This window comes from Nakamurella flava (assembly GCF_005298075.1).
GTDB classification, from domain to species: Bacteria; Actinomycetota; Actinomycetes; order Mycobacteriales; family Nakamurellaceae; genus Nakamurella; species Nakamurella flava.
The window spans coordinates 1379337-1436648 of record NZ_SZZH01000001.1; the positions used below are offsets into that span (position 1 = coordinate 1379337).

Annotated in this window: 52 protein-coding genes (2 of these 52 running past the window's edge); 28 read left to right on the top strand and 24 right to left on the bottom strand. The window is 71.1% G+C overall.

Annotated elements, in window-relative coordinates; genetic code table 11:
• Nucleotides 1-369: the final stretch of a SulP family inorganic anion transporter gene (locus tag FDO65_RS06205; RefSeq protein ID WP_137448515.1), read on the top strand. 1374 nt of this gene lie to the left of the window's left edge; only the last 369 of its 1743 coding nucleotides appear in the window; the start codon falls outside the window, past its left edge; its stop codon occupies nt 367-369.
• 5 nt (nt 370-374) lie between these two features.
• On the opposite strand, the gene FDO65_RS06210 is transcribed toward FDO65_RS06205, so the two are convergent.
• Entirely contained in the window at nt 375-596 is a 222-nt protein-coding gene (locus tag FDO65_RS06210; RefSeq protein WP_137448516.1) for a hypothetical protein, read from the bottom strand.
• 90 nt (nt 597-686) lie between these two features.
• Entirely contained in the window at nt 687-2144 is a 1458-nt protein-coding gene (locus FDO65_RS06215) for a bifunctional aminoglycoside phosphotransferase/ATP-binding protein (RefSeq protein WP_205849810.1), read from the bottom strand.
• 227 nt (nt 2145-2371) lie between these two features.
• On the opposite strand from FDO65_RS06215, the gene FDO65_RS06220 reads away from it, so the two are divergent.
• The gene (locus FDO65_RS06220) at nt 2372-2623 is read left to right on the top strand and encodes a dsRBD fold-containing protein (RefSeq protein WP_137448518.1); all 252 of its coding nucleotides are present in this window, start codon (nt 2372-2374) and stop codon (nt 2621-2623) included.
• Between the two features lie 55 nt (nt 2624-2678).
• Here FDO65_RS06220 and FDO65_RS06225 read toward each other — a convergent pair whose 3' ends face one another.
• Entirely contained in the window at nt 2679-3878 is a 1200-nt protein-coding gene (locus FDO65_RS06225; protein WP_166442053.1) for a universal stress protein, read from the bottom strand.
• 223 nt (nt 3879-4101) lie between these two features.
• On the opposite strand from FDO65_RS06225, the gene FDO65_RS22045 reads away from it, so the two are divergent.
• Genes FDO65_RS22045 through FDO65_RS06245 form a run of 4 tightly spaced genes read left to right on the top strand, consistent with a single transcriptional unit; the run spans nt 4102 to nt 6264 of the window.
• Nucleotides 4102-4533: a PspC domain-containing protein gene (locus FDO65_RS22045; RefSeq protein ID WP_166442054.1), complete on the top strand. Its 432-nt coding sequence runs from the start codon at nt 4102-4104 to the stop codon at nt 4531-4533.
• Between the two features lie 6 nt (nt 4534-4539).
• Nucleotides 4540-5220, top strand: coding sequence for a hypothetical protein (locus FDO65_RS06235; protein ID WP_137448521.1), 681 nt, complete (start codon nt 4540-4542; stop codon nt 5218-5220).
• Nucleotides 5213-5413 carry a hypothetical protein gene (locus FDO65_RS06240; protein ID WP_137448522.1) on the top strand — a complete coding sequence of 67 codons (201 nt, stop codon included), beginning with the start codon at nt 5213-5215 and terminating at the stop codon, nt 5411-5413. Before FDO65_RS06235 ends, FDO65_RS06240 begins: the two co-directional genes overlap by 8 nt.
• A complete protein-coding gene (locus FDO65_RS06245; RefSeq protein ID WP_137448523.1) occupies nt 5413-6264 on the top strand; it encodes a hypothetical protein in 852 nt (283 codons plus the stop codon). The genes FDO65_RS06240 and FDO65_RS06245 overlap by 1 nt, the downstream gene beginning before the upstream one ends.
• Here the strand turns inward: FDO65_RS06245 and FDO65_RS06250 are convergent.
• Nucleotides 6242-7939: a PucR family transcriptional regulator gene (locus FDO65_RS06250; RefSeq protein WP_137448524.1), complete on the bottom strand. Its 1698-nt coding sequence runs from the start codon at nt 7937-7939 to the stop codon at nt 6242-6244. The genes FDO65_RS06245 and FDO65_RS06250 overlap by 23 nt on opposite strands.
• Before the next feature lie 126 nt (nt 7940-8065).
• Between FDO65_RS06250 and FDO65_RS06255 the strand changes: the two genes are divergently transcribed.
• Nucleotides 8066-9424, top strand: a complete 1359-nt coding sequence (locus FDO65_RS06255) for an aspartate aminotransferase family protein (RefSeq protein ID WP_137448525.1) — start codon at nt 8066-8068, stop codon at nt 9422-9424.
• A 73-nt stretch (nt 9425-9497) separates the two neighbouring features.
• Entirely contained in the window at nt 9498-10625 is a 1128-nt protein-coding gene (gene ald, locus FDO65_RS06260; RefSeq protein WP_137448526.1) for an alanine dehydrogenase, read from the top strand.
• Between the two features lie 23 nt (nt 10626-10648).
• Here the strand turns inward: ald and FDO65_RS06265 are convergent, their stop codons facing one another.
• The gene (locus FDO65_RS06265; protein WP_166442055.1) at nt 10649-11185 is read right to left on the bottom strand and encodes a P-loop nucleotide/nucleoside kinase family protein; all 537 of its coding nucleotides are present in this window, start codon (nt 11183-11185) and stop codon (nt 10649-10651) included.
• Between the two features lie 147 nt (nt 11186-11332).
• On the opposite strand from FDO65_RS06265, the gene FDO65_RS06270 reads away from it, so the two are divergent.
• The 7 genes from FDO65_RS06270 to FDO65_RS06300 all read left to right on the top strand — a co-directional run bounded on the left by FDO65_RS06270 (nt 11333) and on the right by FDO65_RS06300 (nt 19828).
• Nucleotides 11333-12742, top strand: coding sequence for an NAD(P)/FAD-dependent oxidoreductase (locus FDO65_RS06270; RefSeq protein ID WP_240757455.1), 1410 nt, complete (start codon nt 11333-11335; stop codon nt 12740-12742).
• Between the two features lie 514 nt (nt 12743-13256).
• Entirely contained in the window at nt 13257-14288 is a 1032-nt protein-coding gene (locus FDO65_RS06275; RefSeq protein WP_137448529.1) for a LacI family DNA-binding transcriptional regulator, read from the top strand.
• A 168-nt stretch (nt 14289-14456) separates the two neighbouring features.
• Nucleotides 14457-15716, top strand: coding sequence for an extracellular solute-binding protein (locus FDO65_RS06280; protein ID WP_137448530.1), 1260 nt, complete (start codon nt 14457-14459; stop codon nt 15714-15716).
• 125 nt (nt 15717-15841) lie between these two features.
• Nucleotides 15842-16804, top strand: coding sequence for a carbohydrate ABC transporter permease (locus FDO65_RS06285; RefSeq protein ID WP_137448531.1), 963 nt, complete (start codon nt 15842-15844; stop codon nt 16802-16804).
• Complete coding sequence (locus tag FDO65_RS06290; protein ID WP_137448532.1) at nt 16801-17715, top strand: carbohydrate ABC transporter permease; 915 nt, start codon at nt 16801-16803, stop codon at nt 17713-17715. The genes FDO65_RS06285 and FDO65_RS06290 overlap by 4 nt, the downstream gene beginning before the upstream one ends.
• Nucleotides 17716-17717: 2 nt before the next feature.
• Nucleotides 17718-18698 carry a glycoside hydrolase family protein gene (locus tag FDO65_RS06295; protein ID WP_137448533.1) on the top strand — a complete coding sequence of 327 codons (981 nt, stop codon included), beginning with the start codon at nt 17718-17720 and terminating at the stop codon, nt 18696-18698.
• Between the two features lie 176 nt (nt 18699-18874).
• Nucleotides 18875-19828, top strand: a complete 954-nt coding sequence (locus FDO65_RS06300) for a linear amide C-N hydrolase (RefSeq protein ID WP_137448534.1) — start codon at nt 18875-18877, stop codon at nt 19826-19828.
• Between the two features lie 49 nt (nt 19829-19877).
• Here the strand turns inward: FDO65_RS06300 and FDO65_RS06305 are convergent, their stop codons facing one another.
• A complete protein-coding gene (locus FDO65_RS06305) occupies nt 19878-20741 on the bottom strand; it encodes an aldo/keto reductase (protein WP_137448535.1) in 864 nt (287 codons plus the stop codon).
• Nucleotides 20742-20846: 105 nt separating this feature from the next.
• On the opposite strand from FDO65_RS06305, the gene FDO65_RS06310 reads away from it, so the two are divergent.
• Nucleotides 20847-21095 carry a hypothetical protein gene (locus FDO65_RS06310; protein WP_137448536.1) on the top strand — a complete coding sequence of 83 codons (249 nt, stop codon included), beginning with the start codon at nt 20847-20849 and terminating at the stop codon, nt 21093-21095.
• 44 nt (nt 21096-21139) lie between these two features.
• Here FDO65_RS06310 and FDO65_RS06315 read toward each other — a convergent pair whose 3' ends face one another.
• From FDO65_RS06315 to FDO65_RS06330, 4 genes are all read right to left on the bottom strand, one after another.
• Complete coding sequence (locus tag FDO65_RS06315; RefSeq protein ID WP_137448537.1) at nt 21140-21367, bottom strand: helix-turn-helix transcriptional regulator; 228 nt, start codon at nt 21365-21367, stop codon at nt 21140-21142.
• Between the two features lie 4 nt (nt 21368-21371).
• Entirely contained in the window at nt 21372-21788 is a 417-nt protein-coding gene (locus tag FDO65_RS06320; RefSeq protein WP_137448538.1) for a hypothetical protein, read from the bottom strand.
• A gap of 45 nt (nt 21789-21833) precedes the next feature.
• A complete protein-coding gene (locus FDO65_RS06325; RefSeq protein ID WP_137448539.1) occupies nt 21834-22892 on the bottom strand; it encodes an isopenicillin N synthase family dioxygenase in 1059 nt (352 codons plus the stop codon).
• 100 nt (nt 22893-22992) lie between these two features.
• Nucleotides 22993-23592: a helix-turn-helix domain-containing protein gene (locus tag FDO65_RS06330; RefSeq protein WP_205849811.1), complete on the bottom strand. Its 600-nt coding sequence runs from the start codon at nt 23590-23592 to the stop codon at nt 22993-22995.
• An 86-nt stretch (nt 23593-23678) separates the two neighbouring features.
• On the opposite strand from FDO65_RS06330, the gene FDO65_RS06335 reads away from it, so the two are divergent.
• From FDO65_RS06335 to FDO65_RS22725, 3 genes are all read left to right on the top strand, one after another.
• Nucleotides 23679-25088, top strand: coding sequence for a cytochrome P450 (locus tag FDO65_RS06335; protein WP_137448541.1), 1410 nt, complete (start codon nt 23679-23681; stop codon nt 25086-25088).
• A gap of 319 nt (nt 25089-25407) precedes the next feature.
• Complete coding sequence (locus tag FDO65_RS06340; protein ID WP_137448542.1) at nt 25408-26763, top strand: hypothetical protein; 1356 nt, start codon at nt 25408-25410, stop codon at nt 26761-26763.
• A 163-nt stretch (nt 26764-26926) separates the two neighbouring features.
• Nucleotides 26927-28714 (top strand): hypothetical protein, encoded by a 1788-nt coding sequence (locus tag FDO65_RS22725; protein ID WP_137448543.1) that lies wholly within the window; start codon nt 26927-26929, stop codon nt 28712-28714.
• A 95-nt stretch (nt 28715-28809) separates the two neighbouring features.
• Here FDO65_RS22725 and FDO65_RS06350 read toward each other — a convergent pair whose 3' ends face one another.
• The 4 genes from FDO65_RS06350 to FDO65_RS06365 all read right to left on the bottom strand — a co-directional run bounded on the left by FDO65_RS06350 (nt 28810) and on the right by FDO65_RS06365 (nt 34363).
• A complete protein-coding gene (locus FDO65_RS06350; protein WP_137448544.1) occupies nt 28810-29070 on the bottom strand; it encodes a hypothetical protein in 261 nt (86 codons plus the stop codon).
• 264 nt (nt 29071-29334) lie between these two features.
• Nucleotides 29335-31503: a glycosyl hydrolase gene (locus tag FDO65_RS06355; RefSeq protein WP_137448545.1), complete on the bottom strand. Its 2169-nt coding sequence runs from the start codon at nt 31501-31503 to the stop codon at nt 29335-29337.
• Nucleotides 31504-31637: 134 nt separating this feature from the next.
• Complete coding sequence (locus FDO65_RS06360) at nt 31638-32366, bottom strand: efflux RND transporter periplasmic adaptor subunit (protein ID WP_137448546.1); 729 nt, start codon at nt 32364-32366, stop codon at nt 31638-31640.
• 92 nt (nt 32367-32458) lie between these two features.
• The gene (locus FDO65_RS06365; RefSeq protein ID WP_240757456.1) at nt 32459-34363 is read right to left on the bottom strand and encodes a glycosyltransferase; all 1905 of its coding nucleotides are present in this window, start codon (nt 34361-34363) and stop codon (nt 32459-32461) included.
• A gap of 627 nt (nt 34364-34990) precedes the next feature.
• Here FDO65_RS06365 and FDO65_RS06370 point away from each other — a divergent pair.
• From FDO65_RS06370 to FDO65_RS06380, 3 genes are all read left to right on the top strand, one after another.
• Nucleotides 34991-36217, top strand: coding sequence for a pyrophosphate--fructose-6-phosphate 1-phosphotransferase (locus FDO65_RS06370; RefSeq protein ID WP_137448547.1), 1227 nt, complete (start codon nt 34991-34993; stop codon nt 36215-36217).
• 83 nt (nt 36218-36300) lie between these two features.
• Nucleotides 36301-37614: a GNAT family N-acetyltransferase gene (locus FDO65_RS06375; protein ID WP_137448548.1), complete on the top strand. Its 1314-nt coding sequence runs from the start codon at nt 36301-36303 to the stop codon at nt 37612-37614.
• A gap of 212 nt (nt 37615-37826) precedes the next feature.
• Nucleotides 37827-38291 (top strand): hypothetical protein, encoded by a 465-nt coding sequence (locus FDO65_RS06380; RefSeq protein WP_205849812.1) that lies wholly within the window; start codon nt 37827-37829, stop codon nt 38289-38291.
• Nucleotides 38292-38353: 62 nt separating this feature from the next.
• Here FDO65_RS06380 and FDO65_RS06385 read toward each other — a convergent pair whose 3' ends face one another.
• Together FDO65_RS06385 and FDO65_RS06390 are read right to left on the bottom strand one after the other, a co-directional pair.
• On the bottom strand, nt 38354-38923 hold the full coding sequence (locus tag FDO65_RS06385; protein WP_137448550.1) for a universal stress protein: 570 nt from the start codon (nt 38921-38923) through the stop codon (nt 38354-38356).
• A gap of 166 nt (nt 38924-39089) precedes the next feature.
• Nucleotides 39090-39779 (bottom strand): DsbA family protein, encoded by a 690-nt coding sequence (locus tag FDO65_RS06390; RefSeq protein WP_240757457.1) that lies wholly within the window; start codon nt 39777-39779, stop codon nt 39090-39092.
• Nucleotides 39780-39965: 186 nt separating this feature from the next.
• On the opposite strand from FDO65_RS06390, the gene pepN reads away from it, so the two are divergent.
• Nucleotides 39966-42536: an aminopeptidase N gene (gene pepN, locus FDO65_RS06395; RefSeq protein WP_137449538.1), complete on the top strand. Its 2571-nt coding sequence runs from the start codon at nt 39966-39968 to the stop codon at nt 42534-42536.
• 80 nt (nt 42537-42616) lie between these two features.
• Here the strand turns inward: pepN and FDO65_RS06400 are convergent, their stop codons facing one another.
• The 3 genes from FDO65_RS06400 to FDO65_RS06410 form a co-directional block, all read right to left on the bottom strand.
• Nucleotides 42617-43081, bottom strand: coding sequence for a DUF5130 family protein (locus FDO65_RS06400; RefSeq protein ID WP_205849814.1), 465 nt, complete (start codon nt 43079-43081; stop codon nt 42617-42619).
• Nucleotides 43062-43301 carry an aa3-type cytochrome oxidase subunit CtaJ gene (gene ctaJ, locus FDO65_RS06405; RefSeq protein ID WP_137448551.1) on the bottom strand — a complete coding sequence of 80 codons (240 nt, stop codon included), beginning with the start codon at nt 43299-43301 and terminating at the stop codon, nt 43062-43064. Before ctaJ ends, FDO65_RS06400 begins: the two co-directional genes overlap by 20 nt.
• A 62-nt stretch (nt 43302-43363) precedes the next feature.
• On the bottom strand, nt 43364-44674 hold the full coding sequence (locus tag FDO65_RS06410) for an MFS transporter (RefSeq protein WP_276606827.1): 1311 nt from the start codon (nt 44672-44674) through the stop codon (nt 43364-43366).
• A 384-nt stretch (nt 44675-45058) separates the two neighbouring features.
• Between FDO65_RS06410 and FDO65_RS22055 the strand changes: the two genes are divergently transcribed.
• A complete protein-coding gene (locus FDO65_RS22055; RefSeq protein ID WP_166442057.1) occupies nt 45059-45190 on the top strand; it encodes a hypothetical protein in 132 nt (43 codons plus the stop codon).
• Between the two features lie 361 nt (nt 45191-45551).
• Here FDO65_RS22055 and FDO65_RS06425 read toward each other — a convergent pair whose 3' ends face one another.
• The gene (locus tag FDO65_RS06425; protein WP_240757458.1) at nt 45552-46205 is read right to left on the bottom strand and encodes an HNH endonuclease; all 654 of its coding nucleotides are present in this window, start codon (nt 46203-46205) and stop codon (nt 45552-45554) included.
• A 363-nt stretch (nt 46206-46568) separates the two neighbouring features.
• Between FDO65_RS06425 and FDO65_RS06430 the strand changes: the two genes are divergently transcribed.
• Nucleotides 46569-47558: a mechanosensitive ion channel family protein gene (locus FDO65_RS06430; RefSeq protein ID WP_137448555.1), complete on the top strand. Its 990-nt coding sequence runs from the start codon at nt 46569-46571 to the stop codon at nt 47556-47558.
• Nucleotides 47555-47992, top strand: a complete 438-nt coding sequence (locus tag FDO65_RS06435) for a globin (RefSeq protein ID WP_137448556.1) — start codon at nt 47555-47557, stop codon at nt 47990-47992. The genes FDO65_RS06430 and FDO65_RS06435 overlap by 4 nt, the downstream gene beginning before the upstream one ends.
• A gap of 22 nt (nt 47993-48014) precedes the next feature.
• Here the strand turns inward: FDO65_RS06435 and FDO65_RS06440 are convergent, their stop codons facing one another.
• The 3 genes from FDO65_RS06440 to FDO65_RS06450 form a co-directional block, all read right to left on the bottom strand.
• Complete coding sequence (locus tag FDO65_RS06440; protein WP_137448557.1) at nt 48015-48644, bottom strand: DUF8185 domain-containing protein; 630 nt, start codon at nt 48642-48644, stop codon at nt 48015-48017.
• The gene (locus FDO65_RS06445; protein ID WP_137448558.1) at nt 48641-49087 is read right to left on the bottom strand and encodes an acyl-CoA thioesterase; all 447 of its coding nucleotides are present in this window, start codon (nt 49085-49087) and stop codon (nt 48641-48643) included. The genes FDO65_RS06440 and FDO65_RS06445 overlap by 4 nt, the downstream gene beginning before the upstream one ends.
• A gap of 134 nt (nt 49088-49221) precedes the next feature.
• Entirely contained in the window at nt 49222-54255 is a 5034-nt protein-coding gene (locus FDO65_RS06450; protein ID WP_137448559.1) for an NAD-glutamate dehydrogenase, read from the bottom strand.
• 376 nt (nt 54256-54631) lie between these two features.
• On the opposite strand from FDO65_RS06450, the gene FDO65_RS06455 reads away from it, so the two are divergent.
• The gene (locus FDO65_RS06455) at nt 54632-54811 is read left to right on the top strand and encodes a hypothetical protein (protein WP_137448560.1); all 180 of its coding nucleotides are present in this window, start codon (nt 54632-54634) and stop codon (nt 54809-54811) included.
• A gap of 87 nt (nt 54812-54898) precedes the next feature.
• On the opposite strand, the gene ettA is transcribed toward FDO65_RS06455, so the two are convergent.
• On the bottom strand, nt 54899-56575 hold the full coding sequence (gene ettA / locus FDO65_RS06460; protein ID WP_137448561.1) for an energy-dependent translational throttle protein EttA: 1677 nt from the start codon (nt 56573-56575) through the stop codon (nt 54899-54901).
• Between the two features lie 356 nt (nt 56576-56931).
• On the opposite strand from ettA, the gene FDO65_RS06465 reads away from it, so the two are divergent.
• Nucleotides 56932-57312, top strand: the 5' end (the start) of a protein-coding gene (locus FDO65_RS06465) for a hypothetical protein (protein ID WP_137448562.1). 990 nt of this gene lie beyond the right edge of the window; the window shows 381 of its 1371 coding nt (coding positions 1-381); the start codon lies at nt 56932-56934; its stop codon lies beyond the right edge, outside the window.

The following is a 57312-nucleotide window of genomic DNA, read 5'->3' on the forward strand; positions in this document are numbered from 1 at the left end:
CGCTACGACGCGCCTCTGTGCTTCGCCAACGCGGACGATTTCCGTCACCGGGCGCTGGCCGCCGCCCGCCCCGCTGGGAGCGGTGACGAGCCCGTCGACCCGCAATGGTTCGTCCTCAATGCCGAGGCCAACGTCGACATCGACCTGACCGCGGCCGACGCACTGCGGGATGTCGTCGACGAGCTACAGCGTGACGGGGTCGTGGTCGCCCTCGCCCGGGCGAAACAGGAACTACTGCCGGGCCTCCGGGCCGCGGGCATCATCGGGAAGATCGGCGACGGGCACGTCTTTCCGACGCTGCCGACGGCCGTGGAGGCCTTCCGGCGATGGCGAGATGAGCAGCTCCGGCGGCCGGGATCAGGGACCTGATCACGTCACCCCGCCGCCGGCGGCCCGAGCCGCACCCGGACGAGCCGCGTGACCATCTCCGGGAGCGACTCGGTGGCGATGGACCCGGAGAGCTCGCGGAGGGCCTGTCGGGCCGAGCGGGTGATCTCGTCCGAGCGCTGCTCGCCGTACTCGTCGACGAGTTCATCGACGCAGATCGCGAGGTAGTGGTCCGCCTCACGCCTGCGGGTCCTTTGGGTGGTGGTCATGTCATCTCTCCTGGTGGTCGGACAGGGGTGGTCGGACAGGGGTGGTCGATGGGTCACGAGGTCGAGGCGTCCTCGATGGCCCTCGAGGTTTCAGACATCTCCCGCGCTCATCGGTCGATCTCCGCCACAGACGACCTCCAGGGCCAGGTCCAGCGTCCGCTCCGGTTCCCCGGTGGTGGGCAGCCCGATGCTGTCCGGCCAGGGGTCGGCGGCCTTGGCCATCACCCGGGCGATGTCGACGGTGGCCTGCGACGGGCCGGCAGGCCGGTCCCGTAGTCGCTGTTCACGCACCTCGGGCGGGGCGACACACCGCAACCCGACCAGGCGGGAGAAGGTGCGGTACGCAGCTCTCTCGGCCAGCAGCCGATGACCGGTGTCGACGAAACTGGCGTCCACGACGACGGTCTCGCCCATCTCCAGCAGCACCTCCGCCCGCCGGAAGATCTCCTGGTACACCTGGTCACGGTGCTGCCGGTCGTAGCGGCCGCAGCCGAACGGTGCAGGAGCGGGGCCGGCGGCGGGCTCGACCTCCTGCTCCCGCAGGACATCGCTGGACAGCAGGACGGCGTGCAGCCGGTCGGCCAGTCCACCGGCCACGGTGCTCTTCCCGCTGCCGGGCAGACCGCCGACCAGGATGAGACGCACCTGCCCGGCCCGCAGGTGCCGCACCGCGCAGTCCAGCAGGGTGCGGGCCGTCCGGCCGGCATCCACGTCGTGGTCGCGAGCCCGTAGGCACGCCACCTTGAGCCGGACGAACGCCCGGTAGGCGACGTAGTGGTGCCACAGCGATGCCGGCGCAGGATCGGCGGCGTACGCCGTGTACCGCTCGAACAGGTACCGGGCGGCGTACTGACTTCCCAGCGCTTCCAGGTCCATGGCCAGGCAGGCCACGTCGTCCAACCCGTCGACGTACCGCAGCGTGTCGTCGAAATCCAGGCAGTCCAGGATCCGGGGGCCGTCGGCGAGGCAGAAGATGTCGTCGCACAACAGGTCCGCGTGGCCGTCGACCACCCGTCCCGCCGTGATGCGGGAGCGGAACAGTCGTTCCCGGCCGGTGAGGAAATCGTGGACATGGTCGCGGACCACGCGCAGGTGGGCGACGTCCAGCAGGTCCCCGCCGTCGCGGGCGATGTCGGCGAAGGTCGACTCCCACCGGGCGGAGATCGCTGCCGGCATCGCCTGGGCGTCGATGGTCGCACCACGCCGGGCGGTGCTGTGGAAGGACGCCACCATCCGGGCGATCTCGTCGATGACGTCGCGGACGCCGGAGCCCCGGCGGACCACCGCGGTCAGCCGGGCGTCCTCGGGCAGGCGGCGCATCACCACCGCCGGCTCGGGCGGCCCGCCCGCGGGATCGGAGACCTCGGCCACGCCGAGGTACACGTCGGGAGCCAGCCTGCGGTTGAGCGTGATCTCACGCTGGCAATGACGGCGCCGGTCGGCCACCGCGCGGAAATCCAGGTACCCCAGGTCGACCGGCTTCTTGAACTTGACCGCCCGGTCCCCCCACAGAACGACGACACCGCTGTGGGTCTCGCGGACCGCCACCCATGGTTGACCCGTCGGTGGGCCACCGGCGCCCCACCCCCCGGTCCCGCCCGCCGAGGACCACGCTGTCATCGCAGTCCCCCGGTCGGCGGAGCGACCCCCACGACCAGCCGGCCGCCGCAGGCCCGCCCTGATGGGGACCAACGGCTCTGGCCGGACGCCCGCGTCGCGCAGACGCTGACATCCCCTGTCCCAGCGTGGATGTCCGAGAATCCGGAGGAGCGGTCATGACACACACCGAACGGTGGTCCGTCGAGGTCTTCCTGTTCCAGCACGAGACCGGGACGACGGCGCGCGCCCGACTGCGGGCCACCGGCTCCGCGGAGGTCATCGGGGAAGGGACAGCCTCCCGGCCGACCGCGGCCGGGAGGCTGGCCGAGGTCGTCGATGAGATCGCCGCGGGGCGGGCACTGGTGGACCTCGGGCACCGGTTGACCGCGGTCGCCGGCGACGACGCCCGAGGAGTCCAGTCGCGCTGACCCCATCGACGGGCAGCCGGACGACCCGTCCCGTCGCCGGCTGCCGACCCGGGACTCAGCCATCGGACGCCGTTGCCTGGCCGGCGCCGACGACCATGACCGGGCACGTGCTGTAGCTGGCCACCATGTGACTGGTCGACCCCAACAGCAGTCCGGCCAGGCCACCCCGTCCACGGGTGCCGACGACCAGGAGTCCAGCGGTGCCGCCCTGCCGCAGCAGCGCCGTGGCCGGCCGCGCACGGTCCACCACCGCCCGCAGCGGTACGTCAGGGAACCGTTCCTGCCAGGGGGCCAGCTGGTGGAGCACCCGGGTGCGCTCCTGCTCCTCCAGCTCACGCGGGTCGCTCATCAGCTGGTGGAGCCGGTTCGCGTCCCGGTCCGCGTCGTTCCAGGCGTGGACGGCGATGACCTGCTCGCCACGCACCGTGGCCTCTTCCATGGCCACCCCCACGGCGGCCTGGCTCGCTGCCGAACCGTCGAAACCGACCACCACCGGGCCGGATCGACGTGCGGAGTCCGGTCCCACCACCACCACCGGAGCCGGGCAGCGGGACACCACCGACAGGCTGACCGACCCCAGCAGCACCCGGGAACCCCGGGACGCCGGCGAATGACCGACCACGGTCAGCCGCGCACCGTCCGACGCCGACCGCAGCACCTGCGCGGCACGCCCGTTCACCAGCGAGGCGACCACCGGCAGACCGGGACGAGCGACGCGGATCTGCTGCTCGGCGACGGCCAGCCGATCCGCGGCCGACTGCCGTGCCCGATCGAGCAGATCCCCGGCGTACAGGCGGTACTCCGGCTGCCACGCCATCGCCGGCAGGTCGAAGCAGTGGACCAGGTGCAGCGTTGCGTCCCGACGCTCGGCCTCCTCGGCGGCCCATCCCATGGCTGCGTCGCTGGAGGAGTCGTCGTCGATGCCGACGACCACGGCGCCGGGGGGACACGGACCGAGGTCCGGGAAACGTGCGCCCACGGTGGCGATCGCGGACACGCCCACCCCGTCCGCGGGCGTGTCCCGGTCCGGGGCGACCGCGACCGACCGGACCGGAGGGGCCGGCGGGGCCGACTCACCGGCGGCGACCGCGACCGACGGGACCGGAGGGGCCGACTCACCGGCCGGGGCCGGCGTGTGCTGTGTCGTGCTCAGGTACCGCTGCACCGCCCGCTCGTAGCGGGACATGCCCCCCGGTCTGGCCGCCGTGGCCCGCCGGGCCTCGGCAGTGATTCGAGCATCCTCGACAGCACTCATCGCATCCTCCGTGGCTACGGCGCCTGTGGTGCCCGGCGATCGGGGCGACATCGACGGTGCCCGGCGCGACGGTTCCGAAGGAGTGCCGAAAGACTCAGTTCGCACACGGGACCGAGGCGGCGGCGCCGGCGCGATGGGGGCTTGTGGCCCTGTCGTCGTTCCCACCGCGGGCGCACCCTGGTACCTGGTCCCACCCGAGTGGAACCCGCCGGAGAGGATCGACATGTCAGATGTGTCCACGCTTCCCGGACCCGGAACGACGGCCTCGGCACCGTCGATGCGCGGACTGTGGCGCAGCCGCCGGGATCGCGTCATCGGCGGAGTCTGCGGCGGGCTGGGCCACTACTTCGAGGTCGACCCCGTGGTGCTGCGGGTGGCCGCCGTCCTCCTCACCCTGTCCGGCGGTGCCGGAGTGATCATCTACCTGGTCGCCTGGATCGCCGTGCCGGTGGAACCGTCTTCGGCGACCCGGCCGGCGATGTCGACGCGACGTCGCCGACCCACCGCGGCGGTGGTCACCGGGGTCGGTCTGCTCGTCGGCGGCGGACTGCTGATGTCCCGGGCGGTCATGCCCTGGTGGGACTGGCCATGGGTGTGGCCCCTGCTGCTGGTGGCCGCCGGCACCCTGGTCACCGTCTCCGCCTGGCGGCGGTGATCCCCCATGGTCCTGTTCTTTCCGGACCACGGTCCGCATCCGCTCCCGGTGGCCGCGCCACGCCGTCCGTCCTCCGGGCGACTCCTCCGGACCGAGCGCTTCGCGATCGGTCTGCTGATCGGCTCGGTCGGCGTGGGGTGGCTGCTGGATCTGTCCGGCCGGTCCGTCCCCTGGCACTTCTTTCCCGCCATCGCGCTGACCGTGATCGGCGCCGCGCTGATGGCGACGACCGTCCTGCCCGGACGCCGTCGACTGTTGATCTGGTGCGGCGTCATCTCGCTGCTCGCCGCGGCCTCCGTGGGTGCCGGCGCGGACCGGTTCGCCGGCCCGATCGGAAACGTCACCCTCACCCCCGATTCCCCGGACTGGCCCGTCTCCCAGACCACCAGCGCAGGGAGTGTGACGCTCGACCTCACGCGTCACCGGCTGCCGACGACCGGAAGCGGAACCATCGGCGTGGGGATGGGGCACGTCGTCCTCATCCTGCCCCGCGATGGAACGTCCCGGCCGTCGGACGGGATGGATCGGATCGCTGTGGTGGTCGGCATCGGCACCGGAACGGTCCAGCTCGACGGGCACGCCATCGACGACGGTGTCGACGTCGTCTGGACGCAGGCTCCCCCAGCGCCGACGGTGACGATCGGTATCGACGTCGGAGTCGGCGACGTGGAGATCCGCCATGGCTGAGGGCGATCCGGTCCGGCCCTTCATCGTGGGCCTGGGCAACTTCTTCTTCGTCGTCGGTGTCCTGCTGCTGCTCCAGGAGGTGTTCGCCCTGCGCATCGACTGGTCCGTGGCCCTTCCCGGGATCGCCGTCGCCGTCGGCGTATCCGTCCTGTTCAGCGCCCTACGGCCGCCCCGCTCCCCGAGGGGGACGTGATGTCCGACCGGCCGACCGGCGGGCTCACGTCCGACCCGATGGACACCGGTGGCCCGGTCGGTATCGGGATACCCGACGGCGCCGTCGTTCTCGCACTCGAATCCTCCGAGTACGCCGCCCCGGCGATCATCTGGGCCGCCGGCGAATGCCGTCGCCGGGCGGCCCCCCTCCACCTGCTGGTCGGGACGTCCGACCGGCCCGACTGCTCGGCGTGCGATGTCGACCGAACCGTGTCCGCCGCCCGCTCCGCACACCCGGCTCTGGTGGTCACGACCGCCGTCGTCACCGGCGATGACCTGTGGAGGCAGGTACGAGCCTGTTCGGCATCGGCGGTCATCGTGGTCACCGCGGTTCCGGCGGCGACCGCGACCGGTCGGGCGCGGGCCAGCGCGCTCCTGGAGAGGGCGTCGTGCCCGGTCGTCATCACCCCCGTGGAGGTGCCCGACCCCGTGACGGGCCCGGCCATGACGAACGCGCCGGTCCTCGCCCTCGTCGACCCGGGGGGCAGAGCGGTCCTGACCCATGCGCTGGCGATGGCGTCCCGTCGCTGGAGCGACCTCGTGGTCGTGACGTCGGAGACGGCCGCCGCGGAGGATCGCATGGACGATCTGCTCCGGGGGTTCCCGGACGTCCACACCCACCTCGTGGTGCCCGCCACCGACCCCGTCGGCGACATCGTCCGCCGCGCCGACCGGGCCGCTGTGCTCGTCGTCAGCAGTGTCCGCGCCATCGACGAATCGGCCGGCCCCAGCCTGCTCGACCGGTGGCGACTGACCACCCCGTGCCCGCTGATGACCGTGCCGCACGTGTCGCTGCCGACCGCACCGGTCAGTGCAGGTCGATCAGCATGAGGGCGGCGTGCAGCGAGGTCCGCGACTCCACCGATTCCAGGGACACTCCGAGGATCCGCTCGATGCTGGCCAGACGGCTGTAGAGGGTGGGCCGGCTCAGGCCGGTGCGGCGGGCCGTGTCCGTCTTGCCCCCGCCGCTGGCGAGGAAGGCCCGCAGCACGTCGGTGAGCCGTTCGCCGGTGCGGGCGTCGTGGTCGAGCAGCCGCCCCAGCTCGCTCTCGGCGAACTGCTGCACCCGGTGGTCGTGGCGGAGCAGGGTCAGCAGGCCCCGCAACCGGACGTCGCTGGGCCGGAACAGCCGTTGCCGGGTCCCGTCCGCCACCGGGGCCGCGGCCAGTCCGACCTCGGCGACATGGTCGGCCTCGGCCAGCGCCCGCGCCGCGGCCACCAGCCCGGGTACCGGCCCCGACGTGCCGACCGCCCAGTTCCGGGTCTCGACCGACCGGGTCGACAGTCGCCGCTCCACAGCGGCGCAGGTCGCCTGCAGCAGGCGGTCGACCAACGCCGCGCGGGAACTGCCGACCAGCAGGGCGATGGTGCCGGGGCGACGGATGGAGCCGATCGCGGTACCGCCCGCGGTGGTGATCTCCTGCCGGACGGCCGACAGCACCCGCCGGTCGATCTCGCCGGCGGCCACCGCGTCGGACGGGTCGTCCGCCACCCCGGATCCCAGGCGCACCACGACGGGGACGTGCCGCGCTCCGAGGCCGGCGGGCACCTGCAGGCCGAGCGCGGCGGCGCGGGCCTGGGCCTCGGGCTCGTCGGTGATCCGCCCGGTGAGCAGGTCGTCGAGCAGCCCACCGAAGGCCTGCAGCAGCAGGGCGTCGCGGTCCCGTTCCAGCATGCGGTGCAGGTGCAGCGACTGGGCCGCCCGCTCCAGCACCATGCTGGTCCGGCTGGCGCCGGAGGGCCGACTCGCGTCCACCCCCGTCGACGCATGGGTCGACCGGCGGTCGGGGTCAGGCGGGCCCGGGCGGATCAGCCGACCCCACCGGGTCGATCCGGCCGTCGGATCGCCCCCCGGGGCGGCGTCCCCCACCCCGACCACCGTCCAGTCGGCGGGAGCTCGCCGGGACCGTTCCGTCCAGTCCTGCAGCAGCTCGGCCGTCGGCCGCGGGCCTGCCGCGAAGGCCAGGACCCGATGGGTCAGATCCTCGAGAACGACGGCGTCGCCGAGCATCTCGGCGGCCCGGCCGACGATGTCGGTCGGCGTGGCGCGGGCCAGATTGAGCGAGGTGAAGACCTGGTGGGTCGCGTGCGCGAACTGCAGTTCCTCGAACTGGTCGGCCACGATCAACCGGTGGGTCTGCTCGGTGACGGCGACGAAGGCGGTCGGTCGGGAGAGGGTCACCACCGGCAGGCCCAACACGTCGGCGCATTCCCCGGTCGCCGCCGGCAGCTGCTGCACCGAGCGGCCCAGTTCGACGACCAGCGCAGCGACGCGCAGTTCGGCGAGCATGCGGAGGTAGTCCCGTCCGACCGGGTCCGGGCCGGCGAACGGCAGACCGGTGGTGAGCACCATCTCCCCACCGCTGAGCAATTGGTGCAGGTCGCTGACGTCGCTGACGTGTACCCAGCGGACGGGCGCGTCCAGACCGGCGGCCCCGCCGACGACGGTGGGCTCACCACGACGGACGGAGGGCAGGTCCAGCACGGACCGCACGGTGGGCAGCACCGCACGATTGTAAAGAACCCGGTCTTGAACTTGACAGACAGTCAAGACCGGTTCTGCCACGATGGATGCACTGCACCGGCACCGCCCGCCACCGCCCACCGTTGTGGATCAGACCCAGGAGCGCCCATGACCGTCTCGGCCGCCGACCACCTCTGGCTGCACTTCACGGCGATGGGCCCCTACGCCGACGGCCGCGCCCAGGTGCCGACCATCGTCCGCGGCGAGGGCACGTCGATCTGGGACAGCCACGGGCGTGAATACCTCGACGCCCTGTCCGGGTTGTTCGTGGTGCAGGCCGGCTACGGCCGCGAGGAGATCGTCGAGGCCATCGCCCGCCAGGCCCGGGAGCTCGCTTTCTTCCCGGTGTGGGGGTATGCGACCCCGCCGGCGATCGAGCTGGCCGACCGGCTGGCCGCTCTCGCGCCCGGCGATCTCAACAAGGTGTTCTTCTCCTCCGGCGGCAGCGAGTCGGTGGAGACCGCCTGGAAGGTGGCCAAGCAGTACTTCAAGCTGACCGGCCGGCCGAACAAGACCAAGGTCATCTCCCGGGCCGTCGCCTACCACGGGGTCACCCAGGGCGCGCTGGCGATCACCGGCGTCCCCCGCTTCAAGCACGCGTTCGAGCCGCTGGTGCCGGGTGCGGTCAAGGTGCCCAACACCGACTTCTACCGGGCCCCGGAGTTCGTGGCCGACGACGAGAAGGTGTTCGGCCGGTGGGCGGCCGACCGGTTCGAGGAGGCCATCCTGGCCGAGGGGCCGGATTCGGTGGCCGCCGTGTTCGTCGAACCGGTGCAGAACGCCGGCGGGTCGATCCCGCCGCCCGCCGGCTACTTCGAGCGGCTGCGCGAGATCTGCGACGCCCACGACGTCCTGCTCGTCTCCGACGAGGTCATCTGCGCCTACGGGCGCCTGGGCACCATGTTCGGCTGTGAGAAGTTCGGCTACCAGCCGGACATCATCACCACCGCCAAGGGTCTGACGTCCGGGTACTCACCCTTGGGCGCGGCGATCATCTCCGACCGCATCTTCGAACCCTTTGCTGCCGATGGGGTCTCGTTCGGCCACGGCTACACCTTCGGCGGGCACCCGGGCGCCTGCGCGGGCGCGCTGGCCAACCTGGACCTGTTCGGACGGGAGGACCTGCTCGGACATGTCCGCCGGAACGAAGGCGCCCTGGAACACACCCTGCGGCGGCTCCTGGACCTGCCCATCGTCGGTGACGTCCGCGGCAACGGCTACTTCTGGTCGGTCGAGCTGGTCAAGGATCAGCACGCCAAGACCCCGTTCACTCCGGCCGACTGCCAGCGGGTGCTCCGCGGGTTCGTCGCTCCCGGTCTGTGGGAGGCCGGCGTGTACTGCCGGGCCGACGACCGCGGCCAGGCCGTCGTGCAGTTCGCCCCGCCGCTGATCAGCGGGCAGCGCGAGTTCGACCGCATCGAGCAGGCCCTGCGGTCGGTGCTGTCCGACGCCTGGACCCAGCTCTAGTTCTCCCCCCATCCCGACTCACCCCACGGGCCACCAGCCCGACACCTTCCCTCCCCACCCCCAGGAGCGCACCATGTCCCGTCTCGTCGTCGGTGTCCCCAAGGAGATCAAGGACAACGAGAACCGCGTCGCCGTCCAACCCGACGGCGTCGCCGAGCTCGTCCACCACGGCCACCGCGTGGTCGTGCAGGCCGGAGCCGGGCTCGGCTCCCGCTTCCCGGACGCCGAGTACGTCGCCGCCGGGGCCGAAGTGCTGGCCACCGCCGACGAGGTCTTCGCCGCCGCCGACCTCATCGTCAAGGTCAAGGAGCCGATCCCGGCCGAGTACCACCGCTTCCGCGAGGGCCAGCAGCTGTTCACCTACCTCCACCTGGCCGCGGACAAGCAGCTCACCCAGTTCCTGCTGGACAAGAAGATCGACTCCATCGCGTACGAGACGGTGGAGTTGCCCGGCCGCAAGCTGCCGCTGCTCACCCCGATGAGCGAGGTCGCCGGCCGGATGGCCGTGCAGGCCGCCGCGCACGCCCTGGAAAGCCCGTCCGGTGGGGCCGGCATTCTGATGGGCGGCGTCCCCGGTACCCCGGCCGCCCGGGTCACCATCATCGGTGGCGGCGTCTCCGGCACCGAGGCCGCCAAGATCGCCCTGGGCATGCGCGCCCTGGTCACCGTGTTCGACACCAACCCCGCCCGGCTGGCCTACCTGTCCGACATCTTCGGTGGACGACTGGATCTCGTGACCCCGAACCGGGCCCGCACCGCCGCCTACATCGCCGAGTCGGACGTCGTCATCGGCGCCGTCCTGGTCCCCGGGGCCAAGGCCCCCAAGCTCGTCTCCCGCGAGATGGTCGCCTCCATGCGACCCGGCAGCGTCGTCGTCGACATCGCCATCGACCAGGGCGGGTGCATCGAGACCAGCCGCCCCACCACGCATTCCGATCCGACCTTCGTCGAGGAGGGCGTCGTGCACTACTGCGTCGCGAACATCCCCGGCGCGGTCGCCCGTACGTCCACCCTCGCCCTGACCTCGGCCACCCTGCCCTATCTGGTGACCGTCGCCGACTGCGGCGTCGCCGCCGCGGCCAGCGGTGACCCCGCCCTGCGGCACGGTCTGTCGACCCTGCGCGGCCACCTGGTCACCCGCCCGGTCGCGGACTCGCTGGAGCTGGCGTTCACCGATCCGGCCACCCTGCTGGCCGGCTGACGCGGGGACGGGCGGTGGGTCGGTCACGACGGCCGTGACCGATCGACCGCCTGCTCCAGTTCGTCGAGTTGACGGGCGTTCGCGGCGATGCGGACGACGCCTGGGCGGCGGGCGACGACAGCGTCGAAGCGGGCTGCGGTGTCGGTCATGTCACCCGTGAGCCGACCCCAGGGCTCATCCGCGCCGGCGTCCCGCGCGCGGGCCGTGAAGCGTTGCGCAGCGAGCGCGGGATCGATGGTCAGGACGACCTCGACGAAACCGGCACCGACGGCGTCGGCCACCCCGCGGAGGCGCTCGACGAAGTCCGGCCGGCCGAGAAACTGCGGGACGACGACATCTCGCCCACTGCCCAGGTGGGTGGCGATGGCGGCGAGGGCGATGTCCCGGGCGGCCGACCCGGCCTCGAAGGAGGCCTCCCGCCAGCCGGCGACCATCGACCGGATCACGTCGATGTCGAGACAGAGCGGAAGCTGCGAGGCATGTCTGGCACACCATTGCCGGCCCAGCGTCGACTTCCCGCTGGCGGGTAACCCATTGATGAGAACGAGGACCGGCGGCATCGGACCATCATGAGGCGCATCCGGCCGGATCCCGGCGACCCGACCGGGGACACCCGGCCTGCGCGACAGCTTCCCGTCAGGTCCGTGGTGTAGGACGGTGGCGGGCGGGTTCGAAGCGCGGACGCCGCCCGACCGGGGAGGCTTGACGTGCACACACCTGCGGCGACGGCAACGGTGATCGGCGGCGGCATGGCGGGCGTCGCCGCGGCCACCCATCTGGCCAAGCACGGGGTCCGGGTCACGGTCATCGATCGCAACGACTACCTGCAGTTCCAGCCGCTGCTCTACCAGGTGGCGACCTCGCAGCTACCGGCCGAGGACGTCGCCCGGCCTTTGCAGACCCTCTTCGCCGACTCCCCCACCGTCACCGTCGTTCAGGCCGAGGTGACCGGCGCCGACCTGCAGCGGCGCGTGGTCCACACCTCGCAGGGCGACATCGGCCCGGCCGACCATCTCGTGGTGGCCGCCGGGTCGACGGCCAACTTCTTCGGCACCCCGGGCGCGGCCGAGCATTCCTTTCCGCTCTATTCGGTGGTCGACGCGGAGCGGCTGCGCCGGCAACTCTCCGGTGAGCTGCGCCGGGTGTGCCTGCCGGCCGGGGCCGAGCAGACCGCCGCTTCCCGATCGGCGGACGAGGCCGCCGCGGCCGATCCCGCGGACCGACCGGTGGCCAGTCAGGACCAGACGACCGTGGTGATCGTCGGGGGCGGCCCCACCGGGGTCGAGACGGCCGGTGCCGTCGGCGAGCTCGTCGATGCGCTGGTCCGTGAGGGGCGGCTGGCCGGGTCCGCAAAGGTGCAGCTGGTCGACCACGGACACGCGCTGCTCAAACCGTTCACGCAGGAGTCGCAGCAGTACGCCCTGGCGAAGCTGCAGAAGATCGGCGTGGACGTCGAGTTCGGTCTGGCGGTCACCGGCGTGCAGGCCGACGGGGTCACGCTGTCCGACGGTTCCACCCGGCCCGCGCACACGGTGGTGTGGGGTGGTGGCGTCTCGGCCCCTCCGGTGGTCGCGAACCTCGGCGCCCCGACCGGGCACGGCGGCCGGATCGATGTCGCCGCGGATCTGTCGGTCCCCGGGTTCCCCGGGGTATGGGCCATCGGCGATGTGGCGAACATCCCGGACACCCACGACCAGGAGCGCGCCGCCGGGGCCGACTCCCCGCCCGGGCATCCACCGACGCTGCCGCAGCTCGGGTCGGTCGCCGTCCAGTCCGGCGAGGCCGTCGCCCACAACATCCGGGCCGTACTGAAGGGCAAGGGCACCGAACCGTTCGCTTACCGGGACAAGGGCATCATGGCCATGATCGGCCGCAACGCCGCCGTCGCCGAGGTGGGCCGGCACCGGCACGAGATCCACGGTCCCGTCGCGTTCATCGCGTGGCTCGGCCTGCACGCCATGCTGCTGTCCGGGGTGCACAGCCGGGTCGATGCGTTCCTGCAGTGGGCCAACGGCTACGTCCACAAGGACCGGGCCGCCCGACTCGAACTCGACGGCCAGCCGGACCGGATCGCCTGGGACGACGACTCGGCCGACCGACCGACCATCGACGCCTGATTCCGCGGTCTCGGCGATCGAGAATGTTCGCGCTCGCCGGGCGGGAGGGCCTTTCGGTCCGCCGGGTGTGCGCGTGACGGACCTCGCAGCCGGACCCGGCCGGTGCCAGCGGGCGTCAGTCGTTCGGCTGCCGGGCTCGCGCCGGGGATGTCGGGCGGAGCATGCCGCTGGGCCCGCCGGACGAACGCGTGGTGATGGAGCGTTGCTGTGCTCTGCCAAAAGGATGTGGCACTGACGCCGGGCGGACGATGACTCGATCCGCTGGGCATCTCTGCTCGAACCTGCGCGACGATCCACGATCCGCGCCCGGCCGTCCTCCTCGCTCATTGCCTGCGAGAACTACTGTGAGATAACAGTTCTCACCAGCCTCGACAGCGCAGCAGGACAGTGGGTCGCTGATCGCGCGACTGGGCCGACGGAGTGAGCGCAACATCCATGCTTGACAGCAACGGGTGTCTGCCCGATTCTTCTCTCGTCCGACTAAAACGTTTGGGCAACTCGACGAGGAGGTGTGATGGCGAAGACGACGCTGCGTGACGTGGCCGAGCGATCGGGTTTCTCCATCACCACCGTCTCCCAGGTCCTCAACGACGTGCCGGGCAAGCGGATCCCCGACTCGACGCGCGACCGGGTGCGGGCCGCGGCCGACGCGCTCGCTTACTCCCCCAACCGGCTGGCCCAGGGCCTGCGGCTGCAGCGTTCCAACACCCTCGGGTTCATCAGCGACCAGATCGGGACCTCGCCTCATGCGGGGCAGACCATCCTGGGCGCGCAGGACGCGGCGGCCGAGCACGGCTACCTGCTGATGCTCATGAACTCCGGTAACGATCCGGAACTGGAGGACCGGGAGATCCGGGCGCTGCGCGACCGTCAGGTCGACGGCATCGTGTACGCGGCCGAGTACCACCGCGTGCTCACTCCCCCGGCGTCGCTGAAGACCGTCCCCGCCGTGCTGCTGGACGCCCGGGCCGACAACGGCGGGTTCTCCTCGGTCGTCCCCGACGAGGCCGGGGGCGCGATGACCGCGGTCAAGGAGTTGGCCGACCACGGTCACCGCCGGATCGGCTTCATCAACAACGTCGACGACATCCCAGCCGCAGTCATGCGTCTCGAGGGGTACAAGAAGGGCCTGAAGGCGGCCCGCCGGCCGTACCAGAAGGCTCTGGTGGTCAGCGACCAGTCCGAGTCCCAGGGCGGATACCGCGGCGCGAGCACGCTGCTGGACCTGCCGGCCGCCACCCGTCCGACTGCCCTGTTCTGTTTCAACGACCGCATGGCGATGGGTGCCTACCAGGCCGCCGCCGAACGCGGTCTCCGGATCCCTGAGGACCTGTCCATCGTCGGCTTCGACAACCAGGAACTCATCGCGGCCAGCCTCCGCCCAGGGCTGACCACCGTTGCGCTGCCCCACTACAAGATGGGGCGCTGGGCCGTGACCACCCTGCTCCGCAGCATCGACGCCGATGGAAAGGAGTCCCTCCGCGCGGAAGCTCTGCCCTGCCCACTGGTGCGCCGTGCATCGGTGGGCCCGCCGCCCCGGTCGTGACCCGGGACGGCGAGCGACACCCACCCCGAATCCGCCCGTTCCCGCGGGCGAACCGACAGTCCGGCCTGACCGGACGACTCCGGCCTGCCCGGACAACAGTGAGTTGGAGAACACCCAGTGGTACCCACACCTCTGAAGCGCCTCGCGGCCGTGAGTCTAGCGGCGGCGATGGCTCTTTCCCTGGCCGCTTGCGGCAAGGGCGGCAGCTCGAACACCGCGGCCACGACCGATGCCAACGGTACGACCACCCTCAAGATGTGGACGCACAACGCGGGCAACGACAAGGAACTCGCCGCGATCACCCAGGTGGTGAACGACTACAACGGCAGCCAGAGCAAGTACAAGGTCGAGATCCAGGCCTTCCCGCAGGACTCGTACAACACGTCGGTCACCGCGGCCGCCGCGTCCAAGAGCCTGCCCTGCATCCTCGACGTCGACGGACCGAACGTGCCGAACTGGGCGTGGGCCGGGTATCTCGCGCCGCTGGACGGCATGGACGACCAGATCTCGAAGTTCCTGCCCAGCGTCGTCGGGAAGTACAACGACAAGAACTACGCGGTCGGCTACTACGACGTCGCCCTCGTCATGGAGGCCCGCAAGTCGGCGCTCGAGGCCAGCGGTATCCGCATCCCGACCATCGACTCGTCCTGGACCAAGGACGAGTTCGCCGCCGCCCTGGCCGCCATCAAGGCCACGGGCAAGTGGGAGAACACCCTCGACATGCAGACCGGCAACACCGGTGAGTGGTGGCCGTACGCGTACTCGCCGTTCCTGCAGAGCTTCGGCGGCGACCTGATCAACCGGGACGACTACAAGTCGGCCGACGGGGTCCTCAACGGCGCGGCCGCGGTCGAGTGGGCCAACTGGTTCCGCAGCCTGACCTCCGACGGCTACATGCCGCTCAAGTCCGGCGCCGATCCCGGCCAGGACTTCCTCAACGGCAAGACCGCGATCCTCTACAACGGCTCGTGGGGTGCCGAGGCGGCCAAGGCCTCGTCCATCGCCGACGACATCCTCTTCCTCCCGTCGGTCGACCTGGGCAACGGTCCGAAGATCGGCGGCGGGTCCTGGCAGTGGGCGGTCGGTTCCGGTTGCTCGGCCCCCGAGGGCGCTCTGGACTACATGAAGTTCGCGATGCAGGACAAGTACGTGGCCTCGGTGTCCGAGGCGTCCGGCACCATCCCGGCCACCGACGGTGGAGCCGCCCTGGTCAAGGGCTACGAGACCGGTGGCGAGTACGACATCTTCCGCCAGTACTCCAAGAAGTTCGCCGAGGTCCGGCCGGTCACCCCCGGCTACCCGTTCATCGCGACGACCTTCACCAAGACCGCGCAGGACATCCTCAACGGCGCCGATCCGCAGGCCACCCTGGACCAGGCGGTCAAGGACATCGACGCGAACCAGCAGTCCAACAACAACTTCCAGTAAACCCGGGACTGCTCCCGCCGTCCGTCCGTGAGATCGGGCGGGTGATCGCCACCGACGCACGCCTTGCCGTGTGGTCGTGCACACCGGTCGCCCGCCCGGCCTTCGGCAACCCCAAAGGGAAGGCAATGACGCAAACACTGGGGGCAGCCCACCCCACTCCACCCACCGTCGGGCAGATCGAGAAACTCAGCTTCAAGCAGCGCCGCTACACCAAAGCCAAGCAGTCCCAGCGACTCGCCGCGGCCTGGATGGTGACGCCCGCGGTCGCCCTGCTGCTCGTCTTCGTCATCATCCCGATCGTGCTGACGTTCGCCCTGGCGTTCACCAACGCCAAGCTGATCTCCCCGACCGGCCCGCAGTTCGTCGGCATCGACAACTTCTCCCGCCTGTTCGGCGATCCGGTGTTCTGGAAGTCGCTGCGGAACACGCTGATCTTCACCATCTTCGTCGTCCCGCTGCAGGCGGGTCTGGCTCTGGTGCTGGCCCTGCTGATCAACGTCAGGATCCGCGGCGTCAACTTCTTCCGCACCGTCTACTTCCTGCCGGTGGTCACCTCGATGGTGGTCATCTCGCTGCTGTGGAAGTTCATGTACCAGCCGAACGGGCTGATCAACGGATTCCTGGCCGTCTTCGGCATCGACGGACCGGACTGGCTCGGCAATCCCAACACCGCACTCGTGGCCGTCCTGATCATGTCGATCTGGCAGGCCGTCGGCTTCCACATGGTCATCTGGCTGTCCGGCCTGCAGACCATCCCGCAGGACATGTACGAGGCCGGCGCCATCGACGGGGCCAGCAACTGGCAGCGTTTCCGCTACCTCACCTGGCCGGCGCTGCGGCAGACCCGGACCTTCATCCTCATCACCATCACCATCCAGGCGTTCGCGCTGTTCACCCAGATCCAGGTGATGACGCAGGGCGGCCCGCTGGATTCGACCTCCACGATCGTCTATCAGGCCGTGCGGACCGGGTTCTCCCTGCAGCAGACCGGCTACGCCTCGGCGCTGTCGCTGGTCTTCTTCGTGCTCGTACTGGTCGTCTCGCTCGCGCAGCGGTACCTGACCCGTGACAAGGACGTGAAGAAATGAGCGACACCCTGGCCCACGTCGCCGAAGCCGATCCCGTTCCCGTCGGCGAACCCGGCCCCGAGCGTTCGGCCGGCCGGACGGTGCTCCGCTACGCGGTCCGCCTGCTGCTGGTGCTGGTCTTCGCGCTCCCGCTGCTGTTCATGCTGGTGTCTTCGTTCAAGCCGGACACCCAGATCTTCGGTGACCTCGACTCGATCGACGCGTTCCTGCCGGTCGGCGACGTCTCGCTGGACAACTACTCGGCGGTCTTCGACCGGGTGCCGTTCTGGCAGTTCATGATGAACTCGGTCCTGATCACCGTGCTGACCGTGGTGCTCGGCCTCATCGTCAACAGCATGGCCGCGTTCGCGTTGGCCCGCCTGAAGTTTCGCGGCCAGGGCATTCTGCTCGGCGTCATCCTGGCCACCCTGATCGTGCCGTTCGAGACGCTGGCCCTGCCGCTGCTGTGGTGGGTCAACCACCTGCCGTACTACGACGGCAGCATCGGCTGGCTCGACACCTACGAGGTGCAGATCATCCCGTTCGTCGCCAACGCGTTCTCGATCTACCTCTTCTACACCTACTTCGACTCCATCCCGCGCGAGCTGGACGAGGCGGCCAAGGTCGACGGGGCCAGCTGGTTCACGATCTACCGCAGGATCGTCATGCCGCTCTCCGGGCCGGCCATCGCCACCGTGTCGATCCTGACCTTCCTGCCGGCCTGGAACCAGTACCTGTGGCCGTTGATGGCCGTGCAGTCCGAGAGTCTGCGCCCGGTGCTGGTCGGCATCGACTACTTCTCGCAGCTGACCACCAACTGGGGCCAGATCATGGCCTACGCCTCGATGATCACCGTCCCGGTGCTGGTCATGTTCATCGCCTTCCAACGGGCGTTCATCAACTCCATCGCCACCTCCGGCGTGAAGGGATAACCGTGCTCCGTCTACCCGACTCGTGGGTCTGGGACTTCTGGATCGTGGAGGACGAGGGCACGTATCACGCCTTCTTCCTCTACGCCTCGCGTGCCCTGCACCACCCCGACCTGCGGCACCGCCGGGCCGCCGTCGGTCACGCCATCTCCACCGATCTGGTCAGCTGGGAACGGGTGAAGGACGCCCTGGTCCACGGCAGCCCGCCCAGTTTCGACCAGACCGCCACCTGGACCGGCTCGGTCGTGCGTGGCGACGACGGCCGGTGGTACATGTTCTACACCGGGTCGACCCTGGCCGACGAGGGTCAGCTGGTGCAGCAGATCGGGCTGGCAACCTCGGACGACCTGTTCACCTGGGTCAAGCACGACCGGAACCCGGTGGTCAGCGCCGATCCCCGCTGGTACGCCCCGATGGGCGGGCCTGCGCCCTGGCAGGACGAGCACTGGCGCGACCCGTGGGTGATGGCCGACCCGGACGGCGACGGCTGGCACATGCTCATCACCGCGCGCAGCAACGACGGTCCGTTGGACGAGCGCGGGGTCATCGGCCACGCCCGGTCGAAGGACCTGCTGGAGTGGACCGTGCAGCCGCCGCTCACCGCGCCCGGTGCCGGCTTCGGCCAGCTCGAGGTGCCGCAGGTCGAGAACGTCGACGGGCGCTGGGTTCTCGTCTTCAACTGCCTCGGGAACGAGTTCTCCCGCAGCCGGGCCTCGGCCGGAAGCACCGGCGGGGTCTTCGCCGCCCGCGCCGAGTCCGCGCTCGGCCCCTACGACATCGCCGGGGCCACTGCGCTGACCGACGAGTCGCTGTACGTCGGCAAGCTCGTCCGTGACCCGTCCGGACGGTGGGTGTTCCTGGCCTTCGTCAACCGCGACGCGAACGGCGATTTCGACGGCGTCATCAACGACCCCGCCCCGGTCCGCTGGGACGGCGACACTCTTGTCGTCGACCACGCCGATCGGCAGGCGGCGCTGGCGAACTGATCAGTCCGGTCACCAGCTCGGCACCGCCGCGGCGGCGCCGCCGGTCGGTCGACCGGTGGCGCCGCTGCTCCGTCGGCGACCGCCCGCTCGTCAGGTACTCCGGACGGTGGTCTCTTTGGTTTGATCTGCCCGCCCGACGACCGCTCGAGGTGCACGGCAGATGCCACTCTCACGGCATGTGCACCCGCATCCTGTGGAACGACAACGGCGTGGCCACGGTCGTCGCCCGCACCATGGACTGGTCCTTCAGTGACGAGCCCAGCCTGTGGGTGCTCCCGGCGGGCCTGCGGCACGAACCGGCCGGGGCGCCGACCGACCTGGCCTGGACGTCGACCTACGCCAGCGCCGTGCTGACCATGTGGAACGCGGGCACCTGTGACGGGGTGAACTCCGCAGGCCTGTCGGCCCACGCCCTGTATCTGGATGACGTCGACTGGGGCGAACCCGACGACCGGTCGTCCATCCCCAATCTGTACTGGGTGCAGTACCTGCTCGACACCTACGCCACGGTGGCCGAGGTCGTCGCGCACGTCGACGAACTGCGGCCGTACTCGATCCCGTTCCGCGGTCTGGAACTGGGCTGTCACATCGCGGTCGAGGACGCGTCCGGTGATTCGGCCATCCTCGAGCCCGACGCGGACGGCACCCGGGCCCGGGTGGTGGTGCACCACGGCCGCGAGCACACGGTGATGGCCAACTCGCCGCTCTACGACGAGCAGCTGGCCAACCGGGCCCACTACCGGCCGTTCGGTGGTCCGCTCGCTCCGCCCGGCGACATCAGCTCCCTGGATCGCTTCGTGCGGGCCAGCTACTACCACCACTACCTGCCCACGCCGGCCTCGGCCGACCATGCCCTGGCCGGGATCGCCCAGGTCGCCGACACGGTCACCGTCCCGGCGGGCGCGCCGTACACGGACGGGATCTACCCGACCTGGTGGCGGTCCGCGGTGGACCTGACCAACGGCACGTACTACTTCTGGGGCACGGCGTCGCCGGCGGCCATCTGGCTGGAACTGGAACCGGTGTTCGCGTCCGCGGCAGCGGCGGGGGTGCGCCGATTGGACCCGCAGCAGCCCAACCTGGTGGGCGAGGTCACCGACGCGCTGGAACCGGCCACCCTGCCGTTCTGAGCTCCCAGGCCCACCGGACCGGCCGAGTCGGCCGGTCCGGTTCTGCGCGTCAGGCGGCGGCGTCGAGCTCGGCGACGGCGTCAGCGGGCAGACGCAGGTCGGCTGCGGCCAGGTTCTCCTCGAGGTGCTGCACCGATCCGGTACCCGGGATGGGCAGGATGACCGGGGACTTCTGCAGCAGCCAGGCCAGCGCCACCTGGGACGCGGTGGCCGAGACCTGGTGGGCGACCCGGTCGACCGCACCGCCCGGGCGGGCCAGCTCGCCGGCCGACACCGGAGCCCACGGGATGAACCCGATGGCACGCTCTGTGCAGTAGTCGAGCACGTCGGCCGAGGAACGGTCGGTGAGGTTGTACCGGTTCTGCACCGTGGCCACGGTGAAATACTCGCCAGCGGCCTTGATCTCGTCCACCGAGACCTGAGACAGGCCGAGCGCCTTGACCTTCCCCTCCTTCTGCAGGTCGGCCAGCACGGCGAACTGCTCGTCGCGATCGACCTTCGGGTCGATGCGGTGCAGCTGGAACAGGTCCAGCGCCTCGACCCTGAGTCGACGCAGGCTGAGTTCGGCCTGCTGGCGCAGATACTCGGGTCGGCCGACGGGGATCCACTGGTCGGGTCCGGTACGGACCAGGCCGGCCTTGGTGGCGACCCGCACGTCATCGCCGTACGGGTACAGCGCCTCGGCGATGATCTCCTCGCTGATGTTCGGGCCGTAGGAGTCGGCGGTGTCGATGAGCGTGACGCCCAACTCGACGGCCCGCCGGACGACGGCGCGGGCGGTCTCCCGGTCGGCCGGCTCACCCCAGATACCCGGCCCGGTGATGCGCATGGCCCCGAACCCGAGCCGGCCGACCGGACCGAGGTCCGGCACGTCGAAGGTGGAAGCGGACACGTTCTCGGTGGAAGTACTCATGCCGTGGTGCAACCGGGCCGCCGCGCCCGGTGTTCCCCGGCGCGGGCGACCCGATGGATACGCTGCGACGAGGGCGGTGGACGACCCAGGGACGGAGGCCAGGCGATGGAGCCGGAACGGCGCAGCGAGTCCGGCAAGCTGGGAAACCCCGGGCGCCGGAACCAGTTCTGGATCGCCGTCATCGCCGTGGTGGCGAGCTGCGTCTGGCTGATCTACTTCGGGATCACCGCGCTCACCGCCGACGGCCCGGCCCGCGGCGCCAGCATCGCCATGGTGGTGCTCGGGCTGTTCTACCTGGCCGCGTGCGGGGTCTACGTCCGCAAGGTGGTGTTGGCGCCGCCGGCGGACCGCTGAGTGTCCCGTCGACGCTCGCCTCGGCGGATCCGGTGCCGGGGAGCTCAGCGTCCGGTCGAGCTGTCGACCGGAAGATCGGCATCGTCCGGTTCGAAGATGTCCTCGATGGCGCAGTCGAAGATCCGGGCGATACGGAACGCCAGCGGCAGACTGGGGTCGTAACGTCCGGTCTCCAACGCGTTGACCGTCTGCCGCGAGACGTCCAGCCGGTCGGCGAGGGCGGCTTGGGTCCAACCCCGCCGGTCACGGAGGGCGCGGAGGTGGTTACGCACCGGGTCAGCCGCGCCGGCCGGCCGGCAGTGTCCCGAGTAGCCACGCAGCCATTCCGGCGCCGAAGATCATCCACCCGGCGGACGGCAGGTCGAGGCCGGCCAGCGAGAGCAGACCCACGGTGAGCGCGGCCAGCATGGCCACCACGAAGCCGATGGAGAGGCCCTGCAGCATCTGCCGCTGCTGGTATTCGTCGATGCGCCGCAGATGACGGAACACGGCGAACGCGACCCAAGCCAGCGGGATCAACGGCAGCAACGCCCAGATCCACCGGCTCGGCGCGGTCCCGTCCAACCCGCCGAATCGGATGACCAGCGGCAGGACGATCGTGTACCCGGCCATACCGGGAAGGAAGTCGCGCGCATAGGCGCGGGCCCGAGCCCGGTCCCCGGCACTGGTCCTGGTGTCAAGCTTGCTTGTCATGCTGAGAGCATGCTCCCGCCGACGAAGCGGTGTCAAGCGTCCTTGTCACACCTGACGGAGCCGGGACGCTTCCCGGGCCGCCGCCACGTTCAGCGTCCCGCCGCGCGACCCGGCCAGCTTCGCCGCGATGTGTTCGGCCACCGAGATCGGCTCGTAGTACATCTCTCCCGCGTCGGCACAGCCGGGCAGGCAGGACACCACCGCGTCGGCGTTGCCGTCGTGGAAGTACGCCGCCGACCGCCGCAGGATCGGCGTGCCGTCCGATCCGATCGGGGCGAGCACCCGGTGCATGGTCGAGATCCACCGGTCGTTGGTCCAGCGGGCCAGCAGGTCACCCAGATTGATCAGCAGCGCGCCGGGCGCGGGCCGCACGTCGTGCCAGCCGCCCTCGGAGTCCAGGATCTGCAGGCCGGGCAGCACGTCGTCGGCCCACAGCACGGTGACGATGCCGAAATCCGTGTGCGGCCCCATCCCCAGCTGACCCGGCTCCAGGCGGACGTCACCGTCGGGCATCGAGTAGCGGTTCATCCGCAGCATGTCGATGGAATGGTCGGTGTAGGCCTTGAAGTAGTCGGCCGGCAATCCGAGGGCGACCGCGAAGACCTCGGTGAGGGTGCGGGCCAGCCCGCCGGCCTGCTCCATCCACGCCTGCACGTTGCGCTCGAACAGCGCCGGCCGGTCCGGCCACATGTTGGCCGGGTAGTGGTCCTCGACGTCGTCGGGCACGGCCTTGCCGTACTGGCCGGCGGTGGAGCCGACGTTGAACGCCTCGAACAGGTCGGCCGCCGACTCGACACCCAGGCTGTGACTGAGGCTCTCGGTCCGCGGTCCGGTGTATCCGCGGTTCACCGACACGTCGGCCGGGCGCAGCGCCTGCTTCCGCTCGAACGGCAACGCGAAGAAGCCGTCCATCGCCTCGGTCAGCCCGTCGGCGGCCAGCTCCGGGATCCCGTGTCCGCTGATCTGCATGAAACCCACCGTGCGAGCGGCGCGGTCGACCTGGCGGGCGACCCGCTCACGGACCGTCGAATCGCCGCTGGAGAACCCGGCGATGTCGACGACGGGGATGTCGAGGCGGCCGCCGACCGCCTGTGCTGTGGCCATGATCGTTGATCCTTCGGGCCGGGTCCGTCGCGCCGATGGAACGGAGGTGAGGTGCTGACCCGACAGACGATAAGTGACACTTATCGGCAGGGCAAGGGGGTCAGCCGGGACCGGCCGCCACCACGACGAGGTGCGTCGGCTCCGAACCGACCTGCCGCCAGCGCCGCCGCAACCGGCCCGAGTGCAGCATCGTGTCGCCCGGCCCCAGCCGCCAATCCCCCACCCCCGGCATCTCCACCTCGAGGTGGCCGGAGATGACGTGGAGGGTGATGTCGGTGTCGGTCTCGAACCAGCTGTCCAGCCGCTCCCCGGGGGCGACGCGGTACTCGGTGAGGCTCATCCGTCCGTCCGGACCGACGACGACGCGGCCGACCGCCGCTCTCGCTTCCTCGCCCACCGGTATCCGCACCCCCTCGTCGGATCGGACGACGACGACCTCGGTCGGGCCCGGGCTGAGCAGCGCCCCGGGCGGAACGGCGAGTGCCGTGGCCAACCGGTGCAGGGTGGCGATCGACGCCGCGACCAGACCACGCTCGAGTTGGCTGAGGAACGGCTGACTGACCCCCGCCTCAGCGGCCAGGGCCCGCATCGACAGACCGGCCGACTCCCGCCGCGCGCGCACCGCCGCACCGATCGCGGAGTTGAGGTCACCGTCCGACGGCCCCCCAGGGGCAGCGGGCGGCTGGGCGGCGGAAGGCACGACTGATCGTGACACAGGGGATGGCGCCGGAGCCGGCGGCCTGCCACCGTGGAGACCAGTAGCACCGACCGCAGGGGGACAGCGGAATGGGAACCGACGTGCACACCGCGGACCGCCCGCCGGCCGGCCCGGCCATCCCTCCGCACTTCGCCGGCCGGCCGATCGTCGGGGCCGGCATCGATCTGCAACGCGACTTCCTCGGCACCCTACTCACGATCGCCGCCGGACCGTCCCCGGTGACCAAGGTCGTCGCCGGGCCACCCGGCTGGCGTCGCGAGTTCTATCTGACCAGCCATCCGGACGCCGTCGGACCGATCCTCAGCGCGCCCGAGCGCTGGGTCAAACAGACCGCGACCTACGAGATCGTGCGTCGGACATTGGGGAACGGCATGCTGACCGCCGAAGGCGACGAGTGGCGTCGCCAGCGTCGGTTCCTCGCCCCGGTCTTCACCCCGCGCCGGATCGCCGGTGCCTACGCCGACATCATCGTCGACGAGACCAGCCGGCTGGCCGACCGGTGGGACACCACCACGGGCCGGACCGTCGACGTCCACGCCGACATGGTCGAGCTGACCGCCCGCATCATCGGGCGCATCCTGTTCGGCGCCGACATGACCGAGGCGATCCGCCGGATCACGCGGGTCGCGTTCGTCAACGAGGCCCTGATGCGACGGGGACTGGTCCCCCACCCGCTACCGCTGGCGGTGCCCACGCCCGGGAACCGCCGCGTCGTCGCTGGTCTGCGGGAGATCCGTTCCGTCGCCAGCGATCTCATCGCCGAGCGACGTCGACGCTACCCGTCAGGAAGATCGACGGCGGACGACGCGCAGGACATGCTCAGCCTCCTGCTGAACGCCCGCGACGCCGAGAACCCCACCGACCGGTTGACCGACCAGGAGGTCGCCGACCAGGTCCTGATCTTCCTGCTGGCCGGGCACGAGACCACCGCCTCCACCCTGGCCTGCGGCCTGGTCGAGTTGGCCCGGTCGCCGCACTGGCAGGCGGTGCTGCATTCCGAGCTCGACAACATCGGCTATCCGCCCGCCAGTGCGGATCTGCCTCGGCTGGTGTGGACCGGTCGCGCCGTCCGTGAGTCGCTCCGTCTCTACCCGGCCGCGCACACGCTCGGCCGTCGCGCTCTGGCTGACGAGATCCTGTGCGGGTACGCCATTCCCGCTGGTTCCGACGTCCTGATCTCGCCGTGGGTGCTGCACCGATCGCCCCGTATCTGGCCCGAGCCGGCGCGTTTCGATCCCACCCGCTTCGACCTGCCGGACGGGGCGCTGCCGGGCGGAAGCCGGCACGCGTGGATGCCGTTCGGGGCCGGGCCACACACGTGCGTCGGCATGCAGCTGGCGATGACCGAGGCCCCTCTGGTCCTCGCCGGGCTGCTGCGACGCTTCGAGTTCACGACCGAGCTGACGTCGGTGCCGTTGACCGCCGCCGTCAGTCTGCGACCGTCGCGGCCGCTCCCCGTCAGCCTCCGCGCCCGCTGACATTGAGGCGCAGGCGCGGTCGGCCGACGTGTCGACGGCCGACCCGCGGAGCCTGTCGGGTCGTGGCCGCCTCGTCGGCGCGGGGGTTCGGCACGGGGGTAGACAGGTCACCCGGTCCGAGATCTTCATCAGCCCGGGTGACCCGTCGACGGCGTCCTCGCGACAGGCGGTGACGAGACCGACATCGGTCCAGCGATTACCGCTGCGAGACGGCGCATTCAGCCGGAGCCGGTTCTACGCTCGACAGTCAGTTTGGTCTGTTGTGCCCGATTCGACGGTCATCGTCGGTCGTGGCCCGTCGCCGGAGGGAGCGTGAACGATGGTCGCCAACGTTCGCCGTTCCCGGCGCTGGTCCCGGCTGCTGGTGCGCTCCGGGGTGATCGCCGGGTTCGGTCTCGGGCTCTGGTGCGCGGGTGCGGCGACCGCTGGGGCGTCGGAACTGCCTGCCACCGGCGAGGTCTCGTCGGTGGTGCAGGAGGTGTCCGATGCGGTGCCGGCCCCGGGCGTGCTGTCCCTTCCGACCGCTGATTCCGAGGCCGGCTCGAATGCCGGGTCGGCGTCTGCACCGGCTGAGCCGGTCCCGGCCGAACCGGAATCCGCAGATACGGGCGATCACGACTCGACAGTCGTGGCGGACACCTGGGTGTCCGACACAGCGAGCGACATCAGCGCTGACGTGACGGATCTGGTGCCCGAGCAGGTGGTGGAGCCGGTCGTCGAGATCAGTGAGCCGGTCGTCGAGGACGTGGTCGAGCCGGCCGCGGAGCCGGTGTCAACGATCACCGAGCCGGTCGTGCAGGACATCGTGGAACCGAATGTCGAGCCGGTGGTCGAGGACGTGGTCGAGCCGGTCGTCGAGGACGTGTCGGAGGCGGTGGAGCCGGTGACGGCTCCGGTGCTCGAGACGGTGACCGATGAGGTCGTCGAGCCGGTCACCGGAACGGTCGGACCGATCGTGAGTGGCGTGGTCGAACCCATCGTCGACGCCGTCGGCGGCGGCCTGATCGACCCGGTCATCGACACGGTCGAGCCGGTGGTCACTCCCGTCCCGGGCACCTCCCCCGGCCTGCCGGGTCTGCCCGGCTTCCCGGGCATGCTCGGCTCTCCCGCTCTGCCCAGCATTCCGGGTCTGCCGCTGGGAGCGGTCGTGACCCCGGTCGTGGACCTGGAGGCCGCCGCTCCGGCTTCCTCTGACACCACTGCCACTGCCGCTTCCGCAGTCGAGCTCCGGCTCGCTCCCGCACTCGTGGTCGCCGGAGCGCCGATCTCGTTCGACCCGGAAATGGTCGCGGCGCCGACCGCTGACCTCACCGCCTCGGTGACAGCCGGCCCCGCGGGTGGCGCATTCCTCGCGGTCGTCGGTGCCCCGTTCGACACGTCCACCGGGGCCGACGAGCCGTCCACCGTGACCGGGCCGGTGGCCGCTGCGGTGGCCGTGGTTCCGGCTGGGGCCGGTGATGCACCGGTCGCGCTGGCAGCCCCGCTGGGGGGCCCGCCGGTCCCGGGATGCGCCAACGGCGCCGCCGGCGGCAGCAGCGGCAGTTCCGGCGGCACCAGCGCCGCGACCCTGAGCGCGTGGGCCACGGTCCCGGCTCAGCCCACCGACGCGGCGGTCCGATCCGCCGATCTGATCCTGCCGGCCCTGCCGGTCCGGCCGGACGTCTCGCCCGACTGACCGCTCTCCCGATCGCCCCACCCACGCTTGTGGGCCGGAGGTGTCGTGACCCAGCAACGTGCTCTCTCACCGTTCGGTCGGACCCACCCCTGTGGTCCTCGTCGCCGCTGATCCTCCGCGGCACCCGTACACACACGTTCTGTCTTCTCGGGAGAAACCCACCATGAACGCCTGGATGTCGCGCGGCCTGCTGTTGGCAGGCATCAGCGCCAGTTCCCTGCTCCTGGGCGCCGGACTCGCCTCCGCCGCCGAGGACTCACCCACCACCGACCTGTCCATCGAGGTCACCGGCCCGACGCACCACGATCAGGACGTCACCGTCCTGGACGCCCCGATCACCATTTCCGACACCGACATCGAGGTCCTCACCCACCGCACCAGTTCTGGCTCGGACGACCACGACTCCAGCGGCGGGAGTGGCGGGCACGGCGACGCCGCACTCGTCGACGCTCCGGTCACCGTCGACGACGTCGATGTGGACGTCCTGACCCATGGCTCCGAAACGGCCCCGGCCGGGGACTCCACCGGATCCGACGACTCCTCGGAGTCCGCCAGTTCCTGGTCGTCCGGGGACGGCGGTTCCGTGGCCGATGCCCCGGTCACCGTCACCGACGTCGACATCGACGTCCTGACCCATGACTCCGCCTCGGGTGAGGACCTCAGCGGATCCGGCGGCTCCTCGGAATCCGACGAGTCCTGGGAATCCAGTGACGGCGGGTCCGTCGTCGATGCCCCGGTCACCGTCGACGACGTCGATGTGGACGTCCTGACCGACCAGTCCAGCGGCGCGCAGTCACCGGCGGAAGAGCCCGCGCCGGCCGACCCGGCCCCCGCGAGCGATGACACGGGCCTGGTCGACGTCCCGGTCACCGTCACCGACCTCGATGTCGACGTCCTGACCCACCGGGACGACGGCGACCAGCTGCCCGCTGAGGAACCCGCCCCGTCGGACCCGGCCGATCCCGCTCCGGCTGATCCGGCACCCGGCAATGACAATGCGGTCGGCATCCCGGTCACCGTCTGCGGTATCGCGGTCGGCGTCGCCGGCGACACCTCCGCGGACTGCGCCCCCACCGCCGGATCCACCGGGGACATCGTCAACGCCCCCGTCACCGTCTGCGGGATCGGCGCCGGCATCCTGGGCGACGCCACTGGGCACTGCGCCCAGACCGGTCACACCGATGAGGGCGGCACCCCGGTCGTCGACATCCCGGTCACCGTCTGCGGTATCAGCGCCGGCATCCTCGGTGACGCCGACAGCGACTGCACCGGCACCACCCCCGGCGGGGCCACCGACGGTCCGGGCCTGATCGACGTCCCGGTCACCGTCTGCGGCGTCAGCGCCGGCATCCTCGGCAACGCCGACGGCACCTGCACCACCGGCGGAACGCCGGGCGGACCGGGCGTCATCGACCTCCCCGTCGAGGTCTGCGGTATTGGCATCGGCATCCTCGGTGACGCCGACGCCGACTGCACCACACCGGGCACCAACCCGACTGATCCGACCAACCCCGCGAACCCGACCGACCCGACTGATCCGACCGACCCCACGAACCCGACCGACCCCACGAACCCGACCAGCCCTACGAACCCGACCAGCCCCACCGAGCCGTCGCACCCGGACACCCCGACCGGACCCGGATCCCCGGCCCTGCCCACCACCCCGACCGACTCGACCCCCGCGGTCGGTCAGCCCAGCGGCGGCGCACCCCGCTTCGTCCAACAGGTCCCCGCCCGCCCCACCATCACCACGGGCGGCCGCACCATTGCTCCCCGCTCGGCCGCGGTCACCGCTCGCCCGATGACCACCGTGATCACGCCCCGCCCGGCAACCACCGGCACCGGGGCGCTCGCCTCCACCGGAGTCCCCGCCGGCGAGCTCGCTCTCCTGGGGCTGCTGCTGGTCTTGGCCGGCGTCGTCCTCACGATGCGCCGCCGCCGCGTGCAGTGACGCACTGACACCGCTGCCGCGTGCGCCCGGACCCACCGGACGCCCGCGGCAGCGGGGCACGACCCGGGCGATCCCGACCCGGGCCACTCACCGACTCACATCAATTGGGCACCCGGACCGGGAGCCGACCAGCTCACCGTCTCCTGGGCGGCGCGATGCCCGGCGAGCGCATTCTCGAGCCGGGCGATGAGGGCGTCGACCCGGTCACGATCCTCGGCGGCCTGCCGGGGCAGGGCGGCGAGCAGTACCTGTAGCCAGGTCAGTTGATCCTCGACCCAGTCCGGTGGCGGGGAGGACTCCCGCACCCGGTCTTCGATCTCGGAGAGGGTGGCCCGTACCGCTGTCGGCGCCGACATGTCCGAAGGGTACCCATTCGCGAGGAATCGACGCCGCTCATCCGGTGGCGCCGTGAGGCTGGGCCGCAGAACGAATACCCGGGTCGGCGGCGGTCGGTGTCGTCGCCGCAACGACGAGACGGGCCACCCCGACCTGTCCCTGGAGGTCGGAGCGGCCCGCCGGTTCCTTCCCGGCCGGCGGAGTTGACGGTCCGGACGCCGGGAAGGTGGTTTCGCCGTGGTTCCCGGGCCCGTCGAGCAGGCCTGGGAACCGGAGGGGGTCGATCAGTCGGAGCTGTCGGCCCGGCTCAGCACGTAGGCCATCACGTAGGCCTTGGTGGTGGCGTTGTCGATCTCGGCCGGGAGGTTGCCCAGCTGCGCCTTGGCGGCCGCCGGATCGGCCAGGGCGAGGTACTGCGCCATGTATTCGCCGAACTGCACGCCGTACCCGCCGCTCGCCCCCTCGGCCAGGTTGGCCTTGATGCGGTCGGCATCGCCGGCCAGGTACTGCGAGTACGGGCCCATGGGGATGAGCTGGATACCGAGAGCGGCGCCCGGCTCGGCGCTGAACCAGGTGGCGTAGTCGCGCTTGCCACCCCAGTTCAGGGCGACGATCGAGTGCGTGAACCCGGCGAACTCCGAGAGGTCGGTGTTCGTCCAGTACCGCTTGGCACTCGCCGCCTCCGTGCTCATCATCCACTCACCCTGGGTGGTGAGCTGCTGGTCGTCGGTCACCTGGCCCCAGAGCGCGACGGCGTTCCAGGCGTTGACGGCCTCGCTGCTGGACTCCTGGTTGTTGCCGTCACCGAAGGGGCTCGACCCGGACGCCCAGGCGTGCCCGGCGTAGGGGTCGAAGTTGCGGTACTGCGGGAAGTCGGCGGTGGCCTGCGACGAGGCGATGTCGGCGACGAGAAGGTCGGCTACCGGGGTGATCTCGGCCTTGAGAGCCGCATCGTCCTTGGCCAGCACGGCCGCCGCGTACAGCAGGTAGCCGTAGTGGAAGTGGTGGTCGTTGATCTCGTCGGATCCGAAGGAGGCCTGCTGACCGATGACCGTCTTGGCTGTCGGGTCGTAGACGAAGCACTTGGTGGCGGTGGCGTCGGCGCAGCCCTTGGCCGAGAACCACTGCTTGACCTGAGCGGTCAGCGCGGTGCGCAGCTGACCGGCGACGTCCGACAGACCCAGCTGGTCGGCCAGGGTCATCAGGGTGGTGGCCCGGTACAGGAATTTGCCACCGAAGTAGGTGTCGGTGGCCGAGAAGTTGTCGGCCAGCACGGCGGCCGCATCGGTCCGCACCTGATCGGCCACCGCCTGCCGGTCGGCGTCCGACAGTCCGGACAGATCGAGTTCGGACGCCGGCTGGGTGAGCGGCGCCTGAACGGTGACGCTGGTCCCGGTGTAGATCCCGGCGGAGCCGTAGATGGTCGGGTAGGTCCCGTCGGTGGCCGCACCCGCGGTCACCGTGGTGCCGGCCATCGGGACGATGGCGGTCGGGCCGCCGCCGGCGGTGCGGTACTGCAGCGTGGTGCTGACCGTGTCGCCGGAGACCTGGTAGCTGACGTCGCCGCCGACGACCGGGTCGGACGCGGTGGCGGCCAGGTCGGCCAGGCTCATCCCGTCGGCCGCGGCGAAGACGGTCATGGTGCCGCCGGCGGGGAGGGTGACGGCCCCGGGGGTTCCGGAACCGGCGGTGCCGAGGGTGGCGCCCTGGCCGACGACCAGGCCGTACTCGTGCCCGGCGACTGTGACGCTGGCCGGCCCACCGGAGGCGGAAGGGGTGAAGATCGGCTCCACCGGGATGGTCTGGTCGGTGGCCGCGGTGTAGGTGACGTACGGCGAGCCCTGGACCAGGGTGACCGAGCCGAGGGCAGCACCGTCGGCCGCGCTGTAGGTGGCGGTGACCGAGAGCGTGTCGTACGCGGTGACGGTCATCTTCGCCGCACCCAGCGGCAGCTGGATCTGCGGGTTGATGCCACCCATGATCGTCTTCTCGGTGGCGGTGACCTGGGGCAGACCCAGGGCCAGACCGGTATCGGACAGCTTGATCGACAACGGGTTCGGAAAGACCGGCAGCGGTTCGTCCCCGTAGACCAGCCCGGAGAACCAGCGGTTCGTCGGCGGCACCAGTCCGTCGGCCAGCCGGGTCGGCGCGATCTTGGCCACGCTCTGCTGGTCGATGCCGGCCAGCGCGGCGGTCACCGCGGCGTCGGTCGGGGCGGGCGAACCGGCCGCGCCGGAACCACCGCCGTCACCGGTCGCCGTGCCGGACGCCGAGGAGGTGCCCTCGACGGAAGCCGCCGGGCCGCCGGTGCATCCGGCCAGCAGGGCCGCCCCGGCGAGGAGCGCGACGGGCGCGGCGATCCGCGAGCGCCGGCGGCCGATCGGGGTGTGGGAGCCGGCCGAGCCGGTGCTGATGGTGCTGTTCGTGGAGCGGGTGGCGCGGGGGGAGAACATGTGCCGTCCCTTCGGGAGTCGCGCGTCAGGCGCGGCCTCCGTGGTCGCGGTCGAAGTGGCGATCGGATGTCCGACGCCGTGAACAACGATGGGGTGACCCGGGTCCGGACGGACCGGGTCACCCCACCGGAACGTCAGGCCTGATCGCCCAGACCCACCGCGGAGGTGATGCTGTTGGTGACGTCGGTGACCACACCGCTGTTGTCGAGGTGCAGGGTGGCCTGCACCGGGGTGCCGACGGCGAACAGGCCGGTGCCGTCGGCCAGGTCGGGGCTGTAGGCGCGGATGATGGTCCGCGCCTGGCCGTCCTCGGTCTGCACCTGGATCTGGCTCACCTGGGCGGTGACCTTCTCGTTGTTCGGCAGCACCAGGTCGACCTTGGCCTGCGCCGGGATACGGGCGTAGTCCTTGGCCGACAGCACGAAGTCGGCCGAGACGTACATGGAACCGGCCTGCTGGATGGTGGCGATCGTGGTGTTGGCCGGGACGAACGCACCGTTGGTGTAGGCCACCGAGGACACGACGCCGTCATTGGTGGCGGCCAGCACGATCGTGTTGTCGTTCTTCACCTCGTAGGTGAGATTGCTGGCGGTGACGAGGTTCTGGGCGATGTCGCGCTCCAGGGTGGCCGACTGCACCTCGAAGAGCGGCTGACCGGCCTTGACCACGTCGCCGGTGTGCACGTACTGCTGGGTCACGGTGCCGGCGTAGTCGGTGCCGACCGGGTAGTCCTCGGCGACGAGCGAAGCCGAGCGGCTCTCGACGATGCCGTTGTTGCGGTTGACGATCATGGTCAGGACGGCGGCCAGGGCCAGCACGCCGATGAGGCCGAGGCCGAGGCGGATGCGGTTGCGCCAGGTCATGGGAATCTCCAAAGGGTCTGCACGAAGCGGGAAGTCGAGGGGCGGCAGGCTGCCGCACGCGGCACCAGGCGGATCGGTGCCGGATCAGGCGGTCAGCGGCCGACCGGGGTCAGCGCGTCGTAGGTGCGGTCCGCGTCGGTGTCCACGGACCGAGCCGGGACGGGGGCGGCGGCGGTGAAGGCCGGGCGGGCGGGGGTGTCCCCACCGGCGGTGACCTCGAAAGCGCGGCCGGCGCGCTTGCTGCGACGGGACTCCTTGGGCGGCAGCCCCTTCTCGGCGCGCTTGTTCGCCCGCGACTCGCGGACGGCGGTGACCACGAAGGCCCCGAGCACGAAGGTGTTCAGCAGGTTCCAGCACAGGGCCAGCGTGAAACTGGAGACCGTCATCGCCTGCCAGATGCCGACGATCGATGTGAGCACCAGGAACGCGAAGGCCATCAGCTGCTGGACGATGAAGTTGTACGGCGAGGCCTTCTTACCGGTCGCGCCGGTGGCCGACCACTTCTGGTCCTTGCCGCGGATCGCCGCGATGAGGGCCTTGGTGTAGATCGGGAAGGAGGCGGTGGCCAGCATCAGGGTCTCCCACCGGAACGACCCGATGGTGTACAGCGCCACGACGACCTGCAGGAAGTAGAACCCCAGGTAGTACAGCAGCCACTGGCCGAACGAGACGCCGGTGTTGATCGGCATCAGGCCCAGGAAGATCTGCATCGGCGGGACGAGCAGAAGCAGACCCGGGGCGATGCCGATGAAGTAGAACGTCGCCGTGCCGAAGTACTGCAGGCGCTGGTCCAACGTCAGGTTGCGCTTGCGCGAGAACGGGTTCTGCTTGAGCAGGATCTCGAACCCGCCGGTCGCCCACCGCTGCTGCTGCTTGGTGTAGGCCTCGATGGTCTCCGGGGTGTCGCCGACGGCGAGGACGGTCGAGATGTAGACCGACTTCCAGCCCTTCTCGTGCAGGTGCAGGCTGGTCCACACGTCCTCGGACTTGCTGCCCATGTACATGCCGCCGATTGACTCGATCGCGGTGCGGCGGAAGATCACGTTGGTGCCGACACAGAACGCGGCGTTGAACCGGTTCTTGCCGGGCTGGATGAAGCGGTAGAAGACCGATTGCATGTAGCCGGCACCCTTGGAGATCAGGTTGCCGAGGTTGCCGTACGCCTGCGGGGTCTGGACGAACGCGACCTTGCTCTCGGCGAAGAACGGCACCGTCTGGTACAGGAAATCGGGCTTGGGGACGAAGTCCGCGTCCAGGATGACGAAGTACTCGCCCGAGGTCACCGACAGCGCGTGGTTGATGTTGCCGGCCTTGGCGCCGGCGTTGCCCTCCCGGCGGATGTACTCGGCCCCGAGTTCGGCGGCCAGCGCCCGGACGTCGTCGGACTTGCCGTCGTCGAGGACGTAGGTGGTGTGCCGGCCGTACATGGCGACGGCCGCGCTGACGGTGCGCCGGATCGTGTCCAGACTCTCGCCGTAGGTGGTGATGTAGACGTCGACCGCGACCGGGGTCTCGTGCAGGTGCATCGGCAGGGCGACGAGATCGTCGGCCGCGGACTCCGCGAAGTCCGGGGCCTTGCCAGCCGCGCCCCACAGGCGGTTCTGCGCGTTGTGGAACCGGTAGCCGCGCGGGTTGTGCCCGGAGGACAGGATCGTCCACAGCGACAGCAGTGCCTGGAAGATGATGACCGACTCGGCGGTCAGCACCATCAGGTACGGGAGCCAGCTGCCCCGGTTGGAGAAGTCGAAGAGGAACGTGGTGTAGAGCAGCACGCCGATGGTGGCGATGAGCACCAGCATCATCAGGGACGGCGAGTCACGGGCACCGCGACGGCGGTCGACCGATTCACTCAGGCCGTCCTGCTCACCGGACAGTGCGGACGGCGTCACCTCGGGCAACGCGGGTGCGGGCATGGTGCTCGGGTCGGACGGTTCGCCGTCACCCGGTGCGCCGTGACGCACGGGGGTGGCGGACCGGTTCCGGTCGCGCAGGGACATGGTGGAACCCCATTCAGGCAGGGACGGTTCTGGATGCTCACGAGCCGGACGGCGGCGTCGGCCCATGGGCTGTCGATGCGTGATCAGTCATTGATCGGCGGTCTCGGTCACCGGGTCGTCCCCCGGGGGCGCCGTGCGCCCACCCCGGGGATCCGGCACGACGCACGACTGCGGGCGTGACCGATGCGGCACTCGTCCTCGAGCTGCTCGCACTCCTTCGAGTCCGCATCACCCGACCAGGAGACCGTCAATGCTCCGGGGCGGGATGGTGCGGTAGTGAGGACGAGATTCCTGCATCGATCAAGATGTGTCAACGTAGTCGGCCTCACGACATGGTGAACCCGGCGTTACGCCGATCGGGTGATGATCACCACGGAACGCTACGACCTGCGTCAACGCATCGGTGAATGGCCGTCACTCACCCCTACTCCCCACCTGATCACCCTTCGTGACGATGGTCACCGGGAGACTGGGCAACGAAGGGCCGACCTGTGCGTCGGCACCGTCCGCGGACCATCGGACGGTCCGCGGTGGCTAGGCTGCTGCCGGTCCTCCGACCGGTCGTCCCGCCGGAGTCGACCGGACGACGACGTCCCTGTCGATGCCCACCGGAAAGGTGTTCCCTCGATGAGCCTGCACAAGGTCGCCCTGCTCACGGCGGGCGGATTCGCCCCCTGCCTGTCGTCCGCGGTGGGCGGACTGATCGGCCGCTACAGCGACCTGGCCCCGGAGATCGAGATCATCGGCTACCGCTACGGCTATCAGGGGCTGCTGCAGGGAGACAGCCGGCCGGTGACGCCGGCGGTCCGCGCCGGGGCGCGGCTCATGCACCAGTACGGCGGCTCTCCGCTGGGCAACTCCCGGGTGAAGCTGACCAACGCCGCCGACCTCACCAAGCGTGGGCTGATCCCGGACGGCGCCGATCCCCTGCAGGTCGCGGCCGAGCAGTTGATGGCCGATGGCGTCGACGTCCTGCACACCATCGGCGGCGACGACACCAACCTGACGGCCGCCGACCTGGCCCGCTACCTGGCCGACCGGGGTCACGACCTGACGGTGGTGGGTCTGCCCAAGACGATCGACAACGACATCGTGCCGATCAAGCACTCACTCGGGGCCTGGACCGCCGCCGAGGAGGGCGCGCGGTTCGCGCGGAACGTCGTCGCCGAACACAACGCGAACCCGCGGACGCTGATCGTCCACGAGATCATGGGTCGGCACTGCGGGTGGCTGACCGCGGCGACCGCGGCGGCCTACGCCCGGTGGCTGGGTACCCAGCGATGGATCCCGGAGTTCGGCCTCTCCCGGGACGCCTGGAACGTCCACGGCGTGTACATCCCGGAGGCCGTCTTCGATATCGAGGCCGAGAGCGCCCGCCTGCGTGAGGTGATGGACACCATCGGCAACGTGACCGTCTTCGTCTCGGAGGGCGCGGGCGTCGACACGATCCTCGCCGAGATGACCGCCCGCGGCGCCGACATCCCCCGCGACCCCTTCGGCCACGTCAAGCTGGACAAGATCAACCCCGGTCAGTGGTTCGCCTCGCAGTTCGCCGACCGCATCGGGGCCGAGAAGGTGCTGGTGCAGAAGTCCGGGTACTTCGCCCGGTCGGCACCCGCGGACGAGACCGATCTGCTGCTCATCAAGCAGATGACCGACTACGCCGTCGGGTCCGCCCTGCGCGGCATCCCCGGCGTCGTCGGTCACGACCAGGAGCGGGGCGACCAGCTGCGGACGGTCGAGTTCGACCGCATCGCCGGGGCGAAGAAGTTCGACGTGACCGAGACCTGGTACCGCGGCCTGCTCGAGGAGATCGGCCAGCCCGCCGCAGCCGCGGCCACCGTCCACGCCTGATCGCCGGGCCGATCGGGGCCCGTCCGAGGGGTTCCGCGACAAAGAAGTCGCCGCAGGCCACCCCCAGGGGCGACCCTTCCGGGGTGAGCACAGCGCCCCATCCCGACCGTCCGGCCGTCACCGCGTTCGCCGCACCCTCCCCCGGGCCGCTCCCGGTGGTGCCGCTGACCGACGCCGACGTCGACGACCTCATCGAGATGGACCAGCTCTCCTTCAACTACTCGGTGAGCCGGGCCTACCAGGACCGGGTGACGCGACGCCTGCTCGACCCACTCCGCTTCGTCGGCGTCCGGGACCACGGGGCCGGGAACGTACTGGTCGCCGCGTCCGGCATCTACAGCTGGGGGATGACGTTCCCCGGCGACGGCGGTGGGCCGGGCACGCCGGCGGCCGTGCATCCCGTGGCCGCCGTGACCTGGGTGGCCGTCCGCACCGGCTGGCGCGGAAGGGGTCTGCTCCGGGCGATGATGCGCGCCCAGCTCGACCAGTTGCACGACGGCGGCGAGGCGGTCGCCATCCTGACCGCCTCCGAACCTGGCCTCTACGGGCGGTACGGCTACGGGTCGGCCATCCCCCGCAACCGCGCGGAGATCGCCCACAGCGGCCACGGAACCGGGTTCCAGCCGACGGTCCCGACCCCGGCTCCGCTGCGCGAACTCACCACCCGTGAGGCGGCACCGCTGCTGCCGTCCCTCTGGGATCGCCTCGCCCCCACCATGACCGGACACCTCAGTCGCCCTCCGGCGGCGTGGGCCGCGTTTCTGGACATCGATGACGACGACGAGGACGACAGAGGCGGTCGGGCCATCCGCTGGGCCATCCACCCGGACGGCTTCGTCGGCTACCGCATCCGTCCCGAGTGGGAGGACAGCGGGCCGAAGCACGAGGTCACCGTGTCCCAGCTGGTCGCCGCTTCGCCGGCGGCGTTCGTCGCCCTCTGGCGCCACCTGCTGGACCTGCCGCTCACCCGCACCATCTCCTGGGGCTCGATGGCCATCGACGATCCGCTCCCGGACCTGCTCGTCAACCCGCGTCTGCTGCGGACCAACCGGGCCGATCACGTCTGGCTCCGGCTGGTCGACCTCCCCCGTGCCATCGGACTGCGGGGCTACCGGGCGCCCGCGCGGGTGACGGTCGACGTGCGGGACACGTTCTGCCCGTGGAACTCCGGTCGCTGGCTCCTGGACCTCGAGACCACCGGCGGATCGGCCGTGCGGACGGACGGTGCCGCGGACGTCGTCCTGGACATCGCCGACCTCGGGGCCACGTTCCTCGGTGGCACACCGCTGGCCCGGCTGGTCGCGGCCGGGCGGGTCACGGGTGACCCGACGGCCCTGGCCACGCTGGGGCTGGCGCTGAGCACCCCGCTGGCCCCGTCCTGCCCCGAGGGGTTCTGAACCCCGGTCCGTCGCGTCCGCCGGGCCGGGGTCGGCGCCGCCGGTGGGCACCAGTGGTCGGAGCCCGGCATGCTGGAGCGGTGCAGCCGCCCCCGCCGCCCCGTCGTCGCCGTCGCGCCGGTCGGGCGGCCGGTCCGCCCTCACCCGCTCCGGAAGGCACGTTCCCGCCGGCGCCGGGTGCGGCGTCCGGTCCGGCCGGCCGGACCGACGACATGGCCACCGCTCCCTACCGGGTGGTCGACCCCGCTTCCGACGCGGGGACCGCCGCTCCGGTGGTGCCACCGAGCCCGCCCCCGGCGGATGCACGTCGGCGCGGGTTCGGGCCGGGGACCGAGTCGGTCGGCCACTCACCCGTCGAGGCCGGTCGCGGTACACGGTGGACCGCGACCGGACGGCGGCGGGGCCCCCGCGACGACCAGGGGGAACGGGCGCTGCGGGCGCTGGCCACCCAGCGGGGCAGTCAGGTGTCGCCGACGGCCGCACTGCGCGCCCGGGAGGTCGAGGTCCCCACCGCGGACGACCTGGCGGCCGCCGAGCAGGAGATCGTCATCGTGCGGCGGAACTACGTGCCGCCGACGGCGCTACCGCCCAGCCGACGGGCCGGGCGGGGCCGCCCGGAGGCGGGTGGCTCGGACCGGCCACGGGCCCGCGGGTGGGTCGAGCGCGGACTGTCCTGAGCGTCCGGCGCGCGTTCTTGGCTCGGGAGACGGGCCCCGGCGGGTCCCACCGGCTCGGGCGACTAGGGGACGACCAGGACCGGGAACTTCTGCCGGGCCACGACCGCCCGGGAGACGGACCCCGACGTGATGCGGTGCAGCACCCCGGCGAACCCGGTGTGCCGCTTGCCCACGACCACGCAGGCGGCGTCCCGCTCCTCGGCGATCCGGACCAGCTCGCTACCGGCCTCACCGGTCGTCGACAGCAGCTCCCACTCCACGCCCGCCAGATCGGGCGAGGACGAGAAGGTGCGCACGAGATCGGCCTCGACCGCGTCCTCGGCCTCGTCGTTCACGCCCATCTCCTCCGGGATGGGGACGTACCCCTCGACCATCGGCATGGCGCGCCGGCGGACGTGGATGAGCAGCAGCGGTTGTCCAGTCGCCCGGGCCAGGAACACCGCGGCCCGCAGGGGCCGCGCACACGCGGATGCCTCGTCGACACCGACGATGACCGGCCCGCTGCGCAGGCTGGGCGGCAGCGGGATCCCCGTCGGGGAGTACCGCACTGGCGGCTCGCCGGCCCCGGACGTCCCGGGGGCGGAGGTCCGGTCGTCGGCCGGAATGGTGGAGTGTCGATCCTGCGTGGTCATGACGCACCTCCCGAACCCGGTGGTGCACAGGGTGCGGGTTGCACCACGCGGCCACCGTTCCCATTGTGCCTCCGGCCAGGCCCGGAGGCGTCGTCGACCCGGCGACGGTCCCCCTGACGGACGCCCCGTCGAGGTCCCACCGCCGATCCCCCGCCCGCCCGGAGGGTCAGTCGAAGGTCGGGTCCTCGGAGCGTGTGCGCTTGAGCTCGAAGAAGTGCGGATACTCGGCCAGGGTCACCGACGCGTCCCACAGCTTGCCGGCCTCCTCGCCGCGCGGGATCCGGGTCAGCACGGGTCCGAAGAAGGCGATGCCGTTGATGTGGATGGTCGGCGTGCCGACGTCGTCGCCGACCGCGTCCATCCCGGCATGGTGGCTGGCCCGCAGGGTGGCGTCCAGCGCGTCCGACCCGGCCGCGTCGGCCAGGTCGGCCGGGAGGTCCAGCTCGGCCAGCGACTGCTCGATGACCGACGGCAGGTCCTTGTTGTTCTGGTTGTGGATACGCGTGCCCATCGCGGTGTAGAGCGGGGACAGGATCTCGTCGCCCTTGAGTTCCGCCGCGGCGATGGCCACCCGCACCGGGCCCCACGCCTTGGTCATCAGCCGCTGGTAGTTCTCCGGGAGGTCCCGGCCCTCGTTCAGCACGGACAGGCTCATCACGTGGAAGTGCACCTCGATGTCGCGGACCTTCTCGACCTCGAGGATCCAGCGGGAGGTGATCCAGCAGAACGGGCACAGCGGATCGAACCAGAAATCGGCGCGGTCCTTGCCGCCGGCCGCGGCCTGCTGGTCGGCGTGGGCGGCCTCCGCGGCCGGGTCGTGCGCGGTGGACGAGGGGACGGAGCTGGTGTCGGTCATGACACTCCCTGGGGAACGAGTGGGCTGGTGGATCGGTTCGGCCGGTCGGCACCGGGCACAACCACCCGGGCCTTATAGGTTGTTCCCGAAGCCGGGCCACCTTGATCATCGCCCGCCCAGGCACCCGGACGGCGGCCGGGCCACATTCGTGATCCCACCGGAAACCAGAACGAAGGATGCCGCATGGTGCAGACCCCGAACCTCACCCGCGATCAGGCGACCGAACGGTCGGAGATCGTACGAACCGACAGCTACGACATCCAGTTGGACGTCACCGACGGGGCCGGCGGCCCCGGGACGAAGACCTTCGCCACCCGCACCACCCTCCGGTTCGGCGCGACGGCCGGCGCCTCGACCTTTGTGGACTTCGTCGGCGACGGCATCCGGTCGGCCACCCTCAACGGTCGCGCCCTGGACGTCGACGGCTGGACCAACGTCGGCGGTCTGGCGCTGCCCGACCTGGCCGACGACAACGAGCTCGTCGTGGACGCCGACGGCCTTTACACCAACAGTGGCGAGGGCCTGCACCGCTTCGTCGACCCGGTCGACGGGCAGACCTACCTCTACACGCAGTTCGAGACGGCGGACGCCAAGCGGATGTTCGCCTGCTTCGACCAGCCCGATCTCAAGGCCCGCTTCACCGTCACCGTGACCGCCCCGGCGGGCTGGCACGTCGTCTCCAACGGCGCCGCCTCCGGTGACCCGGAGGACGGTCCGGCCGGATCGCAGGTGCACCGGTTCGTCACCACCGAGCCGATGAGCACCTACATCACCGCGCTCGTCGCCGGCCCGTACCACGTGGTCCGGGACTCCCACGACGGGATCGACCTCGGGCTCTACTGCCGGGCGACGCTGGCCGAGTTCCTGGACGCCGAGCGGCTTTTCACCGAGACCAAGCAGGGCTTCGACTTCTACCACCGGAACTTCGGCATCCGGTACCCGTTCGGCAAGTACGACCAGCTGTTCGTCCCCGAGTTCAACGCCGGGGCCATGGAGAACGCCGGTTGCGTCACCTACCGCGAGGAGTACGTCTTCCGCTCGCGGGTGACCCGCTACCTCTACGAGCGGCGCTGCGAGACGGTGCTGCACGAGATGGCCCACATGTGGTTCGGCGACCTGGTGACGATGCGGTGGTGGGACGACCTGTGGCTGAACGAGTCGTTCGCCACCTGGGCGTCCGTGCTGTGCCAGGCCTCGGCCACCGAGTACACGAGCGCCTGGACGACGTTCGCCAGCGTCGAGAAGTCGTGGGCGTACGTGCAGGACCAGCTGCCGTCGACGCACCCGATCTCGGCGGACATGGTCGATCTGCGGGCGGTCGAGGTGAACTTCGACGGGATCACCTACGCCAAGGGCGCGAGCGTCCTCAAGCAGCTCGCCGCCTACGTCGGGCTCGAGGAGTTCCTGTCCGGTCTGCGCCACTACTTCCAGGCCCACCAGTTCGGCAACGCCACGCTGGCCGACCTGCTGTCCGCACTGGAGGAGACCTCCGGTCGCGACCTGGGCGAGTGGTCCAGGGCCTGGTTGACCACCACCGGCATCAACACGATCAGCGCGGACTTCGACACCGAGACCGGCGAGGACGGGGCGGAGGTCTTCAGCCGCTTCGAGCTCGTCCAGCACGGCGCCGAACCGGGCGCCGGGGAACTGCGGCCGCACCGGCTCGCCGTCGGTGTCTACGACACCACCGAGGCCGGCGCGTTGAAGCGGATCAAGCGGGTCGAGCTGGACGTCACCACCGAACGCACCCCGGTGCCGGATCTGGTGGGCACGCCGCGCGGCCGGCTGGTGCTGGTCAACGACGACGACCTGACCTATTGCAAGGCCCGGCTGGACGCCGACTCACTCAGCACGGTCATCGAGGGCATCGGGACGGTCGGCGACTCGCTGGCGCGCACGCTGCTGTGGTCGGCGGTGTGGGAGATGACCCGTGACGGGTTGATGCGGGCCCGGGACTTCATCACCCTGGCCGCCCGCGGCATGCAGAACGAGGACCAGAGCGGCGTGCTCGAGCGCGTCTACGCGCAGCTCCAGTTGTCGGTCGGTGCCTACGCCGACCCGGCCTGGGCGGCCGAGGAAGGCTGGCCGCAGGTCCGTCGGGCGCTGCTGGACGCGGCGCTCGGGGCGGAACCGGGCAGCGACACCCAGCTGTCGGCCGTTCAGGCCCTGGCCGCCTGCTCGCTGAGCCCCGACGAACTGGACGTCATCGCCGGCTGGCGGTCGGGCGAACGACCCCTGCCCGGCCTCACCGTCGACACCGACCTGTCCTGGACCCTCCTCGGGGCGCTGGTCGCGCACGGGCGCGCCGGTGCCGGCGAGATCGACGAGGCCGCCGCAGCCGACGCGACCGCCTCCGGCGAGCGCCGTGCGGTACAGGCCCGGGCGCTGGTTCCCACCGCGGAGAACAAGCGCGCGGTGTGGGATCAGATCTTCGGGGAGGACACCCTGGCCAACGCCCTGGTGAACGCGGCGATGGCCGGCTTCGCCCACCCCGCCCAGACCGAGTTGCTGCTGCCGTACACCGAGCAGTACTTCGAGCAGGTGCCGGCCCTGTGGGAGGGCCGGTCGTCGGAGATCGCCAAGCGGGTCACCACCGGGCTCTACCCGAGGTGGGACGTCTCGGAGCGGACGGCCGAGCTGGCCCGCGCCTTCGAGGCCGGTGACGCCCAGCAGCCGGCACGGCGACTGGTCTCCGAGGGCCGGGCCGGGACCGAGCGGGCTCTGCGGGCACGCGCCGCGGACGCCGGCTCCCGCTGATCGGGACGACCGGTACCGACGACACAAGGGCCGGGTCCCGGGGGTCACCCCCGGACCCGGCCCTTGTGTCGTTCGGTGATCTACCAGGTGGCCCGTTCGGGCAGGATGCCAGCCTGGTCGGCGAGGATCCGGACCCCGGTGGCCAGCGCCCCGGGAAGGTCGCCCTCGGAGCACGACGCCACGACCGCGAGCACGGCCAGCCGGGCGGCCCGGTCACTGACCCGCCGGACGGCCTCGGTACCGGTCACGACCTCGACGACGTGCTGGCCGGGTGAGACGGCGAGCAGCACGGCCGACGGCGCGTCGGCGCCCAGACCCGATAGCAAGTTGTCCGCGGTGGCCCGGGTGTTCTCCCCCAGGTCGCCCAGGTAGACCGAGAACCGCAGACCGGTGGACAGCTCGGCGCGGTAGATGACGTCGTCGAGGAACTCACGCTGGGAGGACGTCAGGGGCTCCCGGACCGCCGGGGTCGGGCCGACCTGCGGATCCCAGTTGCCCAGGGCGGACGGGTTGGCGACGGCTACTTCACCATGTGCCACGGGCACCTCCACGAGTCGAGCCGGACGTGGCGGCCGCGCCGCCCGCGCCGGGAACCGCGACGGGCTGATCGCCCGCCCACCACTGCGGTGCGTACTGCCACTCCTGGCCGACCTTATAGGCCTGGTGCCGACGGGCTCGACCCGTCGTGAACACGAACAGAGCCATCCCCAGGTAGATGAGGACGGGACCCCCGACGAAGACCAGGAGGGTCTGCAGGATCGTCATGGCCGTTACGGTATCGGACCGGTCCCCCGGCGGCCGGATCGACCCGGGGAACGACCTTCGTCCTAGCGCCCCGCCCCGTCCCCGGTCCCGCCGGTCGGGTCCGGGGCCGGCGCCTCGTCGTCCATTCCACGGGGCTCGGTCGACCAGAACGACCGGGCGACGGCCAGTCCGGCGACCGCGGTGACCACTCCGGCGATGAGGAACACCATCGGGACGCCCAGGTGCTCACCCAGCGTTCCCCCGAGACCGGCACCGATGGGCAGCACACCCCAGGCGACGACTCGGAACGCGCTCGAGACGCGGCCGATCATGGCGTGCGGGGTCTGGCGCTGGCGCCGGGTCGCCGACAACACGTTCCAGGTTCCCCCGGCCAACCCGAGCAGCGCGTAGGCGGCCAGCGCCACGCCCACGGCCGGCCATAGTCCCAGCAGGACCATCGCCAGGGCGAGGCCGGCGATGGCCAGCACCATGATCTGACCGCCGCGCAGGCGCCGCAGGAACCGGCCGACCAGGGCGGCGGCCAACAGCGTGCCGACGGAGTAGGCGGCCAGCAGGGTCGGGTAGAACTGCTCGGGCATCGCGAGCACCTGGGTGCTGTAGAGCACCAGCACCGCGTCGGCGGCCGCGTTCGCCATGGCCAGGACGGCGACGGTCAGCACCAGGGTGCGCAGCACGTCGTCCCGGACCAGGCGGGACAATCCGGCCCGGATGTCGGCGAGCGGATGGTCGGTCGAGGTGGTGTCGGGATCGCCGCGGGTCGCCGGCAACCGCAGGACGGCTGCGGTGGCGACGAGGAACGCGGCCGCCGAGAAGGCGAACGGCAACCACGGGGCGAGGACGAATAGCACACCCGCCGACAGCGGCCCGGCGAGATCCAGCGCCAGGGTCTCGACGGTGACGAAGCGGGCGTTGGCCCGTTCGAGCCCGTTCCGGGGGACGACCCGGAGCAGCAGGGTCTGCGAGGCGGCGTCGCCCATCGTCTCGACCGCGGTGATGGCGAAACCGACCACGCAGAGCGTGGCGATGCCCACGCCCGGCGAGAACGGCCCACCGCCCCGAGCCAGGCCCCCGGCGATCAGACCGACGACCGCCAGCGTCAACAGGGCACGCAGGAGGTGGGCGACGACGAGCAGGGTGCGCGCGTTGCGGCGGTCGACGAGCACTCCGGCCGGTACGGCCAGCAGCAGCCAGGGCAGTGCGGTGATGGCGGCGACGAGACCGACCGCACCGGGAGAGGGATCGACCGACACCGTGAGAAGGGGCAACGCGACGACCCGGATGCCGTCCCCGGTCATCGAGCCGGTCCAGGACAGCACCAGACGGCGGAACTCCTGTCCGCCAACCGGCAAGGAGGCGGGCTCCGACCTCGGCACGCCCCTCCCATCCCGGCCGTCAAGGCACTGTTCCAGTAGGTGGAATCCCCTCTAGGGTGAACCCAGCCACCAACGGATTACGTCTGATCGGGTGATCCCGACCGATTGCAAGTCGAAATCGCTCGGTTGCACATCACCATGGCCCGCTACCGTCACCGACGGTAAGGCATCGGCGGGGCCAATCAGGTACCTGCCGGAAGGCCCCGCATAGTATTCGGTTGTCCCCAAGAGATGTCCGAAGAGCTCACAACCATTGTGTCTCAACAGGTTTCCAATGGCAAATGGCGCGCACTCCGATGCAGCCCAGCCGGCGGCTCCCGCCAGAATTTCTCTTTCCGGACACCACGGACAGCAACGAAGACCCATCACCCCAAGGAGTGCCTCATGTCGGACATCGCCCGCACCGCCCAGTTGACCGTCACTCGCGGTTCGCGTATCGGCCGGGGTTCCCGCATCGGCCGCGGCTCGCGCATCGGCCGTGGCTCGCGCATCGGTCGCGGCTCGCGCATCGGCTGACCCACCCGAACCGACCGGCTCCCGTAGTACCCCGCCTCCGGCGGCGGCCACGGTCGCTCCCGACCGGCAGGCCCTCTGATCTGCACTGACACCCTCAGACCCAGGAGAACGACATGACCTCGAACACCATCACCCGTGGATCCCGCATCGGCCGTGGCTCGCGTATCGGCCGTGGCTCGCGCATCGGCCGTGGCTCGCGCATCGGCCGTGGATCCCGTATCGGCTGACCAACTGCCCGTGAACCCACCGACCGTTTCGGATGGGTTTGTCCCCCAGTCGAGTGAACCCCTCCTGAACGAAGTGTCGCCGACGCGCCGCGACCCGTTCAGCACAGCTTCACCGTCCAGTACAGCTCCACCGGTCAGGCCACGGCTCCGAGCCACGGTTCCCAGACCGGATCGGCCTCGTCGGCCGCGAACATCGCACCCAGAGGTCCCCGCCGTGGCACCGTCGGCGGTATCCGCAGCGTCCAGCCCAGCTCGGACAGCAGCCGGTCGGCCTTTCGGGTGTTGCACCGAAGACAGCACGCGACGCAGTTCTCCCAGGAATGCCCGCCTCCGCGGCTCCGGGGAACGATGTGATCGACCGTTTCTCCCCGCCCACCGCAGTAGGCACAGCGCCGCCCGTCCCGTCGCAGCACCCCGGCCCGCGTGACCGCCGGAGGCGGCTGGAACGGCACCCGGACGTAACGGCGGAGCCGCACCACCGCCGGAACAGCCATCTGCGCCGACGGCGAATGCAGCACCGGGCCGTCGCGCTCGAGAACACATTCGGCCTTGCCGGCTACCACCAGGACCACCGCCCGGCGTCCCGGAACCACCGACAGCGGTTCGTGGCTCGCGTTCAGCAGCAGCGCACGGACCAGACCAGGCGTCGCGACGACCAACGTCCCGACGACCGCGCCCGGCACCGGCGGATCGCTCCCCGGTCCGACGACGTCCACCGGGCCGTTCACCGCGACCGGCAGGGCGGCAGCCGCTCCTCGCCCCGCGGTCGATCGCCGGCGATCGCTCACGTGCCACACCCCCACTCCCGTCAGGCCGGACCGGCATCGCCGACCGGCCGACGACCGGGGGCGATGCGACGTCCGACAAACGCGAGGTGCAGCACCCCGCGTGTACGCATGGGACCACTGGCCAGAAGAGTAGCGCCGTGTTCGCCCCGCGCCCGTGGCATTTGCCCGGAACGCAGCCTGCGGCGGCCGGTGGTTCGACGGCTCCCCCGCTCGGCGAATCGCGCGGCGACCGCCGGGCCCATTCCGCCCGTTCCCTGACCGCCTCGTCCCCGGGGTCCCTCTCCCCCGAGCGCGCCATGACCCGGCTGCCCGTCCGACTACCGTGTCCGCCGTGAACCGATCGCTGCCATCCCGGTCCTGCCCGTGGACGTGACCGCACCCGACTGCGCCGCCGACGCCGGTTCGGTCTGCGCCTGGGTCTGGAACAACACCGGCCTGGACCTGCTGGCCCGCAACGCCGACCGCGTCGTCGGCGGCGCGTGGCACATCGTGCTCATCGTCGTCGTCGCCCTGGTGCTGCGGTGGCTCGCGTACCGGGTGATCAACCGGGTGGCCGGACTCACCGCGCAGGGCACCCCGCCGGCGATGCTGCGTCCGCTCCGGCAGATGCCGCTCCGCAACCGGATCACCCGAGGGGTGTCGGCCGAACGCCGACGTCAGCGGGCGCTGGCGGTGGGTTCGCTACTGAGGTCCGTCGTCTCCTTCCTCATCCTCGGCACCGCTTCGGTCCTGGTCCTCGCCGAGCTCGGCATCGACGTCGCCCCGCTCCTGGCGTCGGCCGGGATCCTCGGGGTCGCCCTGGCCTTCGGCGCCCAGAACCTGGTCAAGGACTTCCTGTCCGGGCTGTTCCTGACCCTGGAGGACCAGTTCGGGGTCGGCGACACCGTCGACCTGGGTGCCGCCACCGGCGTGGTCACCGAGGTCGGCCTGCGCACCACCACCGTGCGAGCCGGCGACGGCACCATCTGGCACGTCCGCAACGGGGAGATCCTGCGGGTCGGCAACTCCAGCCAGGGCGAGGCGGTCGTCTCGGTGGATCTGGTGATGCCGTACGACGCGGACGTCGCCAAGGCCACCGAGGTGGCGCAGCGGGAATCGGACCTGGTCGCCGATCAGGCCGACTGGGCCGAGAAGGTCGTCGAGCGGCCCGCCGTGGTCGGGATCGCCGCCGTGGGCCCCGGGACGGTTACCCTGCGCGTCACCGCCACGGTGCGCAGCGGAGACCAGGATGCGTTCGCCCGCGCCCTCCGGGCCGCCATCCGGGTCGGTTTCGACGCCGCCCGGAACGAGAACCCGGCGTGGGACTTCCGGCCGCCGGCTCCGGCCGGCGAGCGCGGGACAATGGACCGGTGAGCGACTCCCGTCCCCCCGCCCTCGGCCCCCTCACCCCGGCGTCCCCGCCGCCGGCGAGCCCCGGTTCGTTCTACGAGGAGGTCGGCGGCGCCGAGGTGTTCGCCGGCATCGTCCACCGGTTCTACGAGGTGGTCGCCGACGACCCGGTCCTGCGCCCGCTGTACCCGGAGGAGGATCTGGGTCCGGCCGAGGTGCGGCTCCGCCTGTTCCTCGAGCAGTACTGGGGTGGTCCACGCACCTACTCCGAGCAGCGCGGACATCCCCGGCTGCGGATGCGGCACGCCCCGTTCGCGATCGGGCACCGCGAGAAGGAGCACTGGCTGGCCGCCATGCGGGTCGGGGTCGACGGCGCGGGGCTCACCCCGCCGCAGTACGAGCGGCTGTGGGCGTACCTGGAGATGGCCGCCGAGAGCCTGGTCAACCGCCCGCACTGAGCGGTGCGGGCGGCCGCGATGCTCAGAGCAGCAGCGGCAGGAGCGAGTGCCGTCGGCGGACCACCGCGCCGTACCGGGCGTCGATCCGCGCCCAGGCATCGGTCGCGCTGATCCGCACCGTCTCCCCCGCGGCCGACGGCGCGAAACCCATGCCGGACAGGGCGAACAGCATCCGCAGGCTGATCGGCACCCGCATCCCCTGACCGGTCACCGTCAGCACCTCGGTGTCCAGCAGTGCCGTGGACGCCGCACCCATGGGCCCGGGGCGGGCCTTGGCGCCGGTGGCCCCGTCGGCGGCGAGGTCGGCGAGCACGTCGGCCGGCACCTCGTCGACGACGACCCATCCCGAACGCGGCGGCAACTGTGACCGCCACTGGGCGTCGACGCGCACCCCGGGGTCGACCCGTTCGGATCGGGCGACGGCCAGCCCGGCGAGCAGATTGCCGGCCAGCACGGTGATGTCGGTCGGGTCGACGGTGCCGCTGATCGCCCGCGTGACCAGGGCGTCGAACGGCGTCCCCGCCCAGATCCGGACCAGGTCACCGTCGGCGCGCAGCCGCACCGCGCCGGCCGGGTCCCAGCGGGCGACGCGGCCGACGAACGCCGTCGCATCGGACCGGTCGGCGTCCTGCGCCGGCAACAGGAACGTCACGCCGAACCCGCCACACCCGCGTCGGGCTGCGGCGCGTCGGTGATGACGTGGCGAGCGAGGAACGCCCGTTCCCGATCGTCCAGCCGGCGCGGCCGGAACGTGGCCGGGTCGACCGGGACGAGGACGGTGCTGGCCGTGGCCACGGTGTCGCCCCCGACGGTGACCAGGTAGTCGATCGTGAAGGAGGCCGTTCCCAACCGGCTCAGGCCCATCGAGACGGTCACCGGCAGACCGAACCCGATGGCCCGCTTGTAGTCGATCTCCAGATGGGCCACGACGACACCCTCGGTCAGCCGATCGACCCCGTGCTCGGCGGCCTCGGTGAACAACCAGTCGACGCGGGCCTCCTCCAGCAGGGTCACGGTCCGCGCGTTGTTGACGTGACCGAACGCGTCCAGGTCCGACCACCGCACCCGGATCTGTGCGACGTACCGCTGTGCCACCGTGCTCTCCCTCTCGCCGACCGGTCCGGCCCACCTCGATCGGCCGGAACCAGGCGGTCCCGGCCGACCGGCCGACGTCCGAGTCTGCCCCACCGCGACGCCGCCGCCCGCCCGGGCCCGGTGGGGTCCCGGGATCAGCGGATGAGCGAGCGCATCTCCCGGGCGGCGACCGACAGCCCGGCCAGGTCTCCGGCGGCGCTGCGGGTCAGTTCGCCGAGGGTCCGACCGGCCCGGCCGATACGGGAGGCGTTCTCGGTCTCCCACTGGCGGATCTTGTCGTCGGCCGACTGCTCGGGCGATGTGGTGGAGAGCACGTCGGCGGTCAGCAGTCGCAGCGACCGGTACAGGTCGTCCCGCAGCGCCTGCCGGGCCAGGGCGCCCCACCGGTCCCCCCGCGGGAGCCCACTGACCGAGGTGAGCAGCCACTCGAACTCCAGGTGCGCGGACAGGGCGTAGTACAGCTCCGCGCACTCGGTCGCCGGGCGGCCGGTGTCGTGGGCGACGTCCACGATGTCCAGCAGGCCGAAGGCGAACAGCGACAGCGCCATCCGCCGGGCGATGGGCTCGGGTGCGCCGAGACCGCGCACCCGCTCGGTGTCCTGCTCGACCGTCCGCGCCTCCGGTCCGCGCAGCAGACCCGGCAGCAGCGGCAGCAGCTCGGCGACCGGTCCGGCGTACCGGTCGATCTCGGACCGCACGTCCAGGGGCTGTGGCCGCCGGGTGAGCAACCACCGGGCCGACCGGTCGAGGAGCCGGCGGTACCAGAGCGTCAGGGTGTCCTGGCAGGACGCCGACACCTGGTGGTCCAGGGCGGCCACCGACGCCCACACGTCGGGCAGGTCGAAGACCTCACAGGTGATCGTGTAGGCCCGGATCGCGTCCACCGGCGGTGCGGACAGCTCCTCCTCCAGCCGGAAGGCATAGGTGGTGCCGGCGCGGTTGACCATCTCGTTGACGGTCTGCGTGGTGATGATCTGCCGGGCCAGCGGGTGCTCGAGGATGTCCCGGGCGTCCTGCTCGTCGACCAAGCCGTCGTTGTTGACGTCCTGCATCTGGTGCGGGAAGTACTGCAGCAGCCGACCTGAGTAGGCCGGATCGGACGGCAGGTCACTGTCGATCATGGCTGCCGACAGACCGGACTTGACGTAGGCGAGCAGCACACTGAGCTCGGGCGAGGTCAGGCCCTCGTCGTTGGCCAGTCGCTGGTTGATCTGCGTGTGGCTGGGCAGGAACTCCAGGGCCCGGTCCAGTCGACCGGACTCGACCAACGCCGAGATGAGCCGCGCGTGCACGGACAGCATCGGGGCGGCATGCGAGCGGGCGACCCCGAGAACCCGGTTCTGGCCGATGTTGTCGGCCAGTACGAGATGGGCCACCTCGTCCGTCATCGACGACAGCAGCTCGCGTCGACCCTGCTCGTCGAGGTCGCCCCGGTCGGCCCGCATCTGCAGGGCGATCTTGATGTTCACCTCGTGGTCGGAGGTGTCCACCCCGGCCGAGTTGTCGATGGCGTCGGTGTTGATCCGGCCGCCGGCCCGGGCGAACTCGATGCGTCCGAGCTGCGTGACCCCCAGGTTGCCGCCCTCACCGACCACCTTGGCCCTCAGGTCGGCGCCGTCGACCCGCACCGGGTCGTTGGCCTTGTCCCCGACCTCGGAGTTGGCCTGGGTGCTGGCCTTGACGTACGTGCCGATGCCGCCGTTCCACAGCAGGTCGACCGGCGCGAGCAGGATGGCCCGCATCAGCTCCGGCGGGGCCAGCGAGCTGACGTCGTCCGCCAGCCCCAGGGCGGCGCGCATGGGGGCACTGATCGGGATGGACTTGGCGGTGCGCGGCCACACCCCACCCCCGGCCGAGATGAGGCTGGTGTCGTAGTCGGCCCACGACGAGCGGGGCAGCTCGAAGAGCCGCAGGCGCTCGACGAACGACGGCCCCGCGTCGGGATCGGGATCGACGAAGATGTGCCGGTGGTCGAAGGCGCCGACCAGTCGGATGTGCTGCGAGAGCAACATGCCGTTGCCGAAGACGTCGCCGGACATGTCGCCGACGCCCACGCAGGTGAAGTCCTCGGTCTGGGTGTCCACCCCCAGCTCGCGGAAGTGGTGCTTCACCGACTCCCAGGCACCGCGCGCGGTGATGCCCATCGCCTTGTGGTCGTACCCGACGCTGCCGCCGGAGGCGAAACCGTCGCCCAACCAGAACCCGTACTCCGCCGCGACGGCGTTGGCGATGTCGGAGAACGTCGCGGTGCCCTTGTCCGCCGCGACCACCAGGTACGGATCGTCGCCGTCCCGACGGACGACACCCGGCGGCGGGACGACCGCGCCGTCGACCCGGTTGTCGGTCAGGTCGAGGAGCCCGGCGATGAACATCCGGTAGCAGGCGATCCCCTCGGCGGTCAGCCGCTCCCGGTCGGCGGCCGGGTCGCCGGTGATCGCCGGGGGCCGCCGTACGACGAACCCGCCCTTGGCCCCGACCGGCACGATGACCGCGTTCTTGACCTCCTGCGCCTTGACCAGGCCGAGGACCTCGGTGCGGAAGTCCTCCGGGCGGTCCGACCAGCGCAGGCCCCCGCGGGCCACGTCGCCGAAGCGCAGGTGGACCCCCTCGACCCGCGGCGAGTACACCCAGATCTCATGCGCCGGAATCGGTTTGGGCATCCCCGGCACATCGCCGGGATCGATCTTGAAGGAGAGGAACTCCCGGCTGCGGCCCTGATCGTCGCGGCGGTAGCGGTTGGTGCGCCGGGTGGCCTGGATGACCCGCAGCAGTGAGCGCAGGATGCGGTCGGCGTCCAGGCTGGTGACCTCGTCCAGCGCCCGGGTGATGGTGTCGACGTGGCCGGCGACCTGGGTGGCCCGCTGCTCGGGACCACCGGTCCCCGGGTAGAGCTCGGGGTCGAATTGGGCCCGGAACAGGGCGGCCAGCTCGGCGGCGATCGCCGGGTGGGCGACCAGCACGCGTTCGACGTAGGCCTGCGTGTAGGGGGTCCCCACCTGCCGCAGGTAGTGCACGTAAGCACGCAGGACGGCGACCTCGGTCCAGTCCATCCCGGCGGCCAGGACCAGTTCGTTGAACCCGTCCACCTCGCTGCGGCCGCTCCACGCCGCCGCGAACGCCTCGGTGAGCCGGGTCCGCAGCTGCGCCGACCCGGCGCCGGTGGCGGCCGCCGCGCTGGGGAACCGCAGGCCGAAGTCGTAGATCCGGGAGGTGGTCCCGGGACCGCGGCGCACCTCGAAGGGTCGTTCGTCGATGACCTCGGCGCCCAGACTCTGCAGCACGGGCAGCGCGCGGGAGAGGGTGACCGCCCCGCCGTTGACGTACAGCTTCAGACGCCAGTCGCCCTCGTCCTGATCGGCGGCGGGGTCGCCCACCCCCGCCGGCCGGGCCGCGATCATCCGTAGGGCCAGGTCGTCGTCGGAGTTGAGCTGGTCGAGCAGCCGGAGATCGGCGACCGCGTCCTCGGCGGTGTAATCCTGCTTGTACGCCTCGTCGAAGGCGTCGGCGTACCGGGCCAGCGCTCCCGCGGTGTCCAGGTGTTCCTCGGCGTCCGGGGCGTCGACCTCGGGGTCCGCACCCCCGGCGCCGGTTCCGACGACGGCCTTGACCAGCCGGTCCTCCCAGCTGCGGATCGTGGCCCGCAACTGGCGGGTCAGCTCGGCCGGGTCGGGCTCACGCCGCCGGGCCGGGTCGGTCAGCACCGTGAAATGCACTGCCGCCAGCAGGGAGTCGCCCACCCGGGCGGTGTACTGGATGTCGGTGCCGTCGAAGGCGTCGAGCAGGATGCGCTGCATCGCCAGGCGGCACTTGGTCGTGTAGCGGTCCCGCGGCAGGTAGACCATCACCGAGACGAAGCGGCTGAACGGGTCCGGCTGCAGGAAGGCCCGCAACCGGCGACGGCTGGCCAGCTGCAGCACGCTGCCCACCACCTCGACGACCAGGTCCGGCGACGCCCAGAACAGCTCGGCCCGCGGGTAGGTGGCGAGCAGATCCATCGCCCGCTGACCGGTGTAGCTGTCGGGCGCGGACCCCAGCGCCGACAGCACGGCCTGCACCGTCAGTCGCAGCACCGGGGTCGTGGTGATCTCGGCGTTCAGGGCGCGGGGCGTCAACGCCCCCAGGAACCGGTGCTCGCCGGTCACCGCTCCGGCGCTGTCCAGCAGCCGCACCCGCACCTCGAACGGCGGCACGTCCCGGGTCAGCGCCGACGGCGCCGACGACCGGGTGATCAACAGGTGCGACTGCTCCCCCGGTGCCCACAGCTCGGCGTCCCACGAGGTGTGGGCACTGCCGCGCAGCACGCCGAGGCCGCTCCCCGGCACGATGTGCAGATCCGTGGCGTCCCCCACCGTCCCGTCCGTGGTCGCGGCGAGACGTTCGTACCGGCGGTAGCCGAGGAAGGTGAGATTGCCGGAGACCAGCCAGTAGAGGAAGTCGGCCGCCTCGGAGACCTCCTGGGCCGACCGGGGTGACACCGTCGCCCGCAACTCGGCGGCGGCGGCCGCGGCCGCACCGGTCAGCGCGGCCGCGTCGGCCACCACCGCCCGCACGTCGGCCAGGGCGTCGAGCAGGGCGGCTTCGATGGCCTCCGCGCGCTCGGCGTCGGACAGCCGATCGACGAGCACGTGCATCCAGGACTCCCGCACGGGGTGTCCCGCCGGCTCCGGCACGGCGCGCTCGGGGAACCGGACCGCCCCCGCGCTGGTGGTGCGGACCACGTCGGACAGCTCGCCCTCGTCGTCCCGGATGACCGTGAGGATGGGGTGCAGGACCCGATGCACGGCCACCCCGTGCACCGACAGCACGCCGATGACGGACTCGACCAGGTACGGCATGTCGTCGTTGACGATGTCGATGACCGTCGTGGTGTCCGACCAGCCGGTGCCGTCCCCACTGCTGGTGGTGCGCGGGTTGAAGACGCGCAGCGCCGTCTCTCCCGGCTGCCGACGATGCCCGACCCGCCAGTGGGCGTCGACGATGGCGAGCACGTCGTCGGCGGTGCGGGGTTGGTCCTCCGCGGGGACGTGGTCGAAGTACGCCGCCAGCAGATCGGCGCGATCGGGGCGGACCTGTGCGGCCCGGCCGACCGCACTGGCCGGGTCGGCCGTCGGATCGCTGGGGAGGGCCGCGACGCGGGGGGTGGTGCGTCGCGGGTGGGTCTGGGTCATGGCCGTCCTGATTCTGTCGCGCTGCCTGATCCTGGGGGGCGCACGTCACCGTCCGGTCCGGTAGCGACGGTGCGACCAGAGCCCGAGGGTAGGCCCTTGATCGGTTCCGAGGACGGACCATCGGGTACTGGCGGTGAGACATCTCCCGCCGGGTCAACCCCGGAGCCCGTGGAGCGTCCTGGGGGGTTTTCCCGATCGTGTGAGGAATCACCGAAAGAAGGGCCGGTGATCAACGGCGCGGCCGCTCGGGCGTCCCTCGGAGGACTGAGGGCCCCAGAGTCCGCCCCACCGTCATGACCTCCCGGCCCGGCTGCGCCCCGGGACCGCTCACCGCCCCACCACCGCCGTCCTGTCCGCACCACCGAACGGAGCCCCGATGACCCACTCCCGAACTGCAACCGCCCACCCGACCGTCGGCGACGATTCCGCCGACGCCACCCAGCTGCTCTCCCTGGGCGCCCCGCTCGCCTGCCCGACCTGCGGGTCGTTCACCGAGCCGGCGGCAACGCCGACCGGATGGCGCTGCCTGGCCGAGACCTGCGTCTGGGCGGCCTGAACCAGCAACGGCGCAAGAGCCGAAACGGCGACAGGGCCGGGATCATGACGATCCCGGCCCTGTCGCCGTTGTCCACCGGGCGATCGCTCAGTCGCGCGTGAGCTTGCGGTGGGTGACCCGGTGCGGCCGCGCGGCGTCGACGCCCAGCCGGGAGACCTTGTTCTTCTCGTAGTCGGAGAAGTTGCCCTCGTAGAAGTACCACTGGGCCGGGTCGGACTCATTGCCCTCCCACGCCAGGATGTGGGTGCAGGTCCGGTCCAGGAACCAGCGATCGTGGGAGATGACCACGGCGCAGCCCGGGAACTCCTCGAGCGCATGCTCGAGCGACGACAGCGTCTCGACGTCCAGGTCGTTGGTCGGCTCGTCGAGCAGGATGAGGTTCCCGCCCTCCTTGAGCGTCAGCGCCAGGTTGAGCCGGTTGCGCTCACCGCCGGACAGCACGCCCGACGGCTTCTGCTGGTCCGGGCCCTTGAAGCCGAACGCCGACACGTAGGCGCGGGACGGCATTTCGACGTTGCCGACCTTGATGTGGTCCAGACCGTCGGAGACGACCTCCCAGACGTTCTTCTTCGGATCCAGGCCGCCACGGTTCTGATCGACGTAGGAGAGCTTGACCGTCTCGCCGATCTTGACGTTGCCCTCGTCGGGCTTCTCCAGGCCGACGATGGTCTTGAACAGGGTGGTCTTGCCGACCCCGTTCGGCCCGATGACGCCCACGATGCCGTTGCGCGGCAGCGTGAACGACAGGTCGTCGATGAGAACCCGGTCGCCGAAGCCCTTCTCGAGGTCCTTAACCTCGACGACGATCGAGCCCAGGCGCGGGCCCGGCGGGATCTGGATCTCCTCGAAGTCGAGCTTGCGGGTGCGCTCGGCCTCGGCCGCCATCTCCTCGTAGCGCTGCAGACGGGCCTTGGACTTGGCCTGCCGGGCCTTGGCGCCGGACCGGACCCAGGCCAGTTCCTCCTTGAGTCGCTTGGCCGTCTTGGCGTCCTTGCGGCCCTGAACCTCCAGGCGCTCGGCCTTCTTCTCCAGGTAGGTGGAGTAGTTGCCCTCATAGGGGATCAGTCGACCGCGGTCCACCTCGGCGATCCACTGGGCGACGTTGTCCAGGAAGTAGCGATCGTGGGTGACGGCCAGGACGGCGCCCTCGTACGACGATAGGAACTGCTCGAGCCACAGGACCGACTCGGCGTCCAGGTGGTTGGTGGGCTCGTCGAGCAGCAGCAGGTCGGGTGCGGACAGCAGCAGCTTGCACAGGGCCACCCGGCGGCGTTCACCACCGGACAGCACGGAGACGTCGGCGTCGGCCGGCGGGCAGCGGAGCGCATCCATGGCCTGGTCGATCTTGGCCTCAAGGTCCCAGGCGCCGGCGTGGTCCAGCTCCTCGGACAGCGTCCCCATCTCCTCGAGGAGCTCGTCCGAGTACTCCGTCTCCATGAGGGCGAGCACCTCGTTGTAGCGCTCGAGCTTGGCGTAGGTGGCGCCGAACGCCTCCTGGATGTTCTCCAGGACGTTCTTGCTCTCGTCCAGGTGCGGCTCCTGCATGAGGATGCCGACGGTGTAGCCCGGGGTGATGAAGGCCTCGCCATTGCTGGGCTGATCGAGCCCGGCCATGATCTTGAGGATCGTCGACTTGCCCGCCCCGTTGGGTCCGACCACGCCGATCTTGGCGCCCGGATAGAACGACATCGTGACGTCGTCGAGGATGACCTTGTCGCCCACCGCCTTGCGGGCCTTCTTCATGGTGTAGATGAATTCGGGCACGGCTTCGAGTCCCTCTTCTTCTTCTCTGCTGGGCCACCGAATGGTGGCGAACGGCGGTCACCATCGCGGTGGTGACGCCCCGGACGGCACGGACTGGGGGCGACCCGACCCGGCCGTCGTCCTGCGTGGCCGGCCGGGAGGCCGCCTGACAGTCTGCCCGATCGCGACCCGGGAACCGACGGGATTCGCCCGACGGGCCCTTCGGGACCCACCACGGCCGACGGACGAATCCGGTGTCGCGCCGAAGGTCGATCGGCCGCCGGGCCGCCCAGCCGGGGGATCCCGCGCCGCCGGGACCTTCCGGCAGATGGGAACGGACCGGGTAAAGCCAAAGTAAAGGGCGGGGAGGTGGGCCGGTGTCCCTGCCCCTCTCTCCGCCCCCGTCATTGCCTGCGTCGTTGCCCCTGGCGCCGCCCGTGCCGGTGGCCGAGTACGACTCCCCCACCGACCGCGCCGCCCGGCGGCGGGAGCGGGCCGTCGGACGGACCCTGTCCCGATCGCGGTGGTGGTGGTGGCCAATGATCGTGGCCCTGGTCCTGATGGGGATGTGGGGGGTGCTGCGCGCCGACCAGTTCCTCAGCGGAGTCCTGGTCTGGCCCCGCCAGGGCGCACGGTTCGTCGAGGTGAGCGCATCGCTGCCCACCGGATCCGCCATGGAGGCCACCGGCGGCCCGATGACCGTCGTCATCAGCGGTCTGAACACCAAGAGCGGGACCGCGGTGGCGACGGCGCTGCTG

Coding starts and splice junctions, on each gene's coding strand:
- FDO65_RS06210 (WP_137448516.1), bottom strand. CDS start 596: ATGACCACCACCCAAAGGACCCGCAGGCGTGAGGCGGACCACTACCTC.
- FDO65_RS06220 (WP_137448518.1), top strand. CDS start 2,372: ATGACACACACCGAACGGTGGTCCGTCGAGGTCTTCCTGTTCCAGCAC.
- FDO65_RS06225 (WP_166442053.1), bottom strand. CDS start 3,878: ATGAGTGCTGTCGAGGATGCTCGAATCACTGCCGAGGCCCGGCGGGCC.
- FDO65_RS22045 (WP_166442054.1), top strand. CDS start 4,102: ATGTCAGATGTGTCCACGCTTCCCGGACCCGGAACGACGGCCTCGGCA.
- FDO65_RS06235 (WP_137448521.1), top strand. CDS start 4,540: ATGGTCCTGTTCTTTCCGGACCACGGTCCGCATCCGCTCCCGGTGGCC.
- FDO65_RS06240 (WP_137448522.1), top strand. CDS start 5,213: ATGGCTGAGGGCGATCCGGTCCGGCCCTTCATCGTGGGCCTGGGCAAC.
- FDO65_RS06245 (WP_137448523.1), top strand. CDS start 5,413: ATGTCCGACCGGCCGACCGGCGGGCTCACGTCCGACCCGATGGACACC.
- FDO65_RS06255 (WP_137448525.1), top strand. CDS start 8,066: ATGACCGTCTCGGCCGCCGACCACCTCTGGCTGCACTTCACGGCGATG.
- ald (WP_137448526.1), top strand. CDS start 9,498: ATGTCCCGTCTCGTCGTCGGTGTCCCCAAGGAGATCAAGGACAACGAG.
- FDO65_RS06265 (WP_166442055.1), bottom strand. CDS start 11,185: ATGCCGCCGGTCCTCGTTCTCATCAATGGGTTACCCGCCAGCGGGAAG.
- FDO65_RS06275 (WP_137448529.1), top strand. CDS start 13,257: ATGGCGAAGACGACGCTGCGTGACGTGGCCGAGCGATCGGGTTTCTCC.
- FDO65_RS06280 (WP_137448530.1), top strand. CDS start 14,457: ATGGCTCTTTCCCTGGCCGCTTGCGGCAAGGGCGGCAGCTCGAACACC.
- FDO65_RS06285 (WP_137448531.1), top strand. CDS start 15,842: ATGACGCAAACACTGGGGGCAGCCCACCCCACTCCACCCACCGTCGGG.
- FDO65_RS06290 (WP_137448532.1), top strand. CDS start 16,801: ATGAGCGACACCCTGGCCCACGTCGCCGAAGCCGATCCCGTTCCCGTC.
- FDO65_RS06300 (WP_137448534.1), top strand. CDS start 18,875: ATGTGCACCCGCATCCTGTGGAACGACAACGGCGTGGCCACGGTCGTC.
- FDO65_RS06305 (WP_137448535.1), bottom strand. CDS start 20,741: ATGAGTACTTCCACCGAGAACGTGTCCGCTTCCACCTTCGACGTGCCG.
- FDO65_RS06310 (WP_137448536.1), top strand. CDS start 20,847: ATGGAGCCGGAACGGCGCAGCGAGTCCGGCAAGCTGGGAAACCCCGGG.
- FDO65_RS06320 (WP_137448538.1), bottom strand. CDS start 21,788: ATGACAAGCAAGCTTGACACCAGGACCAGTGCCGGGGACCGGGCTCGG.
- FDO65_RS06325 (WP_137448539.1), bottom strand. CDS start 22,892: ATGGCCACAGCACAGGCGGTCGGCGGCCGCCTCGACATCCCCGTCGTC.
- FDO65_RS06335 (WP_137448541.1), top strand. CDS start 23,679: ATGGGAACCGACGTGCACACCGCGGACCGCCCGCCGGCCGGCCCGGCC.
- FDO65_RS06340 (WP_137448542.1), top strand. CDS start 25,408: ATGGTCGCCAACGTTCGCCGTTCCCGGCGCTGGTCCCGGCTGCTGGTG.
- FDO65_RS22725 (WP_137448543.1), top strand. CDS start 26,927: ATGAACGCCTGGATGTCGCGCGGCCTGCTGTTGGCAGGCATCAGCGCC.
- FDO65_RS06350 (WP_137448544.1), bottom strand. CDS start 29,070: ATGTCGGCGCCGACAGCGGTACGGGCCACCCTCTCCGAGATCGAAGAC.
- FDO65_RS06355 (WP_137448545.1), bottom strand. CDS start 31,503: ATGTTCTCCCCCCGCGCCACCCGCTCCACGAACAGCACCATCAGCACC.
- FDO65_RS06360 (WP_137448546.1), bottom strand. CDS start 32,366: ATGACCTGGCGCAACCGCATCCGCCTCGGCCTCGGCCTCATCGGCGTG.
- FDO65_RS06365 (WP_240757456.1), bottom strand. CDS start 34,363: ATGTCCCTGCGCGACCGGAACCGGTCCGCCACCCCCGTGCGTCACGGC.
- FDO65_RS06370 (WP_137448547.1), top strand. CDS start 34,991: ATGAGCCTGCACAAGGTCGCCCTGCTCACGGCGGGCGGATTCGCCCCC.
- FDO65_RS06380 (WP_205849812.1), top strand. CDS start 37,827: ATGGCCACCGCTCCCTACCGGGTGGTCGACCCCGCTTCCGACGCGGGG.
- FDO65_RS06385 (WP_137448550.1), bottom strand. CDS start 38,923: ATGACCACGCAGGATCGACACTCCACCATTCCGGCCGACGACCGGACC.
- FDO65_RS06390 (WP_240757457.1), bottom strand. CDS start 39,779: ATGACCGACACCAGCTCCGTCCCCTCGTCCACCGCGCACGACCCGGCC.
- ctaJ (WP_137448551.1), bottom strand. CDS start 43,301: ATGACGATCCTGCAGACCCTCCTGGTCTTCGTCGGGGGTCCCGTCCTC.
- FDO65_RS22055 (WP_166442057.1), top strand. CDS start 45,059: ATGTCGGACATCGCCCGCACCGCCCAGTTGACCGTCACTCGCGGTTCG.
- FDO65_RS06450 (WP_137448559.1), bottom strand. CDS start 54,255: ATGACCCAGACCCACCCGCGACGCACCACCCCCCGCGTCGCGGCCCTC.
- FDO65_RS06455 (WP_137448560.1), top strand. CDS start 54,632: ATGACCCACTCCCGAACTGCAACCGCCCACCCGACCGTCGGCGACGAT.